This window comes from Paraburkholderia hiiakae, assembly GCF_904848665.1.
Taxonomy (GTDB): domain Bacteria; phylum Pseudomonadota; class Gammaproteobacteria; order Burkholderiales; family Burkholderiaceae; genus Paraburkholderia; species Paraburkholderia hiiakae.
On record NZ_CAJHCQ010000001.1, the window covers coordinates 630081 to 687751 of the forward strand.

Sequence of the window (57671 nt, forward strand, 5' to 3'; positions counted from 1 at the left end):
CATCGCCGGTCAGCATGGCTTCGTTGAGCTTGAATACGTCATAGCGCGCGACGTTGAGCACGGCGTCGTGAATCTGCTCGAAGCTGAGCACGCCTTGCGGATACAGCAGCCCGAGCTTCTGGATTTCCTGATGCGCCGCCAGCAGATTGCCTTCCACGCGCTCAGCCACGAATTGCAACGCACGCCGCCCGTCCTCGCCGGGTGCAACGCGCTGGCCTTGCAGCGCGAGCCGCTGGCCGATCCAGTTCGGCAGCGCCGTGCGCTCGACCGGATCGATCTTGATCGCCACGCCGCTTTCCGCGAGCGCCGTGAACCAGGCGGACTTCTGCGTGGCGGCGTCGAGCCGCGGCAGCGTGACGAGCATCAGCACGTCGGGATTCGAGGCCGCAGCGAGGGTCTTGAGCGCATCCGCGCCTTCCTTGCCGGGCTTGCCCGACGGAATGCGCAACTCCACCAGTTGGCGATCGCCGAAGAGCGACATCGACTGGCTCGCGCCGAGGAGCGAGCTCCAGTCGAAGCCGCGCTCGACGGTGAACACCGAGCGGTCGGTAAAGCCCGCCGCGCGCGCAGCCGCGCGGATGCGGTCGCACGCCTCCTGGGCGAGCAGGTGTTCGTCGCCGTAGACGACGTACGGGCCGGCCAGCCCTCTCGCGAGGTGCGGTTCGAGTGCGTCGGGTCGCAGTTGCATGGCGCTCGGTCGAAGATCGCTCAGTAGATGGAAACAGCGCGCATTACAGCGGCGGCGGCGGCAGCGGTGCGCGCGGCGCGACACCCGGCACGACCTGATCGGGTGTCGGATTCAGCGTCTTCAGCACGGCAAGGCGCCGCATGAGCTGATCGACAGCGTCGTTCTGCATGTCGGTGAACAGCAGGTCGGCTTCTTGCGTCTTCGCGGTCGAGAACTGATCGCTATAGGTCATCGCGCGATTCAGCGAGATCGCGCTCGGCTGGATCAGCACGGAGCCGTCCGGTCTCGTCAGCGTGTAGTTGAGCGAATAGTTGACCTGATACTCCACCACGGCGCCGAGCGAATTGAGCGTGAGCGTGCTGAAGCTACGTCCTTCGGAAAGGTGCAGCACAGCGTCGGCATTGGCCACCGAATCGACCACGACCGAATCGCTGCCGCCTTCGACCATACGCGAGAGGCGCCCGACGACCGGCGGCGGCGCGCCGACGACGGCAAGACGCTTGAAGGCGAAGTTCTGCTCGCCGCGCAGCTGGAAGCCGCAGGCCGAGAGGGCCAGCGCGCCGCCCGCCACGAGCGGGAACAACCTGAGGAACGATCTGCGAATCACATGGACTCCCTGGGTTCGCGACAGTGTCTGGGTGGCGGCGCAAGGCTGCGCCGCCAGCGTGGCCTCTATTGGCTCTTAGACCACGACGTTCACGAGGCGGCCCGGCACGACGATGATCTTCTTCGGTGCACGGCCTTCCGCGAACTTGACGAACATCTCGTGCGCGAGTGCGGCGGCTTCGATCGCATCCTTCGGCGCGTCCTTGGCCACCGTCACGGCGCCGCGGACCTTGCCGTTCACCTGCAGCACGAGTTCGATCTCGGCCTGTTCCAGCGCCTTTTCGTCGACCTTCGGCCAGGGCGCGTCGAGCAATGTGCCGTATTCGTCGCCGTAACCGAGCGCCTTCCAGAGTTCGAACGCGATGTGCGGCACGACCGGATACAGCACGCGCAGCAGCACGCCAAAGGTTTCGCGCTGCACGCCGGCGCCCGCACCCTTGGCGCCGTCGATGGCGTTGAGCATTTTCATCGCCGCCGAAACGACCGTGTTGTACTGCAGGCGCTGATAGTCGAAGTCGGCCTGCTTGAGCACGCTATAGACTTCGCGGCGCAGCGTTTTTTCGACGTCCGTGAGCGCCGCCGCGTCGAACGAGGCGCGCGACTTGATCGCGTCGGCGTTCGCGTGACCGAAGGCCCACACGCGGCGCAGGAAGCGGCTCGCGCCTTCCACGCCCGCGCCCGACCACTCGAGCTGCTGCTCGGGCGGCGCCGCGAACATCGTGAAGAGACGCGCCGTGTCTGCGCCGTACAGATCGATCAGCACCTGCGGGTCGACACCGTTGTTCTTCGACTTCGACATCTTCTCGACGCCGCCCAGCACCACGCTCTGGCCGTCGCTGTTGAGCGTCGCGCCAACCGGGCGGCCCTTGTCGTCGTGCGTCACCGTCACGTCGGCCGGGTTGTACCAGGTCTTCTTGCCCGATGCGTCTTCGCGGTAGAACGTTTCGTTGAGCACCATGCCCTGCGTGAGCAGGTTCTTCGCCGGCTCGCCGAACTTCACGAGGCCGAGGTCACGCGAGACCTTCGCCCAGAAACGCGAGTACAGCAGGTGGAGAATCGCGTGCTCGATGCCGCCGATGTACTGGTCCATCGGCATCCAGTAGTCGGTGCGCTCGTCGACCATGTTCTTCGCATCCGGCGCGGCGTAGCGGTAGAAGTACCACGACGAGTCGACGAACGTGTCCATCGTGTCGGTTTCGCGTTTCGCAGCCGCGCCGCACGTGGGGCACTTGCAGTTCAGGAACGCTTCGGACTTCGCGAGTGGGTTGCCCGTGCCGTCCGGCACGAGGTCTTCCGGCAGCACGACCGGCAGGTCCTTTTCCGGCACCGGCACGTCGCCGCAGCTCGGACAGTGGATGATCGGGATCGGCGTGCCCCAGTAGCGCTGGCGCGAGATGCCCCAGTCGCGCAGGCGCCACGTGACCTGTTTGTCGCCGAGGTCGAGCGCCTTGAGGTCGGCCGCCACGGCGTCCACGGCCGCCGTGTAGGCGAGGCCGTCGTACTTGCCGCTGTTCACGCAAACGGCGCGTTCCTTGTCGCCGTACCATTCCTGCCAGCCGTCGAGCGAGTACGTCTCACCTTCCGCTGCGATGACCTGCTTGATCGGCAGGTCGTACTTCTGCGCAAACGCGAAGTCGCGCTCGTCGTGGCCCGGCACGCCCATCACGGCGCCTTCGCCATAGCTCATCAGCACGTAGTTGCCGATCCACACCGGCACTTGCTCGTGCGTGATCGGGTGCGTGACGGTGAAGCCCGTGGGCACGCCCTTCTTTTCCATCGTCGCGACGTCGGCTTCCGCCACGCCGCCGCGCTTGCATTCGTCGATGAACGATTGCAGCTCCGGCTTGCCTTGCGCGAGACGCGTGGCAAGCGGATGCTCGGCAGCGATCGCGGCAAAAGTCACGCCCATGATCGTGTCGGCGCGCGTGGTGAACACGCGCAGCAGCTTCTTCTCGCCGTCCAGCTCGTACGGGAAGCCGAAGTTCACGCCGAAGCTCTTGCCGATCCAGTTCTGCTGCATGATCTTGACGCGCTCGGGCCAGCCGAGGCCGTCGAGGTCGTTCAGCAGCTCATCGGCGTACTGCGTGATGCGCAGGTAGTACATCGGGATTTCGCGCTTTTCCACCAGCGCGCCCGAGCGCCAGCCGCGTCCGTCGATCACCTGCTCGTTGGCGAGCACGGTCTGATCGACCGGGTCCCAGTTCACCGTGCCGGTCTTCTTGTAGGCGATGCCCTTTTCGAGCATCTTCAGGAAGAACCACTGGTTCCACTTGTAGTAGTCGGGCTTGCAGGTGGCGATTTCACGCGACCAGTCGATGGCAAGGCCCATCGACTGCATCTGGCCCTTCATGTACTCGATATTGTCGTACGTCCACTTGGCCGGCGGCACGCTGTTGGCCATCGCGGCGTTTTCGGCAGGCATGCCGAACGCGTCCCAGCCCATCGGCATCAACGTGTTGTAGCCGTTCATGCGCAGATACCGGTACATCACGTCGTTGATCGTGTAGTTCCGCACGTGGCCCATGTGCAGCTTGCCCGACGGATACGGCAGCATCGAGACGCAGTAGAACTTGGGCTTGTCGGCCTTCTCGGCCGTCCGGTAAGCGTCGGTGGCGCGCCATTCGCCTTGCGCGGCGGATTCGACGTCGGAGGGAACGTATTTTTCGAGCATGGTGTGGATGGTGAACGCTGAAAACGGGCGGTTTGGGTGCCGGATGCACCGGGCCGGCCGTCCACGATACCGGCAGATTGCGGCGGTTTCGCTGGGCCCGTTTTTAAGGGAAACGTTGATTATACCGTTGACTGGCGCGCGCTCAGTGCGCGCCGGCGGGCGACTCGGTCACAAAGCCGAGGCGCGTGAGCCCGGCCTGCTGCGCGGCGCCCATCACCTGGGCGATCACGTCGTAGCGCGTCTCGCGCGCGGCGCGCAGTTGCAGCTCGGGCTGCTGCGACTCGGGCTGTTTGCCCGCCGCCGTGAAGCGCGCGCGCAGCTCGTCCAGCGTGATGGGCTGGGCGTTCCAGTAGAGCTTGCCGGCGGCGTCGATGGAGAGCGTGACGGTCTGCGCCGTTCGCTGCGCGGGCTCGGCTGCGACCTTCGGCAAATCGAGCCGGATCGCGTGCGTGAAAAGCGGCGCGGTGATGATGAAGATGACGAGCAGCACGAGCATGACGTCGATGAGCGGCGTCATGTTGATGTCCGACATCGGTGCCGCATCGCGCTTCTTTTCGAGTCCGCCGAATGCCATTCGCGTTGCCTCCTACGACTCGGCGCGCGCGCCTTCGCGCATCGCGCCCTGCGTACCTTCCCGGCGCAGCGGCGCGCCGTCAGGCGCGCAGGCATAGGCGTGCAGATCGTGCGCGAAACCGTCGAGATCGTCGCAAAGCTGGCGCACGAGGCGTCCGAGCACGTTATAGGCGAGCACGGCCGGAATCGCGACCACGAGACCGAAAGCCGTCATGATGAGCGCCTCGCCCACCGGGCCGGCGACGTTCTCGATCATCGCCTGGCCGCTCGCGGCAATGCTGCCGAGCGCGTGATAAATGCCCCAAACCGTGCCGAGCAGCCCCACGAACGGCGCCGTGCTGCCCACTGAGGCCAGCAGCACCTGCCCGAACTCGAGCCGCCGCTGCGACGCTTGAAGCGCGCCGCGCAACGCACGCAGCACGCGCTCGCCGCGGTCCACGCGCGCGAGCATCATGCCGGGCGTGTCGGCTTCCTCGGCGGCGAGCGCCGCCTGAGCGAGCGGCAGAAAGACGCGCTCGCGGTCGACCGAACGCATGGCAGCCACGCCGTCAGCAAGGGTGCGCGCCTGCCAGAAGCGCGCAATGGCGCGCGGCCCCTGGCGCTTCGCGCGCAAGAGGATCCAGCTTTTCACGATGAGAAAGCACCAGCTCGCGACCGACATGGCGAGCAATACCCACGCTACCGCGTGGGTGACGGCGTCGCCCGTCTGCAGATAGTGAATGACTCCGGAACTCGCTGCCATCGGACCTCGCTCACTGTCTGTCCGGCGCAGGCACCGGACCGTAAAGGGAACGCTCAGCGCAGGCCGAGCACGTCCTGCATATCGTACAGGCCGTTGGCCTTGTCCTGCAGAAAGCGCGCGGCGCGCACGCTGCCTTGCGCGTACGAAAGGCGGCTCGACGACTTGTGCGTGATCTCGATGCGCTCGCCAATGCCCGCGAACAGCACCGTATGATCGCCGACGATATCGCCGCCGCGAATCGCCGAAAACCCGATCGTCGACGGGTCGCGCTCGCCCGTCACGCCTTCGCGGCCATACACGGCGCATTCATCGAGATTGCGGCCGAGCGCGTTTGCCACGGCCTCGCCCATCGCAAGCGCGGTGCCCGAGGGCGCGTCGACCTTGTGGCGATGGTGCGCCTCGATGATCTCGATGTCGTAGCCGGTCTCGAAAAAGCGCGCCGCGTATTCGAGCAGCTTGAGCGTGACGTTCACGCCCACGCTCATGTTGGCCGCGAACACGACGCCGACCTTTTGCGCAGCCGCGCCGAGCTGCGCCTTTTGCTGGGCGTCGAAACCGGTCGTGCCGATCACCATCTTCACGCCGTGACGCTGCGCCGCCTCGAGGTGCACGAGCGTGCCTTCGGGGCGGGTGAAGTCGATCAGGCACTCGCTTTGCGCGAAGACCTGCTCGATGTCGTCGGTGATGCGCACGCCGGTGTCCTTGCCGAGGAACGCGCCAGCGTCCTGGCCGATGGCGGCCGAACCCTTGCGCACGAGCGCGCCCGAGAGCGTGACGTCGGGTGAATTCAGAACGGTTTCGATGAGCATGCGGCCCATACGGCCCGATGCCCCGGCGATTGCGATTTTCATGAGTTTGCCTGCCAATGTGTCGCTGGCCGCGGTGCCGAGTGCCGCCAGGCGCCACGAAGCGCCGCCGCCAAAAAACGCGGCGGCCGGTAGTGACACCCCGGCCGCCGAATCGAAGCGTGGCGCGCCTCGCGCACCACGCCCTGCTTGTTTTACCGGCTGGGTCAGCCGGATCAGTTGCTCGGGGCCGCAGCAGCCCCCGAAGCCGGCACCGTGGGCGGCGCGGCGAGCGACGAATCCCGTGCGGGGCCAGACGGCGCCGCATTGGTGTCGCCGGTGCCTTGCGCGCCAACGGCCGGGCCGACCGGATTGCTCTGCGGCACGCCCTGAATTTGCGGCTGCGGCTGGCGATGCAGCTGAACCTGCGACGGCATCGTGCCGACGTTCTGCGGCAGCGCCGACGATTGCGGGTTGCCCGCGCGCACCGAAGGCGTGAGGCCAGTAGGCGTTTGCACGGCCTCCGTCGCGCGGTTCGCGGCGGCGGCGGCCTGTGCGTTGGCGTCCTGCGGCAGCGCATTGGTGGCGGTGCCGAGTTCGGACGACGGCGAGCGCGCCGTGTCGCCAACCGTCGGGCCTGTCGCGCTCGAACCCTGGTCGGGCGCGCCCGCTGCAGCCACCGGCGCCGAAGCGCCCGACGCCGGCGCAGCCGCGACGGCCTTCTTCCTGCCGCTGCGGTCGCCGTCGATTTCGGCGAGCAGTTCGAGGTTCGACGGCAGGTCTTCACCGCCCGACCAGCTCGCTACGCGGTCGCCTTCGAACACCACGACGAAGTCACGCTGCTGGACCACGGCGGTCGAGCCGCGCTTGAAATAGAAGATGTAGTCCCATCGGTTCGCATGGAACATGTCGGTGAGGAGCGGCGTGCCGAGCAACTGCTTGACCTCGGCTCGGGACATGCCCACCTTCATCTGCGCCGCGGCTTCCGCCGAGACGAAGTTGCCTTGCACGATGGTAATGCGGTAAGGCGTGATGCTCTGGGCGACGCTCTGCGTCACGCTGTTGTATGTGGAACAGCCGGCGAGCGCCGCGAGCGCGGCCGCAGCCAGCAGGGTGCACGCCAGGCGGCCGCCGTGCATGCGCCGGCCGATCGTTGTGAATTCTGGAATCATTTCCCTCACCGTGCGGGCTTTTCGCGAAGCCGCGCGTATTCTGTAGAAGATCGTTCGAAGTTCTGGCGAAAATGCCCGGAACGGCAAAAACGCATTAACATAACAACCTAGCATTGTACTCCAGGGACTTATCGTCATGACCAATCCAACCGATCTCAAGAACATCGGCCTCAAGGCGACGCTTCCTCGCCTCAAGATCCTGGAGATTTTTCAGCACAGCCCGGTTCGTCACCTCACCGCCGAAGACGTCTATCGCAACCTGCTGAACGAGGAGCTCGACATCGGCCTCGCCACGGTCTACCGGGTCCTCACGCAGTTCGAGCAGGCTGGCTTGCTCACGCGCAGCAACTTCGAATCGGGCAAGGCGGTGTTCGAGCTCAACGAAGGCAGCCACCACGACCACCTCGTGTGCCTCGACTGCGGAATCGTTGAAGAATTCTTCGACCCCGAAATCGAAAAGCGCCAGCAGATGATCGCCAACGAGCGCGGCTTCAAGCTCCAGGAACACGCACTCGCCCTGTACGGCGCCTGCACGAAGGAAAATTGCCCGCACCGCAAGCACTGACCGCTTGCAGCTTGCTGGCTGCAGAAGAGCAAACGCCCCGGCAGATCTGCCGGGGCGTTTTCGTTTGGTGAGCCGGTCTTCGGGAAAAACCGGCCGGACCTCAGGCGGGCACGAGCAACGTGTCGGCTTGCTCGAGCCGCCAGGGCTGCTCGAGCGCGATTTCATCGCAGTTCGGCTGTGCGCCGCCGCGGTCGATCACCACGAAGTCGCTCACCCGCTCGAAAGCGAGCAACGGGTGATGCCAGACGCCTTTGGCGTAATTGACGCCCTGCCCACGCCCGGCCCAGAACGCCCGCAGCCCCGCCGGATCGAACTCGCCCGCGGGCGCGACCACCACCGCGTAGCCCGCGTCGCCAAGCGGCACGAACGCCTGGCTGCCGAGCGGATGCCGCTCCATCATCGCGATCTCGACAGGCCACGCGCGCGGCTGGGCGCGGAACACGCTGACGATGGGCCGGCCGCCCGCCTCACTCACGTCGATGGCGGCGAGATCGTGGAAGCGCTCGGTCGTGCCGCCGTTGATCGGAAAGTGGCGCGCGCCGTCGAGTTCGATGACGTCGCCAAACGGCGCGAACGCCTCGCGCGTCAAGGGTTCCATATGCAGGATCTGCATCGCGGCTCCTCGTTCAGACAGGTTCGCCCCACAGGCGCAGGCGCGAGACGCCGCCGTCCGGGAAGATGTTGAAACGCACGTGCGTAACCGGGCCGAGCGCGGCAATCCCGCTCTCGAACACGTGTTGCTTATCCATTTCGAGCTTCTGTTCGCCGAGCAGCGCCGGCCAGAACATCGCCTGGGTGATGAGCGAGTCGTCGGTGCCGCCCGTCACGCTGGCTGCCTGAAGCGAGCAGCGGTCCGGGTAGTTGCCCTTGAAGTGCGCCGTGTCGACTTCGATCTTGCGGATGATGCCCGGCCGCGCGAGTGCCACGATCGCCCAGTCGTTACCCGGTTCGCGGCGGCGGCGCGTTTCCCAGCCGTCGCCCATGTTCACGCCGCGCCCGGGCATCAGGATCGTGGAAGCGAGTCCGAAGTGCTGGTTGTTGGCCGCGACGAGATAAGCGCCGTTCTCGATCGCCGCGAGATCGATGAGGCTGCCGCGCTCGACCGTGCTCCAGTCGCGCCGCGGCTGGCCGTACACGCGCAGGCGCGCGAGACCGCCATCGGGAAAAAGATTCACACGCAGATGCGTAAACGCGCGCGTATCGCGCACCTCGACGTAGTGATGCTGATTGCCCTGCAATGTCGTCGCCGGGACGATGGTCTGCCAGTCGGCGTTGTCTCCTGGCGTTTCATCGTCGCCAGCCTGCGCGTGGCACGCCTCGATCGAAGCCGCCGGCGGGAAGTTGCCCGTGAAATGGCTCGTATCGAGATCCAAACCGTAGATCACGCCGGGGCGCGCGAGGCGCACGATGCAAAAGTCGTGGCCCGTCGTGCGCTTGCGGCGCGTTTCCCAGCCGTCCATCCACTTGCCGTGGTCGTCGTACTTGCCGGGGATGAAGACCGCGGGCTGCGGGTCGAGCATGCGCTCCTTCGGCGCGAAGAACTCGTCGCTCGCGTGGAGCGCGCGGGCGCCCAGACGCGGATCGGCAAGGTTCATGTAGCGGCGCGTGAAAGCGGGGGCGTTGGTGTCGAGAGTCGGAATGGCCATGATGGTGTCGTTCGCTTGAGATAGTCAGTTGATCGAATAAAAGCGGTGCGGGGTGCGCCGCGAAGGTTCAGGCATGCGCGTGCTTGCCGCCGAGCGCGCTGTCCTCGCCGTGCGCTGTGTCTGCGTCGCGCTCGCCTGCCGGCACGTAGAGGAAACCTTCGTCGAGGTTCAGCACGTGCTTTGCACGCGCGCGGTCGATGTCGTGCTCCCACACCGCGACCACCACCGTTGCCACGCAGTTGCCGATCAGGTTGGTCAGCGCGCGGGCGATGCCGACAAACCAGTCCACCGGCAGAATCAGCACGAGGCCGAGCACGGGAATCGCGGGTATGGCGGAAAGCGTGGCGGCGAGAATGACGATCGCCGAGCCGGGAATGCCGTGCGCGCCCTTCGAGGTGATGAGCGAAACCAGCACCACGACGATGAGGTCGTGCATCGACAGCGGCGTGTTGGTCGCCTGCGCGATGAAGATCACGGCGAGCGTGAGGTAGATCGAGAAGCCGTCGAGGTTGAACGAGTAGCCCGTCGGGATCACGAGACCCACGGTGGAATCCTTCACGCCCATCCATTCGAGCTTGCGCATGATCTGCGGCAGCACGGCGTCCGACGAAGCGGTGCCGAGCACGATCGAGAGTTCTTCGCGCAGGTAGCGGATCAGCTTGAACACGCTGAAGCCCGCGAGACGCATGACGATGCCGAGCACGACCGCGACGAACACGATGCAGCTCGCGTAGAACACGATCACGAGCAGCCCAAGCTGCTTGAGCGAAGCCACGCCGTACGTGCCGGTCGTGAACGCGATCGCGCCGAGTACGCCAAGCGGCGCGAGCTTGATGATGAAGCCCATCACGCGGAAGAACACCTGCGAGAGTTCGTCGATCAGGCCGTTCACGCGCTGCGCCTTCGGGCCGAGCAGCGAGAGCGCGCTGCCGAACAGCACCGAGAACACGAGAATCTGCAGGATATCGCCCTTCGCGAAGGCGTCGAAGGCCGTCTCGGGAATGATCTTCAGCAGGAAGCCGGCCGTGTCCTTCAGGCTCTTGGCGTGCTCGGTGTAGCTCGCAAGCGAGGCGGCGTCGAGCGAACGCAGATCCACGTTCATGCCGGCGCCCGGACGCGTGAGGTACGCGAGCACGGCGCCGATCACGAGCGCGACGGTCGTCATCGCCTCGAAATACACCACCGACTTCAGGCCTACACGGCCCACCTTCTTGAGGTCGCCCGCGTGCGCCATGCCGCTCACGACCACGCAGAACACAATCGGCCCGATCACCATCTTGATGAGCTTGAGAAAGCCGTCGCCGAGCGGCCGCAACGATTGGGCGAAATGGGGAAACACCGCGCCTAGCACGATGCCCAGTACGAGGGCGATCACTACGCGACCAAACAGCGAATTGAAGAACTTCGTCACGACTGTCTCCTGCTGAACGAGGGGGAGCAAGCAACTGTTCCGACTGGTCTGACCAGCACTGTTATGGCGGATAGTAGGAAGCCGATATACCGGAGTCAAGGTTGGGAGGCGCGGTGTTTACCCTTGTGCGGTCTGACCAGTTTGCGGGCCGGATCTGGACGCCTTGTGTGGCGGTGCAAAGGGCTTTGATGCGGCTTTGATGCGGTGCGCCATGCATTGACGTCGCGCAGGACTACAATACCGGTCAGACCACGCGAATGCAGCCCGCGCCAACCGATGAAGAACGTTCCGCACACCGTTACTGACGCCGCCATCGCCACGATCCGCGAACGGATCGAAGGCGGCTTGTATCCGGTCGGCAGCCTGCTGCCCGCGCAGCGGCAGCTTTCCGAGGAACTGGCAATCAGCCGCGCGTCGCTGCGCGAGGCGCTCTCGACGCTCGAAGCGCTCGGCATGCTGTCGATCCGAGCAGGCAAGGGCGTGTACGTGACGAGCGCGCAGGCCACGAACGCTCACCCGTGGCGTTTCGCCGACCAGTCGTCGCTGCCCGACACCTACCAGATGCGCTACGCGCTCGAAGGCTTCGCCGCGCGCATGGCGGCGCTCGCCATCGGCGACGCCGACGTCGCGTGGCTCGAGGCGAATACCGAGGCTCTGCACAGCGCCCTCGCCTGCGACGAACTCGACGAAGCCGCGCAACTCGACTTCGAGTTCCACATGCGCATCGTGAATCTCGCGGGCAATGCGGCGATCGAATCCATCCTGCGCAGCAGCGCCGACATCATGAAAGAAAGCCAGCGCATGCCGTTCTACCGGCGCGAGCGCGTGCTTTCCACGCATCGCGAGCACGGGTTGATCGTGGTGGCGCTCAAGGCGCGCGACTCGGTGGCGGCCGGCGAAGCCATCGAGGCACACATCGCCAATGCAGCGCAGCGCGCGGGTGTGTACTTCCCCACGCCGCCCGCGTTCGCCGCGGCCTCCCAAAGCGCCATCGAAAAATAAGGACGCAAAAAAACCGCCCCGAGGGGCGGTTTTTCAATGCAGCGTCGAGCGTGCTTACTTCGCGTTCGCGAGCGCCACAGCCGTGTCCAGCATGCGGTTCGAGAAGCCCCACTCGTTGTCGTACCAGCTCGACACCTTCACGAGACGGCCCGAGACCTTCGTGAGCGTGGCGTCGAACGTCGACGATGCCGGGTTGTGGTTGAAGTCGATCGACACCAGCGGTGCGTCGTTGTAGCCCAGGATACCCTTGAGCGCGCCTTCCGAAGCTTCCTTCATGATGGCGTTGACTTCTTCGACCGTCGTGTCGCGCTTGGCGATGAACGACAGGTCGACGATCGACACGTTGATGGTCGGCACGCGGATCGCGTAGCCGTCCAGCTTGCCGTTCAGTTCCGGCAGCACGAGGCCGACAGCGGAAGCCGCGCCCGTCTTCGTCGGGATCTGGCTGTGCGTGGCCGAGCGCGCGCGGCGCAGGTCTTCGTGGTACACGTCGGTCAGAACCTGGTCGTTCGTGTACGCGTGGATCGTCGTCATCAGGCCGGTTTCGAGGCCGATCTTGTCGTTCAGCGGCTTGACGAGCGGCGCGAGACAGTTCGTCGTGCACGATGCGTTCGAGATGACCGTGTCCGATGCCTTCAGCACGTTGTGGTTCACGCCGTAGACGATGGTCGCGTCGACGTCCTTACCGCCCGGCGCCGAGATGATGACCTTCTTCGCGCCGCCCTTGATGTGCGCGCTCGCCTTTTCCTTGGTCGTGAAGAAGCCCGTGCACTCCATCACGACGTCGACGCCCAGCTCGCCCCACGGCAGTTCAGCCGGGTTGCGGTTGGCCAGCACGCGGATACGGTCGCCGTTGACGACGAGGTAGTCGCCGTCCACCTTCACTTCACCCGGGAACTTGCCGTGTGCCGTGTCGTATTGCGTCAGATGCGCGTTCGTCTTCGCGTCACCCAGGTCGTTGATCGCAACGATCTGGATGTCGTGCTTCTTACCGTTCTCGTAGAACGCGCGAAGCGTGTTACGGCCGATGCGGCCGTAGCCGTTGATAGCGACGCGAATGGTCATGGTTTATCTCCTAAGGGCTGAAAAATTCTGAAACCAGTGCTTTGGCGTCGACGCCAGGCTGGGGGCGGTCTGGCGGGACGCTCAAGGCAGCGGGCCCGCCAGATCTTGCCGATCAGGCGGGCCCGTAACGCATGCTTAGTTGTCGAGCGCGGCCTTGGCCGCCGCCACGACGTGATCGACCGTGAAGCCGAAGTGCTTGAACAGCACGCCAGCCGGGGCCGATTCGCCGAACGTGTCGATGCCGACCACGCCGCCTTCCAGGCCCACGTACTTGCGCCAGAAGTCGGTCACACCGGCTTCGATCGCGACGCGGCGCACGCCCTTGGGCAGCACGCGCTCCTTATATTCGGCGTCCTGCCTGTCGAACGCGTTGGTCGACGGCATGGACACCACGCGGGCGCCGATGCCTTCGCGCTGCAGCGCTTCGACGGCCTTCATCGCCAGTTCGACTTCGGAGCCCGTGGCGATCAGGATGATCTTGCGGCTCGGGATGTCGTCGTTCCAGTCCTTGAGCACGTAGCCGCCCTTGGCGATGTTCGCGATCTGCGCATCCGTGCGCTCGTTGAACTGCAGGTTCTGACGGCTGAAAATGAGGCTCGACGGGCCGTGATGCGAGATCGACTCGGTCCAGGCCACCGCGGTTTCCACGGTGTCGGCCGGACGCCAGAGCGTCATGTTGGGGATCAGGCGCAGGCTTGCGACCTGTTCGATCGACTGGTGCGTCGGGCCATCTTCGCCGAGACCGATCGAGTCGTGCGTGAACACGAAGATCGACGGGCACTTCATCAGCGCGGCCACGCGCAGCGCATTGCGGCTGTAGTCCGAGAACGTGAGGAACGTGCCGCCGAACGCCTTGTAGCCGCCGTGCAGGTTCAGGCCGTTGAGCGCCGCGCTCATGCCGAACTCGCGCACGCCGTAGTTGATGTGGTTGCCCCACTGGATGCCGGTCTCGCCTGCCTTGGCGGCGCGCACGGGCTTCGAAGCCTTCCAGTTGGTGAGGTTCGAGCCGGTCAGGTCGGCCGAGCCGCCCAGCAGTTCGGGCAGTGCGGCGGCGAGGCCTTCGATGGCTTGCTGCGAAGCCTTGCGGGTCGCGACCGTTTCCTTGCGCGAATCCGCACCCGCAACGATCGCCGCGGCCTTCTGCGCCCAGTCGGCGGGCAGCTTGTGGGCCATGCGGCGCTCGAACTCGGCGGCTTCGGTCGGGTACTTCGACTTGTACGCGGCGAACTGTTCGTTCCACGCGGCTTCGAACCTGGCTCCAGCGTCCTTGGCGTCCCAGTCTGCGTAGACTTCTTGCGGCAGCGTGAACGGCTCCCACTTCCAGCCTGCGGCTTCGCGCCACTTGGCGATTTCTTCCGCGCCGAGCGCCGCGCCGTGCACGTCGTGGCCGCCCTGCTTGGTCGGCGCACCCTTGCCGATGATGGTCTTGCAGCAGATCAGCGTGGGCTTGTCCGAGGCCTTGGCCTTCTGGATGGCCGCGTCGACCGCGCCCACGTCATGGCCGTCCACGTGCGGGATCACGTTCCAGCCGTAGGCTTCGAAGCGCTCCGGCGTGTTGTCGTGGAACCAGTTGACGACGTCGCCGTCGATCGAGATGCCGTTGTCGTCGTACAGCGCGATCAGCTTGTTCAGCTTGAGCGTGCCGGCGAGCGAGCAGGCTTCGTGCGAGATGCCTTCCATCAGGCAGCCGTCGCCGAGGAACACGTACGTGTGGTGATCGACGATCTTCGCGTCGGCCTTGTTGAACTCCGCTGCGAGCAGCGCTTCAGCGAGCGCCATGCCAACCGCGTTCGCCAGACCCTGGCCGAGCGGGCCCGTGGTCGTCTCGACGCCCGGCGTGATGCCGAACTCGGGGTGGCCCGGCGTCTTCGAATGCAGCTGACGGAAGTTCTTGAGTTCCGCGATCGGCAGGTCGTAGCCCGTCAGGTGCAGCAGCGAGTACAGCAGCATCGAGCCGTGGCCGTTCGACAGCACGAAGCGGTCGCGATCGCTCCAGAGCGGGTTCGTCGGGTTATGGCGCAGGTGGCGTGACCACAGCGCGACGGCGATCTCGGCCATGCCCATGGGCATGCCGGGGTGACCGGAATTGGCTTGCTGAACGGCGTCCATGGACAGCGCACGAATGGCGTTGGCCATCAACTGGGTGGTAGCGGGGGAGGCGGAGGACGAGGTCGTCATGTCGAGTCCGGAAGTGTGCAAAAAGCGGCGTGAGCGGCGCAGGTCGCGAACAGCGCAAACAGCGGGCGCACACAGCAGCGCGAAGGTCCGGAAGCTCGGCAAATCGCCCGCTCGGGCGCACATGCGGCGCCAGGAGACGCGAAACGGCCGGAGCAAACGGAGAGGGCTGCAAAGCGCAATATTCTAGCAGATCGTGGGGATTATCCCTGGTCGTAGGGCGCGGGGTATGCGCCGTGCAGGCCGTTGTCTTCTCGTCGTCTTTTATCGCAGCCGGGCTGCGGTTCACGCACCCTATAATGTCTCTGTTGGCCCCATTTTCTGCGCGATTTTCGCGCTGCGGCGCACCGGCAGCACATCTCGACCTCCGTGACCGACTCCCTCCTCTTCCATCCCGCGTCAGACGCGCTCTACGGCTTTCCAGGCGCGCGACGACTCGCCGCGGCCGATACGCCGTGGCAGCGCATCGAAGTCTGGGACACACCGCAACTGGGCTGCCTCTTCACGTTGGACGGCCGCCCGATGACCTCCGCCGGCGACGAATTCATCTATCACGAGTGCATGACGCACCCGGCCGCGCTCACCCACCCGGTGCCGCGCGCCGCGCTCGTGCTGGGCGGCGGCGACGGCGGCGCGGCGCGTCAGTTGTTGCGCCACCCGGGCATCGAGCGCATCGTCGTGGCCGAACTGGACCCGGATGTGGTGCGGCTGACAGGCGACTATCTGCCCGAGGTACGCGGCGACGCCTTCGAAGATCCGCGCGTGGAACTCGTGATCGGCGACGCGGCGGCATTTGTCGCCTCGGCGCAGGAACGTTTCGACCTCGTCATCTTTGATCTGACTCCACCGGATTCGCCGGCCGCCGGGCTCTACACGCCGGCGTTCTACGCCGCGCTCAAGCGCGTGATGAGCACCGGCGCCCTCGTCTCGCTCCATCTGGGCTCGCCGTTCCACCATGGGCAGCGCGTAGGCGCGCTGCTCGGCGGGTTGCGCGCGGCGTTCGCCGTCGTTCGCCCGCTTGCCGCCTACGTGCCGCTCTACGGCTCACTCTGGCTCATGGCGATCGCGAGCGACACGCTCGACCCAGCCGGCGTCGACGAGACCACGCTGCAGGCGCGCGCAGCCGAGCGCCAGATCGAAGGCTTGCGCTACTACGACCCGCGTCTGCACGCGGCGCTCTTAAAAGCTTCCTGCACGGCCCGCGATAAACTAGGCGAATTCCTACAGCTTTAGTGGGCCTGCCCGTGGACAATGGCGGGTCCCACGCGCTTTTTTCATGCGCGCCCGCGCCCAGAGCGGCACGGCGCTTCATTCGAACCGCGAATCTGGAGAGACTCGATGACCGCACCCCGCCCTGCCGGCGTGCCGTGGCTCACCCCGTATCTGACGGTGCGCGACGCACGCGTGTCGATGAACTTCTATCGGGCGGCACTCGGCTTTGCGGTGCGCGATAGCGTAGAGGACGACGGCGCGCTCATGCACGTGGAGATGACGTACCACGATCAGTTGATCGTCATGTTCGCACCGGAGGGTGCATTCGGTTCGACGGCGCGCACGCCCAAAAGCGCACAGACCGTCGCGCCACAATCTTTTTATCTGTACGTCGACGATGTCGACGCGGTTTATGCGCGGGCGCTCGAAGCCGGCGCGAAATCGCTGAGCGAGCCACAGGACCAATTCTGGGGGGACCGCTTTGCGCAGGTCGAAGACCTCGACGGTTACCGCTGGGCGCTTGCTCGCCACTTGTCCTGAATCAATGAGAAATAGTCTTATGCCCCGCTTTTTCGTCGGCAGCGCCCTGCAATCCGACGAGGTTGTCACCCTTCCCGACGAAGTCACGCGCCATATCCAGGTGCTGCGCCTGCAGCCCGGCGACACCATCGTGCTGTTCAACGGTCTTGGCGGCGAGTACAGCGCCGAGATTCTCGAAATGGAGCGCCGCGACACGCAGGTGCGCATTGGCCCCTATCGCGACTTCGAAGCCGAGCCGCCTTACCGGCTCACGCTCGCCCAAGGCATTGCCGGCAGCGACAAGATGGACTGGCTGATCGAAAAGGCCGTCGAACTGGGGGCGACGAACTTCGTGCCGCTCACCACCTCGCGCAGTGTCGTGCGGCTTTCGGGTGAGCGAGCCGTGCGCCGCCAGGCGCACTGGCAACGCATTGTGCAAGCCTCGTGCGAACAGTGCGGGCGCAACCGGATGCCCGACGTCGCGCCCACGCGCGAAATCGCCACGTGGCTTGGCTCGCTGCCCAAGCGCCCCGGCGAAGGCGAATTGCGCGTGCTCCTCTCGCCGCGCGCCAATGTCTCGTTCTCGACCTTGCCGATCGACCCGCCTTCGGGCGAGGTGACGGTGCTGGTCGGGCCTGAGGGCGGATTCTCGTCGCCGGAAGAAGCTGCGGCGCTCGACCACGGCTTCATCGCCGTGGGACTCGGGCCGCGCGTGCTGCGCACCGAAACGGCGGGCATCGCCGTGCTCGCGGCGCTCGCCGCCCGCTGGGGTGGTTGGTAACGCGACGCAGCCCGAAAAGCCGCTAGTAAAAATGACAAAGCCCGCCGGAAGGCGGGCTTGTGGCTTTCTGTCGCATGCGCGCGACGGAACGCTAGTCGAAGGTCAGGCGAACGAATAAAAAACGCGGAACGGCACCTTGCGCTCTGCCCAGAATTCCGAAGCCTCGCGAAATACGTCGAGCAGGGTCTCACGCCCGTCCTTGTCGAACTTCTGGGCAATCGGCAGTCCTTCCAGCACGATCACGAAACCCGGCTGCTCGCCGGCTTTCTGCACCAGATCGGTCAGGCAGTCGTACAAACCATCGTAGTTCTTGCCGAAATGCTTCGGAAACAGAAACGACGTAGCAATGGTTTCGAGCACTTCCTGCTTGGTTTGCGCATTCGCGCAGAACGCATAGAGGAAATGTTGCTGCAGCCGCTGGGCTTCGTCCGAGAGATCCTGAATGCGAAACGCCCGGATCGACTGGACAATATTCGGCTGCACGGTCGAAAACAGGCTCATGGCCCCCTCGTTCGATGAAAGCCCCGCCTCATCCTGGCGCGCCTCGCTGTCTTGCTTCAACTGCATGACGCGCTGGAACAGGTTGCCCTCCCCGGACGCGAACAGATCGCTCGCGCCCCGAGGGTCGTGCGCGTAAACGTTATCGCTCATGCCGCTCATCCCGGTGTCAATCAATAATTCGCCTGAAACTGGCGTAGTGGTCGTCGGAGTAGTAACAGTTGTCGGTCCGCTTGCGCGGGCCGCCACAAACAATGCGCTTGGCGCCGCGGTTGTGTGCGCTCGGCGTCGGGACCGTGTACTCGTGATAGTAGCCCCGCCGGTGCGGTGGCAATATCCGCTCAAAATTCCCGAATACGACGCCGTCCTTCTCGTAAGGGAACGGGCCGCCCGCCGCAATCAGGCTCAACGTGCCCACCGCCTCACGCGGAAGTTCGTTGACCGAAATGCTGCCGACCGAATTACCCGCATCTTCCGGCTGACTCGTGCGCGCCTGAGCGCCGCCTGCCGCCAGCGCTACGGTTGCAACAAGCGCCACTGCCGCAGCGCGGCGCAAGCTAGACAAACTGCCGCCGAAACAATGAGTTAGACGAGGCGCCATCGCCTGGTTCCCGCTTCCCTGGTTACGCGTTCGACGACCATGAAAGGTGTAAGGGTATCGCTAATGATGCCTGGAAGCAACGTTAGTCGGGCGAGGGCGACCCGAGCTTGACCGCGCACAAGTGCCAAACCGGTAACTTTTACAATCTCATTTTGCGCGATTTTGGGCGCTCAAGCGGGATCTCGCGAGTAAAAAAATCGGCGCGCTCGCAGGAGCGCGCCGATTTTTGGGACCGCGTTACCGGCGCTGCCGGCAACCTGCGCGAACGAGCTTAACGCGCCGCGTTCACGTCCGCGACGAGCAGCGCCGTCATGTTGACGATACGGCGCACCGTGGCGGAAGCCGTCAGCACGTGCACCGGCTTGGCCGCCCCCAGCAGGATCGGCCCGATGGCGATGTTGTTACCCGCCGCCGTCTTGAGCAGGTTGTAGGAAATGTTTGCCGCGTCGATGTTCGGCATGATGAGCAGATTGGCTTCGCCTTCGAGTGTCGACTCCGGCAGGATCTCCTTGCGCAGGTTCGCGTCGATCGCCACGTCGCCGTGCATTTCGCCGTCCACATGCAGGTCCGGCGCACGCTCCTGGAGGATCTCGAGCAGGTCGCGCATCTTCTGCGCGCTAGGCGCGTTGCTCGAACCGAAGTTCGAGTGCGAGCACAGCGCGATCTTCGGCTCGATGCCGAAGCGGCGCACTTCCTCGGCCGCCATGATGGTGATTTCCGCGAGCTGCTCCGGCGTCGGGTCGACGTTGACGTGCGTGTCGACGATAAAAATCTGGCGATTCGGCAGCACCAGCGCGTTCATCGCCGCGTAGACGTTGCAGCCAGCCTTCTTGCCGATCACCTGGTCGATGAAGTGCAGGTGGCGGTGCGTCGTGCTGACCGTACCGCAGACCATGCCGTCGGCCTCTCCCCTCTGTACGAGCATCGAGCCGATCAGCGTGGTGCGGCGGCGCATTTCGAGCTTCGCCATTTGCTGCGTGATGCCCTTGCGCGCCATGAGCTTGGCGTAGCTCTGCCAGAAGTCGCGATAGCGCTCGTCGTGGTCGGTGTTCACGACCGTGTAATCCTGCCCGGCCACGAGACGCAGGCCGTAGCGCGCAATGCGCTGTTCGATCACCAAGGGGCGGCCGATCAGGATGGGCTTTGCGAGCTTTTCGTCGACCACGATCTGCACCGCGCGCAGGATGCGCTCCTCTTCGCCCTCTGCGAACACGATGCGCTTCTTCTCCGGCTCCACGGCGCGCGCGAGCTGGAAGATCGGCTTCATGGTCGTGCCGCTGTGGTAGACGAACTGCTGGAGGTGCTGCTCGTAGGCGTCCATGTCCTCGATCGGACGGGTCGCGACGCCCGAGTCCATTGCCGCCTTGGCCACGGCCGGCGCGATCTTGACGATCAGGCGCGGGTCGAAGGGCTTCGGAATGAGGTATTCAGGCCCGAACTGCAGATCCTGGATGCCATAAGCTGTGGCCACCACGTCGCTCTGTTCCTGGCGCGCCAGCTCCGCAATCGCATTCACGGCGGCGACTTCCATCTCGCGCGTGATGGTGGTCGCGCCCGCGTCGAGCGCGCCGCGGAAGATGAACGGGAAGCAGAGAACGTTGTTCACCTGGTTCGGGTAGTCCGTGCGGCCCGTGGCGAGCACGGCGTCCGGGCGCACTTCGAGTGCGAGCTCCGGCAGGATTTCCGGCGTGGGATTGGCCAGCGCGAGAATGAGCGGCTTCGCGGCCATCTGCTTGACCATGTCCTGCTTGAGCACACCGCCCGCGGAGAGGCCGAGGAAGATATCCGCGCCTTCGATCACTTCGGCGAGCGTGCGCGCGTTGGTCTCGCGTGCGAAACGCTCCTTGTCCGGGTCCATCAGCTCCGTGCGGCCCTTGTAGACCACGCCCGCGAGGTCGGTCACGACGATGTTTTCGAGCGGCAGGCCAAGATCGACGAGCAGGTCCAGACACGCCAGCGCCGCCGCGCCCGCGCCCGAGGCGACGAGCTTCACTTCCTTGATGTCCTTGCCCACGACCTTCAGGCCGTTGGTGAAGGCGGCCGCCACCACGATGGCCGTGCCGTGCTGGTCGTCGTGGAAGACCGGAATCTTCATGCGCTTGCGCGCTTCACGTTCGACGATGAAGCACTCCGGCGCCTTGATGTCTTCCAGGTTGATGCCGCCAAACGTCGGTTCGAGCGCCGCGATCACGTCGACGAGCTTGTGCGGGTCCGTCTCGTTCAGCTCGATGTCGAACACGTCGATGCCCGCGAACTTCTTGAACAGCACCGCCTTGCCTTCCATCACGGGCTTCGACGCGAGCGGCCCGATGTTGCCGAGACCGAGCACGGCCGTGCCGTTCGACACGACGCCCACGAGGTTGCTGCGCGCCGTGAAGCGCGCGGCGTTGAGCGGATTCTCGACGATCGCCTCGCATGCGAACGCCACGCCCGGCGAGTATGCGAGCGAGAGGTCGCGCTGATTGATCATCTGCTTGGTCGGCGCAATCGCGATCTTCCCCGGCGTGGGAAACTCGTGATAGTCGAGTGCGGCTTCGCGGAGTTTGTTCGTGGCGGGATTCGACATGGGAGGCAGGCCGTTAGTGCAGATTAGAATGACAACTCGAACGCTAGTCTGCCAGATTGTAGCGCCAATCTCTGGCGGTATTTCTTACAGTTCGGGCGTAGGTGCCGCGACCACAATAGAGGGAACGCCGGACCCGCGCACCCTGTGCGGCGTCGGCCATTCCCAATGTCATAGACCTTTCGACATGCTTTCCGAGTTCTCCCTGATCGACCGTTATTTCGCGCGACGCGCCCGCACGAACACACAACGCGCCGCGCTCGGCATCGGCGACGACTGCGCGCTCATCGCGCCCGCCGCCGGCGAGATGCTGGCCGTTTCCACAGATATGCTGGTGGAAGGCCGCCACTTTTTCCCCGATATCGATCCGCATGCGCTCGGCCACAAAGCGCTCGCCGTGAATCTGTCAGACCTTGCAGCAATGGGTGCGCAGCCGCTGGGATTCACGCTGGCGTTCGCGCTCCCCAAGCCGAACGAGGACTGGCTCGCCGCGTTCAGCGCGGGCCTTTTCGAGCTGGCAGACCGCTTTGACTGCGAGCTGATCGGGGGCGACACCACGGCGGGCCCGCTCAATCTTTGTCTTACAGTGTTCGGCTCGGTGCGTCAGGATGCCGCACTTCGGCGCGACGCCGCGCAGGCGGGCGACGACATCTGGGTCTCCGGTACACCCGGCGACGCGCGCGCGGGCCTCGGCGTATTAAGACGCGAATGGCAAGTGAGCGAGCAGGACGCCGCGCACTTTCGCCGCGCGCTCGAATACCCCGAGCCGCGCGTGTCGCTCGGCCTTGCGCTGCGCGGCGTCGCGCGCGCGGCGCTCGACGTTTCGGACGGCGTTGCCGGCGACCTGCGCCACATTCTGGAACGCTCGAACCTCGCCGCGGCGATCGATGTCGATACCCTGCCGCTCTCGCCCGCTCTCGCGCGACTGCCGCGCGCCACGCAACTGCAATGCGCCCTCGCGGGCGGCGACGATTACGAACTGTGCTTCACGGCGGCGCCGGCGCAACGCGCAGCGGTCGAGGCGGCCGCGCAACAGGTGGGCGTGCGCGTCACGCGCATCGGTACAATGAGTGCCCTCGCGTCGCCTCAGGCCACGCCCGCAATCGCCTGGCGCGACGCCGCGTGCAAACCGCTCAACCTGAAGTTGCAAGGTTTCGACCATTTCCATGCAGACTGACCCCACGCCCTCTCCCGCCGACGAACTCGCGACGGCGGGGCGGCCGGAACCCCAGCCTGGCGGCCCGCGCCGCGCCGACGCGCCGTTCATGCTCACGCATCCGCTTCACATCATCTCGCTCGGCTTTGGCTCAGGGCTCTCGCGCCTTGCGCCCGGCACGGCCGGCACACTGTTCGCGTGGGCGGCGTTCGAAGTGCTCAATCGCTACCTCACCGTGACCGAGTGGGGACTGCTGATCATCGTGGGCTTCTTCGCGGGCATTGGCATCACGGGGTTCACGGCGAACAAGATGCGCGTAGAGGACCCTTCTGCCATTGTTTGGGACGAAATCGTCGCATTCTGGCTCGTGCTGCTCATGATCACGCCCGTCGATTTCATGGGCCGGCTCTGGGCCTTCGTGGTCTTCCGTTTCTTCGACATGGTGAAGCCGCCGCCCATCCGCTATTTCGACCGGCGCTTCAAGGGCGGCCTCGGCATCATGCTCGACGACATCGTCGCCGCTTTCTTTACGCTGCTCGTCATCGCGCTCTGGCGCATGTCGGTCTAACCCGCCTGGCCGCCAACTCAACGGATTGCTGCAATGCCTACCGATTCCGTCGTACACCAACTTGCCATCCGCGTCGGCAACAAGCTGCGCGACGGGCGGCTCATGCTCGCGACCGCCGAGTCCTGCACCGGCGGCATGGTCGCCACCGCCATCACCGATATTTCGGGCAGCAGCGGCTGGTTCGAGCGCGGCTTCGTGACTTACTCGAACCAGGCAAAGAGCGAGATGATCGGCGTGCCGCCGGAACTCATCGAGAAGCACGGCGCGGTCAGTGAGCCGGTGGCGCGCGCGATGGCCGAAGGCGCGCTCAGCAACAGCCGGGCACAAGTTTCGCTCGCGATCACCGGGGTCGCCGGTCCCGGCGGCGGCACGCCGGAAAAGCCAGTCGGCATGGTGTCGTTCGGCTGGAGCAACCGGCTGCATACGAGCGTCGAAACGCTGGTCTTCAAAGGCGACCGCGAACAGATCCGCGTGCAAGCCGCCGCACATGCGTTGCGCGGGCTGCTCGCGTTCATCGACGAACAGGAACGCTAATACCGGCCCGAACGGGTTTGCATCGCCAACCGGGCCCATCACGGAGGCGCACGCCATGGCAATCGCGAATGCCGCAGTCGAGGAACTGATCCGCCACTTCGGGCTCGAACCGCACCCCGAAGGCGGCTACTACAGCGAAACTTACCGCGCCGACAACCTCGTGCGCCGCGACGGCGCGCCCACGACCGACGGCACGCGCGCGGCCTCGACCGCGATCTATTTCCTGCTCGCGGATGGCGCCTATTCGGCCTGGCACCGTATCCGCTCCGACGAACTCTGGCACTTCTATGCGGGCTCGCCCCTCGAGATTCATTCGATCGACGAGCGCGGCGTGCTCTCCACGCGCAAGCTTGGCCATGCGTTAGACCATCCGGGCACGGTGTTCCAGGCCGTGGTGCCGGCCGGGCACTGGTTCGCGGCGCGCTGCTGCGATCCGTCCACGTATGCGCTCGTGGGCTGCACGGTCGCGCCGGGGTTCGAGTTCAGCGAGTTCGAGATCGCCGATGTGAACGCGCTTGTAGAAAAGTATCCGCTGCACCGTTCGATCATCGAGTTGTTCGGCAAGCCAGCGTCCGTCACGAAGAAGGATTGAGCGGCACGGCGCGTCTCGAAAGGCACGCAAAAAAAAGCGGCGAGCCCGAAGACTCGCCGCAATCGCCCTACCACTCCAGACGGTCCCAAAGAGACCGCCCTCGGGCTGGCGTTCCCACGCGCCAGCCCTTCTTCCCCACCTACTGCATGGTGATCTGTACGCGCCGGTTGGGCGCAAGACATGCAACCACTGCCGACGTCGCCTTCTTGCCCGGGCACGAATTCACCGGATCGGCTGCGCCCCGGCCGTTGACTTCGAAGCGCTCGGCTGTGACGCCCTGGGCTTGCAGCGCGCTCAGCACCGCCTCGGCACGTTGCCGCGACAACTTTTCGTTATGCGCCGCCGAGCCAAATCGGTCGGTGAACCCGTCGATCTTCAGCAAGTGAAGCCTCACATGCGAATCGCGGACGCGATGGGCAAGCTCTTCGACCATCTCTTTGCCTTGCGGCTTCAGGACGGCGCTGTCGAAGTCGAACAACGCGTCTGCTGACAGCGAAACCGGCTTCGCTAGCTCAGCGGGCGGCGGCGGCGGCGGGGGAGGTGGCGGAGCCGGCGGCACGCACTTGTCGAGTTCGCCATTCACCTGCTGCGCAAGCTTCTGCGCGCGCTCGATTGCGTCCCAACCGTGCACCCAGTGCGTGCCGTGCGTTTCATCCTGCTCCTTCCACGCTTCGTCCGTCAGCGCTGAGAGACGCCCCGCATCCTCGCCGCGGCACGGCGACTGCGACGCGCGCTGGTTCGTGCGCTCGATTTCCTGCAGCGCCTTCACCCACTTCTCGCGTGTTTCGACCGGCGGCCAGTTCTTCTGGCCGTAGATCGGCTGAAACGGCACGCTGCCGTCGATGAAATGACGGCCGTTGTTGAGCGCGCGGGCCGCAGCGTCGTTGTAGACCGACGAGACGAGCACATGGCTGTCCTGTCGCTCTGCGATCTCGAGCCAGCCTTCGGCCAGGCCGCGCTGGTACGGATCGGCGATTTTCTGCGCGGCGGGCGTCAGCGCCTCGGCATCGCTGCCGATGCTGGCGAACGCCTGGGCGCTCACCAGCGAGGCGAAGAGCGCGCCGCATATCAAAGTTTTCTTCATGGGATTCTCCGTGCCCGCCACGGTTACCCGTGGCGGGCTGGGGTCACGATCGATCAGAACCCGAACGTCGCGCCAACCGAGGCGCCAACGCTGCCGCCGCCCGTCGACTTCGAGACGTGTGCGTTCAGGAGCAGACGATCCGACACGTACCAGTTCGCACCGAGTGCCAGGGCGCTTTCACCGCCGTAGGTACCGGCCGCCGCGGCCATCTGGAAGTTGCCTTCCGCGCGGGCGTTCGGGATCAACGACGAGGCTGCCATTGCCGCGGCACCCAACGTGTTGACCTGCTTGCGCACGATGCCGATCTGCTGGTTCGTGTAGGCGTTGGACTGCTGCGTGGCCTGCTGAACCGCGCTGCCCGTGGCATTGCTGACCGCGTCGTTCAACTGGCTGACGTTGACCGCGTCGGTGCCAGCCGTGCCCGCTGCGACGTTGGTGACCTGGCGTTCGTTACCCGCCGAGCCCACCGACACCGTATTGGCACGATCAGCCACCGAGTTCGCACCCAGCGCCACCGAGTTCGCCGCGCTTGCGGTCGAGCCCGCGCCAATCGCCGTGGTCTGGTTGCCGGTCGCGTTCGCGCCTGCACCCATCGCCGTCGACTGACTGCCGCTTGCCACCGAGTTCGCGCCGCCTGCCGTAGCATGCGTGCCCGTTGCCTGTGCCGCTTCGGTGTTGCGGTCGCCTTGCGCCGAGAACATCGGGTCGGTCGCGTTTTGGGCGATGTTCGTCACGTCGGCGATAGCGGCGTTCATCTGGCCGACATTCACCGCGTCCGTGTCCGCCACACCGGCCGCCACGTTGTGGATCGTGACTGCCTTCGTCGAATCCGAGCCGCCCAGCGTGATCGAGTCCTTCGCCGACGAGTCGTACATCACGGCGTTAGCCATCGTGCCGTTGATGTTCGTAATGTCGCCTTGCAGGTTCGAGATGTCCGTCGTGTTCTGCGTCACACGGCCGTCGAGGTTCGTGATCGCGCCAGCCACGTTGGTGTACGTGCCGCCGTTCAAGATGAACGTCGGGTTCGAGATCGAACCGTTGCCGTTCACCGTCGAACCGCCGCCGATCGCGCTGGCCGTCGAACTTGCCAGGTTGTACAGCTGCGAACCGTTCACCGCGTCGAAGCTCGATGCATTCACCAGACCGTCTGCCACGTTGTGCAGCGCCACCGGCGTGGTCGAACCCACACCGCCGAACGTCACCGAATCGTGCGCCGACGAGTCGTACATCACGGCGTCAGCCATCTGACCGTTGATGTTCGTGATGTCGCCTTGCAGGTTCGAGATATCCGTCGTGTTCTGCGTCACACGGCCATCGAGGTTGGTGATCGCGCCGCCAACGTTGTTGTAAGTGTCGCCACCCACGTTGTACGTCGGAGCCGAGATCGAACCATCGCTGTTCACCGTCGAACCGCCGCCCAGGGCGTCAGCCGTCGAGCTGCCCAGTGCGTACAGTTGCGAGCCGTTCACCGCATCCACGCTCGATGCGTTCACCGCACCTGCCGACACACCCGTCAGAACACGCGTGCCTGCCGTGCCCGTGAAGTCCACGATCGAACCGTCCGTGTCCTTCGCAACGGTGATGTTGCGCGACGTCGGGTCTTGCTGCACCAGACCGATCGTGCCGTTGTTGATGTTGTTGGTGATGTTCTGGATGTCGCTGGTGTTCTGCGTCACACGGCCATCGAGGTTGGTGATCGCGCCGCCAACGTTGTTGTAAGTGTCGCCACCCACGTTGTACGTCGGAGCCGAGATCGAACCATCGCTGTTCACCGTCGAACCACCGCCGAATGCGTCAGCCGTCGAGTTCGCCAGGGTGTACAGCTGCGAACCGTTCACCGCGTCGAAGCTCGATGCCGAAACTTCGCCCGCTGCCACGTTGTGCAGCGCCACCGGCGTGGTCGAACCCACACCGCCGAACGTCACCGAATCATGCGCGGACGAGTCGTACATCACTGCATCAGCCATCGTGCCGTTGATGTTCGTGATGTCGCCGTTCAGTTGCGTGAACGCGTCGCCTGCGTTGTTGAACGTCTTGCCGCCGATGATGTAGGTCGGGTTCGTGATCGAACCATCGCTGTTCACCGTCGAGCCGCCGCCCATCGAGTCAGCCGTCGAGCTGGCCAGGTTGTACAGCTGCGAGCCGTTCACCGCATCCACGCTCGATGCGTTCACCGCACCGTTCGATACACCCGTCAGAACACGCGTGCCTGCCGTGCCCGTGAAGTCCACGATCGAACCGTCCGTGTCCTTCGCAACGGTGATGTTGCGCGTCGTCGGGTCTTGTTGCACCAGACCGATCGTGCCGTTGTTGATGTTGTTGGTGATGTTCTGGATGTCGCTGGTGTTCTGCGTCACACGCCCATCGAGGTTGGTGATCGCGCCGCCAACGTTGTTGTAGGTGTCACCACCCACGTTGTACGTCGGAGCCGAGATCGAACCGTCGCTGTTCACCGTCGAACCGCCGCCCAGGGCGTCAGCCGTCGAGCTGCCCAGTGCGTACAGCTGCGAGCCATTCACCGCGTCGAAGCTCGATGCCGAAACTTCGCCCGCTGCCACGTTATGCAGCGCCACCGGCGTGGTCGAACCCACACCGCCGAACGTCACCGAATCATGCGCGGACGAGTCGTACATCACTGCATCAGCCATCGTGCCGTTGATGTTCGTGATGTCGCCGTTCAGTTGCGTGAACGCGTCGCCTGCGTTGTTGAACGTCTTGCCGCCGATGATGTAGGTCGGGTTCGTGATCGAACCATCGCTGTTCACCGTCGAGCCGCCGCCCATCGAGTCAGCCGTCGAGCTGGCCAGGTTGTACAGCTGCGAGCCGTTCACCGCATCCACGCTCGATGCGTTCACCGCACCGTTCGATACACCCGTCAGAACACGCGTGCCTGCCGTGCCCGTGAAGTCCACGATCGAACCGTCTGTGTCCTTCGCAACGGTGATGTTGCGCGACGTCGGGTCTTGCTGCACCAGACCGATCGTGCCGTTGTTGATGTTGTTGGTGATGTTCTGGATGTCGCTGGTGTTCTGCGTCACACGCCCATCGAGGTTGGTGATCGCGCCGCCAACGTTGTTGTAAGTGTCGCCACCCACGTTGTACGTCGGAGCCGAGATCGAACCATCGCTGTTCACCGTCGAACCGCCGCCCAGGGCGTCAGCCGTCGAGCTGCCCAGTGCGTACAGCTGCGAGCCGTTCACCGCGTCGAAGCTCGATGCGCTCAGCACGCCATTCGCCACGTTGTGCAGCGCCACTGCCGACGAGGCACCCGTGCCGCCCAGCGTCACCGACGTATGCGCCGACGAGTCGTACAGCACAGCATCACCCAGCTTGCCGTTGATGTTCGTGATGTTGCCTTCCAGCGTCGTCACGTTGCCCGCAAGGTTCGAAACGTTCGCGTTCGTCGCGTACAGTTGCGAACCGTTCACCGCATCCACGCTGGATGCGTTCACCGCACCTGCCGACACACCCGTCAGAACACGCGTGCCTGCCGTGCCCGTGAAGTCCACGATCGAACCGTCCGTGTCCTTCGCAACGGTGATGTTGCGCGACGTCGGGTCTTGCTGCACCAGACCGATCGTGCCGTTGTTGATGTTGTTGGTGATGTTCTGGATGTCGCTGGTGTTCTGCGTCACACGCCCATCAATGTTGGTGATCGCGCCACCAACGTTGTTGTAGGTGTCACCACCCACGTTGTACGTCGGAGCCGAGATCGAACCGTCGCTGTTCACCGTCGAACCGCCGCCCAGGGCGTCAGCCGTCGAGCTGCCCAGTGCGTACAGTTGCGAGCCGTTCACCGCGTCGAAGCTCGATGCCGAGACTTCGCCCGCTGCCACGTTGTGCAGCGCCACCGGCGTGGTCGAGCCTGCACCGCCCAGCGTCACCGAGCTATGCGCCGACGAGTCGTACACAACCGCGTCGTTGAGCTTGCCGTTGATGTTCGTGATGTTGCCTTCCAGCGTCGTCACGTTGCCCGCGAGGTTCGAAACGCTCGTGTTCGTCGCGTACAGCTGCGAGCCGTTCACCGCGTCGAAGCTCGATGCGCTCAGCACGCCATTCGCCACGTTATGCAGCGCCACTGCCGACGAGGCACCCGTGCCGCCCAGCGTCACCGACGTATGTGCCGACGAGTCGTACAGAACCGCATCGTTGAGCTTGCCGTTGATGTTCGTGATCTGGCCGTTGATGCTCGTGATGTTGCCTTGCAGCGTCGTCACATTGCCCTGAAGGGTCGTCACGTTGCCCGCGAGGTTCGAAACGTTCGTGTTCGTCGCGTACAGCTGCGAGCCGTTCACCGCGTCGAAGCTCGATGCGCTCAGCACGCCGTTCGCCACGTTGTGCAGCGCCACCGCCGACGAAGCACCCGTGCCGCCCAGCGTCACCGACGTATGTGCCGACGAGTCGTACAGAACCGCATCGTTGAGCTTGCCGTTGATGTTCGTGATCTGGCCGTTGATGCTCGTGATGTTGCCTTGCAGCGTCGTCACATTGCCCTGAAGGGTCGTCACATTGCCCGCGAGGTTCGAAACGTTCGTGTTCGTCGCGTACAGCTGCGAACCGTTCACCGCGTCGAAGCTCGATGCGCTCAGCACGCCATTCGCCACGTTGTGCAGCGCCACCGCCGACGAGGCACCCGTGCCGCCCAGCGTCACCGACGCATGCGCCGACGAGTCGTACAGAACCGCATCGTTAAGCTTGCCGTTGATGTTCGTGATCTGGCCGTTGATGCTCGTGATGTTGCCTTGCAGCGTCGTCACATTGCCCGCGAGGTTCGAAACGTTCGTGTTCGTCGCGTACAGCTGCGAACCGTTCACCGCATCGGTGCTCGATGCGCTCAGCGCGCCGTTCGCCACGTTGTGCAGCGCCACCGCCGACGAGGCACCCGTGCCGCCCAGCGTCACCGACGTATGCGCCGACGAGTCGTACATCACCGCATCGATCGCACCGCCGGTCAGCGTAGTGATCTCGCTGTAAATGTTGGAAATGTCCGACGTATTCTGAGTGACCTTCGAGTTCGTCGCGTACAGTTCCGAGCCGTTCACCGCGTCCGTGCTCGTGGCCGTCACGCGGCCAGCCGCCACGTTCGTGATCGTGCGCTCGGCGCCTGCCGTGCCGACGCTCACCGTACCCGTAGGCGACGTGCCGGCGTAGGTATAGACCGTGCCGCCGATCGTACCGCTGGCCGTGCCAACCGCAGCAGCCGTGGTCGCGCCGTTGCCCAGTGCTACCGAGTTCGCATCCGTGGCGTTTGCGCCGTTGCCAATGGCAATCGCGTTCGTGCCCGAAGCCGAGGCCACCGGACCGATTGCCGTCGAGTTCGTACCCGTCGCCGACGAATCATTCAACGCCGAATTCGTGTGGAAGTACTTGATGCCACCGCCGTTGTTGATGTTGTTGACGGTGTTCGAGAGGTTGGTGACGTTCGTGTTCGTCGCGTTGAGCTGCGAACCGTTCACCGCATCGGTGCTCGTTGCGCTCAGCGCGCCGTTCGCCACGTTGTGCAGCGCCACGGCCGTGGTCGAGCCCACACCGCCCAGCGTCACCGACGAATGCGCCGACGAGTCGTACATCACCGCATCAGCCAGCTTGCCGTTGATGTTCGTGATCGAGCCCTGCATGCTCGTGATCTGACCGTTGATGGTCGTCACGTTGCCCTGCAGCGTCGTGATGCTGTTCGTGTTGGCCGTGACCTGCGTGTTCGTCGCGTACAGTTCCGAACCGTTCACTGCGTCCGTGCTCGCGGCCGTGATCTGGCCCGCTGCGACATTCGTGATCTGGCGCGTCGCACCCGCGGTGCCGACGCTCATCACGCCCGTCGGCGTGCCGCCCGCATACGTATAGGTCGTGCCACCAATCGTGCCGCTTGCCGTGGTGACAGCCGCTGCCGTGGTCGCGCCATTGCCCAGCGCCACCGAGTTCGCCGTCGAGGCATTCGCGCCGTAGCCGAGGGCGATCGAGTTCGTATTCGACGCTACCGCGTTCGTACCGATCGAGGTCGAATTCTGCCCGGCAGCGGTCGACTGATAACCCAGCGAAGTCGCGTTGACCTGCGACGCCGTGGCACCTGCGCCCAACACCACCGTCCCGGTGGCAATCGCCTTGCTGTTCATGCCAATTGCAGTCGCCTCGCTTCCGCCGCCGGCCGCCGTGGCAGCCCCGCCCAACGCAATGTCGCCCATGCCGCTTGCCAGGGCGCTACTGCCAATCGCTTGCGCGTAGTTGGCGAGCGCCTGGGAATTCGTGCCGAGTGCGACGGACGACGTGCCCGTGGAGGTCGATGCCTGGCCCATGGCGATCGCAGACGTGCCGGAAGCCGAAGCCACCGGACCGATTGCAGTCGAGTTCGTACCCGTCGCCGACGAATCATTCAACGCCGAATTCGTGTGGAAGTACTTGATGCCACCGCCGTTGTTGATGTTGTTGACGGTGTTCGAGAGGTTGGTGACGTTCGTGTTCGTCGCGTACAGCTGCGAACCGTTCACCGCATCGGTGCTCGTTGCGCTCAGCGCGCCATTGGCCACGTTGTGCAGCGCCACCGCCTTGGTCGAGCCCACACCGCCCAGCGTCACCGACGAATGCGCCGACGAGTCGTACATCACCGCGTTGGCCAGTTGGCCTTGCATGTTCGTGATCTGGCCGTTGATGGTCGTCACGTTGCCTTGGAGCGTCGTGACCTGCCCCTGGACGGTCGTCATTTGACCTTGCAGCGTGGTGATGCTGTTCGCGTCCGCCGTGACCCGCGTGTTCGTCGCGTACAGTTCCGAACCGTTCACCGCGTCCGTGCTCGTGGCCGTAATCTGGCCCGCTGCCACATTCGTGATCTGGCGCGTCGCACCCGCGGTGCCGACGCTCATCACGCCCGTCGGCGTGCCGCCCGCATACGTATAGGTCGTGCCGCCAATCGTGCCGCTTGCCGTGGTGACAGCCGCTGCCGTGGTCGCGCCGTTGCCCAGCGCCACCGAGTTCGCCGTCGAGGCACTCGCCTGGAAGCCCACCGCGATCGCGTTCGTCTGCGAGGCGGATGCAGCGGCACCCAACACGACGGCATTATTGCCGGTGGCCGTCGCGTAGCCGCCCAGCACCGTGCTGTTGCCCGCCAGCGCAGCGGCACCAGCACCCACTGCCGACATGGCGTTGTTGCCGTCCGCCACGAGCGTTATTGCATTCCCCCCGATGGCTACCGAACCGCCGCCGCCTGCCGTTGCATGCCCCCCGAGGGCGGTATTTCCCATGTACGTCGCAGTCGCGCCATCGCCGATCGCAATCGCGTCGGTCATCGCTTTGCCGCTTCGGACAGCCGCCGCGTTCGGACCGATAGCAATCGTCCCGTACGCGTTCGCCTGCGCGTCGTCGGAGCCGTCGTTGTTACCCGCCGCCTTGAAGTAGCGCGAGCCCGTGCCGTTGATGATGTTGGTGATCTGCGAATCCGCTGCATAGAGTTGCGAACCGTTCACCGCGTCCGTGCTGGCAGCCGTCACCTGGCCTGCTGCCACATTCGTGATCTGGCGAGCGTTGCCCGCCGAGCCCACGCTCACCACACCCACCGGCGCACCGCCTGCGTAGTTGTACGTCGTGCCGCCGATCACGCCGCTGGCCGTGGCCACGCCCGTGGTATTCGCCACCGAACCGTAACCGATGGCTACCGCATTCGCGACGCTCACAGTCGCCATGCTGCCGAGCGCGACGCTGTTATTCGCAGAAACCGTGGAACCGGAACCGAATCCGTCCGAAAAGTTACCGTTCACGCTAACCGCCGAACCATAGCCGGCAGAATTCACGCCAGAGACGGTACTGTTATCGCCGACAGCTAGCGCGTGATCGCCGATCGCCTGGTTGCTCTGGCCAATAGACAAAGCATCGGTGCCGTTCGCCAGCGCCATACAACCAATCGCGATGGCCGAACCCGAGGTGGTCAGCGTGTTAGTGGCCGACGGAGCGGTCGTGCAGTTTGCGCCTGAATAGCCAATTGCAGCAATCGAGTTGCCATTACCGTCTTTAACATACCCTGTTGTGTTCGCGTGCGCGGAACCAGAGATCAGTGCCGCCCCGCCAATAAAGACCGCGGCTCCGAGCAATCCAGCTGATTGTTTCGAAGAACCTCCCTTACGGCGCGATGCGGCATTCTCCTGAGCGGCAACCCAGGTTCCCGTAGTTTCATTCCAGACCGAACGATAGGTCTTATTCATTTGCAATCCTTAACAATATTTCAAGATCTAGAGAATTTGACGGGTCTTGGAATCCCGCCCGAAATCACACTCAAGCCACCGCCAGACTCCGGCGAAGCGTCACTGCCAGCTTCGCTTCCGAACCGCAGGCCAACCGCTTGATTTCCATGAGTTAGTGTCTTCTTCGCCGGTTCTCGAACCAATCGGACAAGTTCGAATAAGGCGACGCCATGCCATCGGATACGACGAGTGATTAAAGGGCATGAGCGGATTACCACAGTGCAGCCACGCAGGGGGAAAGCCATGGCTTCCCAGTGCGGCCGATAAAGGCGTCAGTGATTCAGGTGACGTCTGGAACTGTTCGGTTAGCGCATTGGCGTGCGAAGGCACCACCTGCTATGCCGCACGGATGTTACGGAGGGGGGGGAAGGATGCGTATCGGAGAATTCTTATTTTTCTCTCGGAGTTGATCCGAAAAATCCCGAGACGCGATTGAAACGTTAGAGAAGCTTTAGGATTGGCCGACGCAACATTCAGAATTGCGCCGACCTAAACAACCAAAACTTCAGCGATACGCGTTGATCTTGTCGCGCGTACCCTGGGCAGCCATTGCGGCCGCCTGCGCGTAGTCGTCGCCCTTGCTCGCGTAGAGGATCGCGCGCGACGAATTGATGAGCATCCCGGTGCCGTTCGCCGTGCGACCTGCGCGAACCGTCGCCTCGACGTCGCCGCCCTGCGCGCCGATGCCCGGAATCAGCAGTGGCATGTCGCCAACAATCTCGCGCACCACTTCAATCTCCTTCGGGAACGTCGCGCCCACCACGAGGCCCAGTTCGCCGCTCGCGTTCCACTTCTGCGCCGCGAGGGCCGCAACGACCTGGTACAGCGGCTTGCCGTCGGTCGTGAGAAATTGCAGGTCGGAGCCCCCGGGGTTCGATGTGCGGCACAGCACGATCACACCCTTGCCCGCATGCGCGAGCCATGGCTCGATGGAATCGAAACCCATGTACGGATTCACCGTGACGGCATCCGCCTTGAAGCGCTCGAACGCCTCGCGCGCGTATTGCTCGGCGGTGCTGCCGATGTCGCCACGTTTGGCGTCGAGGATCACGGGCAGGCCCGGATGCTTCTCATGAATGTGGGCGATCAGCGCTTCGAGTTGATCCTCGGCGCGATGCGCGGCGAAATAGGCGATCTGGGGCTTGAACGAGCATGCGTAGGGCGCGGTGGCGTCCACGATGTCCCGGCAGAATTCGAAGATCGCATCGCTGCGGCCCGCCAGCGCGGCGGGGAATTTCGTCGGCTCGGGATCGAGGCCAACGCAAAGCAGCGAGCCAGTGCGCTGCCAGGCGGCGCCGAGGGTCTGGGTGAAGGAGGTCATGATGAAAAGCTCGCGGCGAGCCGGTATGAGGGAAAACGGCGCGTATTTTACCCGGCTTGGCAACCGGTGCCGCGCGACGGCGCCTGTCGCCTTCGGGCGTGGACGCCCGAGGAATCTCCTCGAGCGTATTTCATCAGACAAACGAAGCGCAGGCCTCGGCTCGCCCGGCGAGCCTTACGCCCGCGCGCGAGCGCCCTTGCCACGCGCTCCCGCCCGGCCGCGCGCCCCGGCACGGTGCGGGCTCGCCGCAGCGCGCATGTCCATGCGCTCGACGGTGAAGGAAAAGCGCCGCACGAGCCGCTCGCCATGCGCGAGCACGGTCATGCCGTTGGCGTCGCCGCCGCCGTGCAGATTCACCGCATTGATCGGATGATCGACGGGCTCGAAGCAGAAGAAGTCCGCACCGGGCGGCGTGTAGAGCACGTAATAGTCAGTGTTGGCGCAGATCGAGAGCGAGAGCCGGCGGCGCTCCCACACCACGGCGGCACGTCCGCTCCAGCCGCTGAACGCGTGATTCACGAGCTGGTCCGGCAGCGGATACGCCACGCCGAACTGCCAGGCAGGCGGCGCGGGTACGTGACGCACCGGCAGCCAGTCCTGGCCCGAGAGCCACAGGCCGCTGGCGGGCGCGGAAAGCTCCGTGCTCGCGTCGCGCGCGAGGAACGGGTGTACGCCCAGGCCGAACGGCATCGCATCGCGGCCTGTGTTTTCCACTTCGAGCGCGATCGTGAGCGCGGCGCCGTCGAGCGCATAGGTGAGCGCCGCACGGTACGAATAGGGTTCACCGTCACTGCGGTCGAGCACGAGGCGCACGTTTTCGCGATCGGCGCTGTCTATGCTCCATGGCGCGAGCCAGCCGTCGCCGTGAATCGGCAGCGGTTCGCTGGCGCGATTGCGCGGCACTTCGATATCGCGCCCGGCAAAGTGAAAACGCCCTTCACCAATGCGGTTCGAATAAGGCAGCAGCGGGTAACAGGCGAGATCGTTCGGGTCCATGCGTGCGCTCACGCGCTCGCAACGGCGGAACACGGGTTCGAACGTGCCTTCGCTGCGCCAATCGAAGCGCGTGATCCCGCCGCCCAGTTGGGGCGCGACGTCGAGCCGCAGGTACGCGTTCGCGAGCGTCACGCAGGCCACGTCGCTCGTGAGCGCCGCGCCGATCGCAACGGCGGAGGTGCTCGGCCCCGGCAGCACGGGATGCGTGGCGGCTTCGAGCCGCGCGCGGCGTGCAGCAGCGGGAGAGTTGGGCAATGCGGTTGCAGCGGCGGCTTTGGGCAATGAAGCCGAAGCGCCTGGGGAGACGGTGGAACGGGTGGGTCGACGCACAGCGGAATTCGCGACGCTCATAAGATGCTCCTCGAGAGGCATGTTTGATTGCCGCCGACCAAACGTAAAAGCACGGCGGCTCACTGGTGGCCTGCCCGTTTCCATGCGCTCGCTCTCGCAGGGTCCGGCGGCCGCTTCTTGTGTTCGCCCTTCTACTGGTACTGGCAAAGCCGACTGCTCACTACCGATCGACTGCATCTGTTGCCGAAGAACAACGACTCTCCGTCTTTTGCTTCGCGCACGCCTGAGTTGCGGCTGGTGCTTTCACCGAGGGCGGCGCACGCAGGCCACCCATCGAAGCGATTCGCACGCGCCTTCAGGCGGTGCTTAATACAACCGCGTCAAGCACGCGGACGCCCCTGGAACCGAGGTTCTTCAAGGCCCTGGCGGCCAATTCGAACCGCGAACACGCCGCCGGCATGCGGCTCGCGCGCGAGCGCCTCATCCTCCATTTCCTCGCGCGCGCTCGTGACATAAAGCGTGTCCAGAAGCGCACCGCCGAGCGTAACGCAGCTTGGCTGCGCTGTGGGAATCTTTACGCGCTCGGTTTCCATACCATCGGCGCCGTAGCGCACCACGCGCTCGCCGCCCCATTGGGCGTTCCAGAGGCCGCCTTCGGCATCGACGGTCGAGCCGTCCGGCACGCCGGTGTCGTCGGTCAGCGTGACGAACGTGCGCTGGTTTGCAATCGTTCCATCCGCGCCGTAGTCGCACGCGCGAATTTCGCGTGAGAGCGTGTCGCAGTAGTACATCGTCCCGCCGTCCGGGCTGAACGCGATGCTGTTCGAAATTGCCGGCGCGGGCAACGGCAGGCGTTCGAGCGTGAGGTCGTGATTCAGCCGATAGAAGCCGCCAATTGCCTGTCTGGGCGTTGCCTCGTACTTCGTGCCGAACACGAAGCGGCCCTGGCGGTCGCAACGCCCGTCGTTCAGGCGCGTCGGCACGCCGGGCTCGACTTCGACGATCGTTTCTATCGCGCCCGTCTCCAGATCGAAGAAGGCGAGGCGCGATTCAAGGCCGAGCAGCAGCGTGCGCGCGTCCTCGCAAAGTGCGAAGCACGCAAGGCGCTCCGGCATCGCCCAGGTGACGTGCTTGCCATCGCGTGCGTCGTAGCGTGCGAGGTGCTTGCCTGTGATGTCGACCCAGTAGAGCCGGCCGCGGCGCGCACACCAGGTCGCGCACTCGCCCAGCTCGCACTTCGCGTGCACGAGCAGTTCGGCCACCGCTTCGCTCGAAGCGCCTGCATTTGCGCTCATGCCCAGCCTCCGTCCACCACGATGTCCTGCGAAGTGATCATGCGGCTGTCGTCGGCGGCGAGAAAGAGCGCCATGCGCGCGAGATCCTCGGGCAATAGCTCGGCGTCGATACACTGGCCGCGCTTGATGTCGGCACGCCCCTCGTCGTCGAGCCACAGGCGGCGCTGCTTGTCCGTCATCACCCAGCCCGGCACGAGCGAATTCACGCGGATGCCGTAGCGCCCAAGATCCTTCGCGAGCCCGCGCGTGAGCCCCTGCACCGCCGACTTGCTCAGGGTGTAGACCGGCATGCCCCACTGCTTGAGCATCCAGCTGATCGAGCCCAGGTTGATGATCGAGCCCGCACGCGCGGCCTTCATGTCTTCCGCCACGGCTTGCGCGGCAAACAACTGGTGCCGCACGTTCACGGCGACGCATGCGTCGAACGACTCGGGTGTGACTTCGGCGAGCGTGTGGCGGCGGTCATTGGCAGCGTTGTTCACGAGCACCTGAATCGGCCCGAGCGCCGCCTTCACGTCGGCGATGGCGGCGCGCAGCGCGTCGATATCGGCGAGATCGCAGGCCGCGAAGAGCGGCTTGTGACGCGAATCGCCCAGTTCGTCGGCGAGCGCCTGGCCCGCGCTCGTGTCGATATCGAAGAACGCGACGCGCGCGCCCTGCGCCGCGAAGTGCTCGACGAACGACGCGCCGATGCCGGTCGCGCCGCCCGTGATCAGCACCACGCGGTCGGCGAGGCTCGGATAGCGCGCGTAGTTTTCGTGCGCGTGGCGCGCAACAGCATTAGCGGGAGACGACATCGTGTTGGGCTCCTGATGAATCGCTCGGTAGGGTTCTCGATCGCCGGGTTTAATCACGCGTCCCGCGGTTCTTCAGCTGGTCGAGCAGCACCGCCGCAAGCAGGATCGCGCCGCGCACGAGGTACTGGTAGAACGCGTCGATGTTGAGCAGGTTCATCACGTTCTCGACCGTGCCCATGATCAGCACGCCGATCACCACGCCCGAAATCGTCGCGCGGCCGCCCAGCAGCGACACACCGCCCAGCACACACGCCGAAATCACGTTCAGTTCGAAGCCTTCGGCCGCGTTCGGCTGGCCCGAGGTGATACGCGAGGCGAGAATCACGCCCGCGAGCGCCGTCACCGCGCCCTGAATCAGGAAGATCCACACGCGCGTGCGCTCGACCTTGATGCCGGCGAGGCGCGACGCCTCCGGATTGCCGCCGATGGCGAGCGTATTGCGCCCGTACACCGTTTGATTGAGCATCACGCCGAACACGATGAAGCAGATGAGCGTGACCCAGATCGGCAACTGCACGCCGAAGAACGAGGCCGTGCCCATGGCGATGAACGTATCCGACGACACACCCACGGCCTGGCCGTGCGAGGCGATGAAGCCCAGGCCGCGCACGATTTCCATCGTGGCGAGCGTGGTGATCAGCGCGTTGATGCGCAGATACGCGATCACCGCGCCGTTCACGAAGCCGATCGCGGCGCCCGCCGCCACCGCCGCGACAATGGCGATGAACGTGTTGTTCGTGGCGTTGAGCACCATCGCGCACAGTACGCCCGCGAAGGCCACGATCGAGCCCACGGAAAGGTCGAAGTCGCGCGAGGCGAGACAGAACATCATCGTGCAGGCCACCATGCCGATCTGCGAGACCGACAGCGCGAGGCCGAGCATGTTCTCGATCGAGAAGAAGTGATCGACAGTCAGCGACATCACGATGAACATGACCACGAAGATCACGATCAGGCTGTACTCGGTGATCTGCTGCCACCACTTCTGCTTGTCGCTGGGACTCGGAATCAGCGCGTCGGCGACGCTCTTGGCCGTCTCGGTTGCCAGGTTTTCTCTTGCTTGCATTTCAGTCACTCCTCCCCGTCCACTCATGCAGCCTTGGCCTGCGCGCGCTTGGGCAGCGCGAGGTCAAGCACCGCGTGTTCGCTCGCCGCGCTACGCGGCAACTCGCCCGAAATACGGCCTTCGCGCATCACCACGATGCGATCCGACACGCCGAGCACTTCCGGCAACTCCGACGACACCATCACGATCGCGCAGCCGCGTTTGGCGAGCTGGTAGATCACGTTATAGATTTCATGTTTCGCGCCAACGTCGATGCCGCGCGTCGGCTCGTCCAGAATCACGACCTTCAGGTCGGGCTCGGCGAGCCAGCGCGAGAGAATCGCTTTCTGCTGGTTGCCGCCCGAAAGAAAGCGGATCTTCTGGCGGCGGCTCGGCGTCTTGATCTTCAGCAGCTTGATGAAGCGATCCGCCGTTTCCGCTTCCTTCTTGCGGTCGAGGAACATGCCCGCGCGCAGAAAGTGACGGCGGCAGCTGATGTTGATGTTCTCCGAGACCGTTGCCATCGCAACGATACCCTGCTCCTTGCGGTCTTCCGGGCACAGCACGATGCCGTGACGAATCGCGTCGCTCGCGCTCTTCACGCGAATGGTCTTGCCGTCCAGTTCGATCTCACCGGCGCGCCGCTTGTGCGTGCCGTAGATGAGCTGCATCAGCTCGCTGCGCCCCGCGCCCACGAGCCCGAAGAAGCCAACGATCTCGCCCGCCTTCACCTCGAAGCTGGCCGCTTCGTTGAGCGGACGCCCGACGATTCCGCGCACCGCGAAGCGCACCTTGCCATGCTCGCGCGGCGAATAGTTGTAGATGTCGCTGATCTCGCGGCCCACCATTTCGGCCACGAGCGTTTCGCGCTTCACCTCTTCGAGCCTGTCGTGCGAGGCGACCTTGCGGCCGTCGCGGAAGATCGTGCAGGCGTTGCACAGCTCGTAGATCTCGTCCATGCGGTGCGAGATGTAGATGAGCGCACGATTGTCCGCGCGCAGTTCGCGCACGAGCTTGAACAGCACTTCGGTCTCGCGGTGCGAGAGCGAACTGGTCGGCTCGTCGAGCGCAATCACGCGCGCGTTGCGCAGCAGCGCCTTGCAGATTTCCACCATCTGACGCTGTGCGATGGAAAGCTTGCGCAGCTTCGCGGCCGGATCGAGATCCACGCCCATGGCGGCCAGCCGTTCGCGCACGAACTTGCGCGCCTCGCTGCGCTTCACCCAGCCGAGCGCATTGGGCAACGCGCCGAGCAGCAGGTTTTCCGCCACGGTGAGGTCGGGCACGTATTGCAGCTCCTGGTGGATCACCGCAATGCCCGCGCCGATCGAAGCCGCCGCATCGGAGAAGTGCACCTCGTTGCCGTCCATCAGGATGCGGCCGGAATCGGGCTGATACTCGCCGCCGAGTACCTTCAGGAGCGTGGACTTGCCCGCCCCGTTCTCGCCCATGAGGCCGTGCACTTCCCCCGCGTTCACCTCGAACGACACGCCGTCGAGCGCGCGCACGCCTGGGAACACCTTGCCGATATTGTCAAAACGCAGTGTCGCTGACACTTCGGTTTCCTCTCATTCGATGCGTTGCGGGGCACGCGCCCCGCAACGGGAAACACCTCAAACCACTTCTCTCAGACTTACTTCGAAGCGAGACCCATCTGCTGACGCACGCTTTCCACGTTGTCGCGCGTAGCCAGCATGCCCGTCGTCAGCGTGAGCAGCGGCGGTTCCTTGCCTTGCGTGATCCACGTGTACATCAGATCCGAGGTTTCCTCGCCATGGCGCTTCGGGCTGATGATGACGGTGCCGTAGAAGCCCGTCGCCTGCGGCTTCTTGAACTCGTTGAGCGCCGAGTCCGAACCGCCGATGCCGATACCGATCATGTTGTCGGCCTTGAAGCCGCGGCCTTCCGCTGCGCGCACGGCGCCGAGCACGGCTTCGTCGTTCAGACCGTAGGCCACCCAGTGCTTGTACTGCGGGTTCTTCGTGAGCGCGATGTTCGCGGCATTGAAGGCGTTTTCCGTGTCGGTCTTCGCTTGCGGCGCCATCACGATGTTCGCCTTCGGGAAGCCCGCGGCCACGAGCGCGTCGGTCGCGCCCGACGTGCGGTCATGCGCCGTCGGCAGCTGCTCGTAGGTCACGTCGATTGCGCCGACGTCCTTCATGTCCCAACCGCGCTTCTTGATTTCGGCGGCGATGCCGTCACCCACCTGCTTGCCGATGTTGTACGCCGAGATGCCCATGTGCGGCACGGCCTCGATCGGCTTGCCCGCGCCGTCGACGAGACGGTCGTCCACCGTCATCATCTTGAGGTTGTCGGCCTTGGCCTTGGCAACGATGCCCGGTCCGAGCTTCACGTCAGGCGTGCAGATGATGAAACCCTGCGCCTTTTGCGCGGCCAGGTTGTCGATCGCGCTCATCACCTTCTCGCCCGAGGGCGCGCCGATCTTCACCAGCGTGAAGCCCTTTTCCTTCGCGGCCGCTTCCGCGAACTTCCATTCGTCCTGGAACCACGGCTCTTCGGGCTGCTTCACGAGAAAGCCGATCTTCACCTGATCTGCGGCCTGTGCCATGGGGGCTGTGGCGAGCGTCGCGCTTGCGGCGACCGCGGCGGCCATCAGCGTCAGAAAGATGCGTCGTTGCATGTTGTCAGTCTCCTGTCTTCTTCAGTCACGGGAAGGGTATCGGCCGCCTCTTCTTTTACCCGTCGAACCGCGCGGCCAGCGCTTCGGCGGATTCCTGCGTATGCTTTATTCCTTCGTGCTGCGAATTATTTTTTCCAGTCTCTCATTCGTGATGCAGCGCCGTGCGGCCGCCATCTATCGTGATGCAGCTCGCGTTGATGAACGGCGCTTCGTCCGAGGCGAGAAACACCGCCGTCATCGCCACTTCCTCCGGGCGACCAATGCGCTTCATCGGCGGCAATTCGAGCGTGGCCTTGCGCGCCGCTTGCGGGTCGGGCTGCGCGTTCCACCAGTCGTGCGTGAGCTGCGTTTCGATGTAGCCCGGCGCGATCGCGTTTACGCGCACGTTCTTCGGCGCGTACTCGATGCCGAGCGCCCGCGTGAGCCCGATTACGCCGTGCTTCGCCACCGGGTACGGAAAGCAGCCCGGAATGATCTGGAACGCGTGCGTCGAGGCGATGTTGATGATGCTGCCCGCGCGCCGTTCGACCATGCCCGGCAGCACCGCGCGGCAGCCGTTCCACACGCCGTCGAGATCCACGGCGAAGCAGCGGCGCCAGTCGTCGTCGGTCATCGTGAGCGGATCGGCGAACACGTTGATGCCTGCATTGTTCACGAGCACGTCGACCGGGCCGAACGCGTGTTGCGCTGCTTCCACGGCGGCGCGCACCGAGGCGGACTGCGTCACGTCGGTTTGGACGGCGAGCGTTTGCGCGCCTTCACATGCGCTCGCGATCTCGCGCGCCGTGGCAACGGCCGTCGCGCCATCGAGCTCGGCGAGCACGACAGCGGCGCCCTCGGCCGCGAACGCGCGCGCGATCGCCGCGCCGATGCCGCGTCCGGCGCCGGTGACGAGTGCGACCTTGCCCGCGAGGCGATTCACTTTTGCGCTCCGTGCACGGCTTTCCAGCCTTCGATGAAAGCCAGCGCGTTCGCGCGCGTGGCCGCCGCGTCCTGGCCTGGCTTGTAGAGCGCCGAGCCGAGGCCGAAGCCGCTCGCGCCCGCGGCCAGTTGTGGACCCATGTTGTCGGGCTTCACGCCGCCCACGGGCAGCAGGGGCACCACCGGCGGAATCACGGCGCGCCACGCCTTCGTCACGGCCGGCCCGAGTTGCTCGGCGGGGAACATCTTGAGTGCGTCGGCGCCGTGCTTGAGCGCCGCGAACGCTTCGGTCGGCGTGGCGACGCCGGGCACGCACGCGAGGCCCTGGAGCTTCGCGGCGAGGATCACATCGGTGTCGGCGTGCGGCATCACGATCAGCTCGCCGCCGGCTTCCCGCACGTCGCGCACGCGCTCGGTGGTGAGCACGGTGCCCGCGCCGATCATCGCGTCCGCAGGCAGGGCCTGGCGCAATGCGGCGATGCTGTCGAGCGGCTGCGGCGAATTGAGCGGCACCTCGATGATCCGAAAGCCCGCTTCGTAAAGCGCGCGGCCATGCTCGGCGGCCTCGGCGGGCTTGATGCCGCGCACGATCGCGACCATGCCGCACACACCGAACGCGGCGACGAAGCCAGCGTGAGGCGTGTACGGGGCGGGCAGGTTCAGTTCGGGTTCCATGTCGGCTTCCTGTTGCTTGGCTTCGTGTCTGGTTCGATTCAGCGGGCTCGATTCATCCGCACGCGTTTAGCGCGGCGCGACCAGCCCGGCCTGTACCGCAATGCGCCAGAGCCCGTGTTCGGTCGCTTGACGCACGAGATGCGCGCCGCTGCAGCCGAATGCGGCAAGCGCCATGCGGTAGCGCTCGCACAGCGCCTCGGCGCCGATGAGCTGCGGCGCGCAGCCGGCAAGCGCCACGTCGCGCCGCGAGAGCGCCGCTTCGAGGCCTGCCAGCTCGTGCCCGATCACGAGGCCCGAGAGATAGTCGGGCTGCTCGTCGGCGGCTAGCTGGGCCGTGAGGCCGAGCGTGCGCGTGCTAAACGCCGTGGCAAGCAGGCCCACGCAGCCCTGCTCGCGCGCCACGCCCACACCACGCAGGAACGCGGCCGTGTCGGGCTCGACGGGATGCTTCATCGTGCGGCCGAGGATCGTATGCGCGCACAGCGCCGCGTAGACCTCGCCCGTCATGAAGGTGTAGAAGCGCGCAATACGCTCGCCCTCCACCACCACCCATTTCGCGTGCGTGCCGGGCAGGCCGATGAGCGACGTTTGCGGCGCAGACTCGTCGGTCGATCCACTCAACGCGCCAAAAATCTGCGTTTCCTCGCCGCGCATCACGTTGGGCAGCGCACCCGGCTCAAGGACCCCCGGCACCACGGCGACTTCGGCGCCGCACGCGGCGCGTACGCGCACGATACCGGCCACCAACGCCTGGGCGCTCGCGGGGGTTTCGACATAAGGCGCCTGCACCCAGCCCTGGGCGCTGCCGACCATGCCCGCCGCCAGCACCGGCAGCGAGGGCGCATCGGCGAGCCATACGCCGCACGCTTCGTCGAAGGCGGCGTCGAAGCCGCCTTCTTCGGCGGGCACGGGCAGGTTCATGATCCCCGCCGTCGAAACACGCGTGGCGATCACCTTGCCCGCCGCATCGAACAGATACGCACGCAGCGAGGTCGTGCCCCAGTCGAGCGCGATCAGCGCGGCTTCGCGGGTGATCGCGCCGTCGTTGACGTCGATAGCCGCGCCGCTTGCAGGCTTCTCGCTCGCTTTCATCGGCGAATCCTGCGCGTGGTGGGCTGCGGCGCGCGCCAGCCCAGTTCCTGCGAAATCGCGCGCGCCTCGCGCTGCACGACCGGAATCAGTTCGTCCATGCGCTCGAGCGGCATGTAGGGAATCGTGCTCGCCACCGAAAGCGCCGCCACGATTGCGCCAGAAGCGTCGCGCACCGGCGCCGCCACGCAGCGGATCGAAATTTCGTTCTCCTCCAGATCGAACGTGTACCCGCCCGCCGAGTAAGTGGCCATGCGCTTGAGGAAGGTATCCGGTTCGAGACTGTGATCGGGGCGGAAGCTCACGCCCGCGAGCGTGCGGCGCGACGCGTCGAACAGGTCGCGCCACGTTTGCGGCGCGAGGTCGAGCATCATCGCCTTGCCGATGCCCGTGGACGCGAGCGGCATGCGGTGCCCCACGCGCGAACGCATCTCGAGGCCGCGCTGGCCGGGAATCTTGTCGATGTACAGCACGTCGTCGCCGTCTCGCACGCCGAGGTGGATCGTGTCGAGCGTTTCATCGGCGAGCGCCTGCAGATGCGCTCGGGCAACGGCCGTGAGCGGCATCTGCTCGAGCGCGATGGTGCCGAGTTCGATGAGCTTCGGTCCGAGCAGGTAGCCGCCCTGCACCTGGCGCAGGTAGCGCGCTTGCACGAGGCTCGAAACGAGGCGGTGCGTGGTACTGCGCGTCGTGCCGAGCACCGCGCCGAACGAGCGCAGGTCGCGCACGCCAGCGGCGGCGGCTTCGAGAATGGCGAGGCCGCGCAGGAGCGTCTGGGTGCCGGCCTGCTGCATCGAGCCGTCGAGCAACGTGCTCGTGACGCCGATTTCATCAGCGGCGGGACGGCCTTTCGGCTGCGCTGCAGCGGCGCTTGCCGCGGCGTTTTGCACTGGCGCGGCCTCGTCGGGGAGGTTCGCGGCGAGTGTGGAAGACATCGCTTTGTTCATGGCGAGGGCGATGAAGGGAAACGTTCGAAAAGGCGCGTGCCGTCAGACGGCGCGCGAACCCTGCTTCGGGAGACGGCGCGGCGCGCGGGCGGCCGGGGCACATCGGGCATGGAGCGGCGGGCGGCGCGTGGCCGCGCAAAGCGCTGGCTGAAGCATGACGAACGTCTCCTTTGCTGTCCGGTTCGCTCCGCGTCTTACGCGTGCGCCGGATTTATCTGGATCTGCCGACGGTGTTTGCCGCGCACGATGTCATCGCGGCATGTCGGATGGCTGGATTGTAGGCAGGTTTTTTCGAGTTCTCCAATATGTGATGGGGTCGCTCATATATTGGGAAAATAGACAAGCGGCTGCCCTCCGCCGAATGGCCAACAAGGGACAGAAGCTGCGGGGTAGTTGATCCAGGCTTGGGCGCGCCCACCCAAGCCTGCAGAGACTTGAGCGATGTCATACCCGGTGCAAACGGGTCGCTCAACGTTCTGCGGGTTATATAAAATTTTGTATAATTTCACCCATACGAAGCCATTGGAGTTTTGAGGCAGCGCACTCGCAGATTTGCGGAAATTTCCGGAACAGGCGCGTCAGGAAGCCGGTCGGCAGTTGCGGCGCGTCCAACGCGGCCTCGACCCGAACGACTGGAAGCCCGTGAATCCCGTTGGCCGCGGCGCGCGTGAGATACGCATTCGCGACACGAGTGGCGCGTTTCGCGTGATTTACGTTGCGCACATCCGCGACGCCATCCACGTGCTGCATTGTTTTCAGAAGAAGTCCGAGAAAACGACCTTCGTCGATCTTTCGCTTGCCGCGCGCCGCTATCGCGACGCATTAAACAAGGAGTCCAAACCATGGGCCGCCAGAGTCACGGGAACCATGACCGCCAGCGCTTCGATAGCGTTTGGGACGCACTCGAAAACACGCCCGAAGCTGCGCAGAACATGACGCTGCGCAGCGACCTCATGATCAGCCTCGAAGAGCACATCAATCGCAACAAACTGACCCAAACGCAGGCCGCCGCGCTCTTCGGCGTGACCCAGCCGCGCGTGTCCGACCTCATGCGCGGAAAGATCGATCTGTTCTCGCTCGATTCGCTCATTAACATGGCCGTAGCCGCGGGCATGAAGGTCGAAATGCGCATTACCGCCGCCTCCCCGCGCGACGGCGACACGCAAGAAAAAACGGCTGCCGGATAACTCCGGCAGCCGCTTCCTGACACGCTACGCGCAACTGCGCTGCGCCCTTACTTCCCGGCGGGCGCCTTGTACGCCACGCAGTCCACTTCGACCTTGCAGTCCACCACCATGCTCGACTGCACGCAAGCGCGTGCCGGCGGATGCTCGCCGAAATACTCGCGGAACACCTTGTTGAACGACGTAAAGTCGCGCGCGTCATCGAGCCACACGCCGCAGCGCACCACGTGCTCCGCGCCGTAGCCCGCTTCCTTCAGGATGGCGAAAAGATTCTGGATGGCCTTGTGCGACTGCTCGACGATACCACCGTTGATCACCTCGCCGCCTTCCATCGGCGTCTGGCCCGAGACATACAACCAGCCGTCGGCTTCCACGGCGCGCGCGAACGGCAGATGTTGTCCGCCCTGGCCCTTGCCGCCTTCCGCTCCAATTCGTTTCATCGTTTGCTCCTTTGAGATCGTGCGGCGCGCGCGGCTTTTTGGGCCATGCGCGCCGAGGGTCGAAATTCGATAGATAAAGCTTGTTTAAAAGGCATTCGCCTCGGCCTGCGCCTCACGCTTGCCTCGCGCGACGAAGTGGCCCGCGCGCTCACCCGTAGGCTGGCCGTCGCGGTACGAGAGGACGCCGTTCACCCACACCGCGTCGATGCCTTCCGCCACCTGCTGCGGCTTCTCAAAAGTCGCTGCGTCGCGCACCTTGGCAGGGTCGAACAGCACGAGGTCGGCGTGCCAGCCCACATGCACCTCGCCGCGTTGCGAAAGGCCGAAGCGCCGCGCAGAAAGGCCCGTCATCTTGCGCACCGCTTCTTCGAGCGGCAGCAAGGCCGCGTCGCGCGCGTAGTGACCGAGCACGCGCGGAAATGCACCCCATAGGCGCGGATGCGGCAACGGGTCATTCGGCAAGCCGTCCGAGCCGACCATCGTGGCCGGATGCGAAAGAATGCGGCGCACGTCGTCTTCGGACATGTTGTGATACACCGCGCCCGCCGGCTGCAGGCGCTTGCCCGCTTCCTGCTGCGAAACGCCCCACTCGGCCGCGATGTCCTTGATGAGCTTGCCCGCCTGTTCGGGGTGCGGCGTGGACCACGTGATCGTGATGTCGATGTCGCCCGTCACCTGTTTGAGGTCCAGCGTGGAAGAACTGCGGCTATACGGATAGCAGTCGCAACCCACCGGCTGATACTTGCGCGCGCTTTCGAGCGACGCGAGCACCTCCGTGCTGCGCCCCCAGTTGGAAGGGCCCGCGCATTTCAAGTGCGAGATCACCACCGGCACGCGCGCATGCTGGCCGATGTGGTACGCCTCGTTCATCGCTTCGAGAATCGCGTCGAACTCCGTGCGCATGTGCGTCGTATAGAGCGCGCCGGCGGCGGCGAGCGGCTGGGCAAGCGAGGCGACCTCTTCGGTCGAAGCCTCGAACGCCGAACCGTAGGCGAGGCCCGTGGAAAGGCCGAGCGCGCCGTGCGCGAGCGCGTCTTCGAGCTGCGCGCGCATGGCCGCGATCTCGTCGCCGGTGGCGGCGCGCTTCAGATCGTTCATGTGATTGTTGCGCAGCGCCGTATGGCCGATCAGCGCGCCGACGTTCACGGCGGGCCGCGCCGCGTTCACCGCGTCGACGTAGGCGGAGAAAGTCGGATAGCTGAACGCATCGCGCTCACCGAGCAGGTTCATCGGGTCGGGGGGATCGCCCTTGAGCGTCACCGGCGACGCGCTGATCCCGCAGTTGCCGACGACCACCGTCGTCACGCCCTGGCTGATCTTGGGCAGCATTTGCGGCGCGCGGATCACGTGCGTGTCGTCGTGCGTATGGACATCGATGAAACCCGGCGCGAGCGCGCGCCCATTGGCCTCGATCACCTCTTCCGCGAGCCAGTTCGACAGGTTGCCGATCGCGACGATGCGCCCGTCGCGCACGGCCACGTCGCGCTCGACGGGCGGCGCACCGGTGCCGTCATAAAGCATGGCGCCGACGATCAACGTGTCGGCGGCTTCGGGGTGCGAATGCATACGCGTCTCCTCAGGATGGCTCTCAGTTCGACGTTCAGTCACCGAGCGGCTGGCGTTCGCCGCCGCCGCGATGCGCGTCCAGCGTGTGCTTCATGCGGCGCAGCAACTCGCGGCTTTCCTCGGGTTGCGCGAGCGCCAGCTCGGTCACGAGCACGTCGAGTGCCATCATCATCGCGTAACGTGACGACGACGGCTTGTAGATGAAATCGGTCTCGCTCGCGACGATCGGCACGAGCCAGTCGGCGAGCGCGGCGAGCGGCGAAGCCGGCGCGGTAAGCGCGACGAGCTTCGCGCCGTAATCGCGCGCGATTCGGCACGCATCGACGAGTTCGGGCACGCGGCCTGTTACGGAAAGCGCGACGACCACGTCTTCGGGCGAGAGCGTGCTCGCCACCATGCGCTGCAGCAAGCTGTCCTGGTACGACGCCACCGGACGGCCCAAGCGCACGAGGCGAAAGCGCATTTCGTCGGCGAGCGCGCTCGAGCCGCCGCCCATGCCGAACACGTAGATCATGCGGGAGCGCGCCAGCGCCGCGACGGCCTGAGCTAACGGCGCCTGGCGCAGCAGTTCGTGGTTGCGCGCGAGTGCCGTATGAATTTCGTCGTAGACGCGCGTGGCGAGCGGCTCGGCCTCAGCATCGGCGGCGCGCGGCTTGGCCGCGCCTTCGGAAGTGCCGGCGGGGCCGCCGCGCAGGAAGCGGTCACCCACCGCGGCCGCCTGCGCGAGTCGCAGCTTGAGTTCGCGCACGTCGTGGCAGCCCACCGTCTTCGCAAAGCGCGTGACGGAGGCAATGCTCACGCCCGCGCGCTGCGCCAGCTCGCCGATGCTCGCACGCGCGGCGCTGGCGAGATCATCGAGGATCAGCGCGGCCACATCGCGCTCGGCCGGACGCAGTTCGGGCACGCATTGCGCAATACGCGCGACGATGTCGAAGCGGGCCGGATCGGCGGCGGTGTTCATTGCAGGGAGTCTGTTAATAAATAACAATTCACGAAGCGATGTTACTTTGTGTACTATCTCCAAGTCAACGCCGGCCCAGAAGATGCCGGTGTAGCGGAGCCGCATGAAGCATATGGAGCGAAGGGAAATGAAAGTTACAAACTATCAGAGTGCAACGATCGACCCGAATAGCAAGGGCCTTGGCAACCTGCCGGGCGCGAGCGTGCCGCTCGGGGACGCTGGGCGCCTCGAATGGAATCTACTCGAAGAGGACGTGAGCCTGCCGGCAGCTGTGCTCTATGCCGATCGCGTCGAGCACAATCTCAAGTGGATGCAGGACTTCGTCACGCGCTACGGCGTGAAGCTCGCCCCGCACGGCAAAACGACGATGGCGCCGCAGCTCTTTCGCCGCCAGATCGAAACGGGCGCGTGGGGCATCACGCTCGCCACGGCGCACCAGACGCGCGCCGCCTACCGCGGCGGCATCTCGCGCGTACTGATGGCGAACCAGCTCGTGGGCCGCCACAACATGGCGATCATCGCCGAGCTGCTGAGCGACGCGAGCTTCGAGTTCTTCTGCCTCGTCGATTCCGTGGAGGGCGTGGAGCACCTGGGCGAGTTCTTCCGCGCATCGGGCCGCACGCTGCAGGTGCTGCTCGAACTGGGCGTGCCGCGCGGGCGCACGGGCGTGCGCGACGCCGACACGCGCAACGCCGTGCTCGCCGCCATCGCGCGCTATCCCGACTCGCTCAAGCTAGCGGGCGTGGAAATCTACGAGGGCATCCTCAAGGAAGAAAGCGAAGTGCGCACCTTCCTGCGCGACGCGCTGAACGTCACCGAGGAACTGGCTGCCGCTGGTCGCTTCGCGCGCTCACCCGCGCTGCTCTCGGGCGCGGGTTCGGCCTGGTACGACATTGTCGCGGAAGAGTTCGCGCCGGCCACGCAAGCCGGCACGATCGACGTGGTGCTGCGCCCCGGCTGCTACGTCACGCACGACGTGGGCGTCTACAAGCAGGCTCAGTCGCAGATCCTCACGCGCAACCCCGTGGCGCGCGAGATGGGCGTGGCGCTCCTGCCCGCGCTGCAACTTTGGGCCTACGTGCAGTCGATTCCGGAGCCGGGCCGCGCCATCATCGGCTTCGGCAAACGCGACGCCGCGTTCGACGCCGGCTTTCCAGAACCGTCGCGCCACTATCGCCCGGCGAATGGCGGCGCACCGCGCGAAGTGGCGGCAAGCGAAGGCTGGGAAGTGTTCCAGATGATGGATCAGCACGCCTACCTGAAGATTCCGGCGGGCGCGGACCTGAAGGTCGGCGACATGATCGCGTTCGACATCTCGCACCCCTGCCTCACGTTCGACAAGTGGCGCCAGGTGCTGATGGTCGATGCGAAATATCGCGTGACGGAAGTGATCGAGACGTTCTTCTGAGTGGGCCGCGCCTCGTTGAAAACTGCGGTGCAGGCTTAGCCCGCTTCGGGCTCGGCCTCCTGAGCCTGAGCGAGCGCCGCCGCCGCCTCGCCGATGCGCGCCTCCATCATTCCCAACGCGCCCGACAGCGCTGCGAGCGCCTCGTCGGGCAGTGACATCGTCACGTTGAGGAACGCGTTGCGGCGCGGCAGGCCCTCTTCGATCACGGCGCGGCCCGCGTCAGTCAGCGTGACGTTGGTGATGCGGTTGTCGCGCTCGTCGGCGCGGCGCGCGATCCAGCCGAGCGACTCCAGCGCCTTCAATTGCCGCGTGAGCGCGCCCGGGTCTACGCGCAGCCGCTCGACGAGCCGCTTTTGCGACGACTCCCCGTCCTGCTCGTAAAGCGCGAGCAGAATGCGCCAGCGCGGCAGCGGATGCCCGACCTGCGCCTCGAACGCCGACATGAACGACCGGTAGGTCCGTCCAAACTGCTGCACGATGGCGATGCGATCCTGAATTTCCATGCTTTGTTTTCCTGCCGGCTTCCTTGCCGGTTTCTGCCGGCGTCCACTACGGGCCGAGGCAATTCAATCCGCGTGAATCACGGGCTCCATCTTGCGCTGCAGCTTGACCGGCGGCACGCGCCGGGTTTGCCAGACCGACACCACCGCGACCACTGCCGCCACGGCAATGCCCAGGTGAATCGCGCTCACGAGCGCCTCGCGCGCGGCTTCGAGCAGCGGCGCACCAAGATGCCCGGCGTGCGTGAGATCGGCGATCAGCGAAGCCTGGGCGTCGCGGTTGATCAGGATCTGGGGGTCGGCGAGCTGCGGCAGCCAGTGCGTGGCGTGATCGGCGTCCAGCGCGCGCTGAACGCCGCTCGAATAAAGCTGCGTGACCATCGTGCCGGTGAGCGCCGTGCCGATCATGCCGCCGATCATCCGCAGCGACTGCAGTAGTGCGGTGGCGATGCCCAGATGCTCGCGCCCAGCGGTCTGCTGCGCGAATACGGTGAGGTTGGGCATGACGAAGCCAAGACCGATGCCAGCCACGATCATGAACGCCATCAGCAGACCGCGCGGCGTGCCGCGCGTGGCGAGCGCCACCGCGAAGCACGCCGCCGCCATCATCGAGAAGCCGATGTAGAGCATCAGGTTCGGATTGCGGATGCGCGAGACGATGCGCCCGTTCGCGATACTGCCGATCGTGATAAACACCACGAGCGGCGTGATGACGACGCCCGCTTCCTTCGGCGTCATGCCGAAGCCGCCCTGGAACAGGAGCGGGGCATAGAAGAGCAGCGAAAACATCGTGAAGCCGCCCAGCACGGCGAGCGTGAAGAGCGCGTTGAGGCTCGCGTTGCGGAACATGTCGACGGGCAGGATGGCCTGCGGGCAGCGCCGCTCCCATTGCCAGAGCGCCCAGCCGGCCGCCACCGCGAGGGCGAGCAGGCCGATGGCCGAAGCCCTGAGACCGTGTCCCGGCAGACGCTCCACGAAAAGCTGCAGGCTGCCGAGCGCGACCGCGATGAGGAGCGCACCTGGCCAGTCGAGGCGCATGCGCGCCTCGTGCGCCACGTGGCGCAAATGCGGCAGATACTTCCACACGAAAAACAGCGACAGCAGGCCCACGGGCAGATTCACGTAGAACACGGAACGCCAGCCGTAATACTGCGTGAGGAAGCCGCCGAGCGACGGCCCGATCGCGTTGGCGATACCGAACGCAGAGCTCATGAGCACCTGCCAGCGCAGGCGCACGACGGAATCGGGAAAGAGATCGGGAATGCAGGCGAACGCCGTGCCGACCAGCATGCCGCCGCCGATGCCTTGCAGCCCGCGCGCAATCACGAGGAACAGCATGCTGTTGGCGGCGCCGCACAGCACGGATGCGGCGGTGAACACGACGATCGACGCGATCACGAACGGCTTGCGCCCGTAATAGTCGCCGAGGCGCCCAAAAATGGGGACGGTGATGACCGAGGTGAGCAGATAAGACGTGGCGACCCACGCGTAAAGCTCGAAGCCGCGCAGCTCGGCGACGATGGTCGGCAGCGCGGTGCCCACGACGGTCTGGTCGAGCGCGACGAGCATCGTCACGAACGAGACGCCGAGCATCGCCAGCAGCGACTCCCGGAACGGCAGAACCTGCCCGCTCGAATGGTGGGCAGCGGTATGAACGGCCATTTTTTGATCCAGCAACGGTTGACGCGTCAAGGATCGATCATCATAGCACGGCGCGATCCACTACACTGGGGCGTCGAACGGCGGCGATGCCCCGCCATCGTTGCTGAAAATCCGGGAGCGCAATGGAACCCATCACCGAACCCACAAGCGAACCCACGGCCGCCGATCCGGCCCGCGCGAGCGCCGCGGCGGCCCTCGCCGAGGGCGATCTCGACGCGCTGCGGCGCGCCAAACATCAGCTCGAAACGCCGCCGCTCGGCATGAAGCTCGCGGCCATCGTAGGCGCGCCGGTGGAAAAGCTGATCGCGCGGCTGCCCGGCGTCGCGAACGACAAGGTGGCCGACGCGACGCAAACCGCGCTGCGCAAGTGCCTGCAGCTCGCGCTGAAAACCCTCGGCAAGCAAGGTGCGCTCTCCGCCGCGGAACCTCGCCCGAGCACGAAGCCGAGCAACCTGCTGCACAAGTTCGCGGTTGCGACCACGGGCGCGGCGGGCGGCGCATTCGGCCTTTTCGCGCTGCCGGTCGAGTTGCCCGTCACGACCACGCTGATGTTTCGCTCAATCTGCGACATCGCCCGCAGCGAAGGCGAGAATCTGGCCAGCACCGACACGCAGCTGCAATGCCTGACCGTGTTTGGCATGGGCGGCCGCTCGCCTGCCGACGACGAAGCCGACTTCGGCTATTTCATCGCGCGCGGCGCGCTCGCGAAGGCCGTATCGGCGGCATCGTCGGAAATGGCAACGAAGGGCTTCGCCGCGCACGGTTCAACCGCACTCCTCAAGCTCATGCAGACCGTGGCTGCGCGCTTCTCCGTGCAGGTGAGCGAGCAGGTCGCGGCGAAATCGATACCGGCCATCGGCGCGGTGCTCGGCGCGATGGTCAACACCGTGTTCATCGACCATTTCCAGCAGGTGGCGCATGGGCACTTCACTGTGCGCCGGCTCGAGCGCCGCTACGGCGAAGCCGCCGTGCACGCGGCCTACGACGCGATTGACGTCTCGCTCGATTGAGGCGGCTGCGGTTTCTCGTCGCCGCGCGCCGATGCAGCGCTCACGCGGCGCACGAAGTTCGCGGCGACGTCGAGCGTGCGGCGCGCTTCGGGCATGAAAGGCGCATAGATCGGCCAGATGTGCGGCATGCCGCTGGCAATCTCGCACTCGACCGTCACGCCGGCGGCGCGCGCGCGTTCGACTACGCGGCGCGTGTCGTCGAGCAGCGTTTCGGAGCTGCCCACGAAGAGGCTTAGCGGCGGCAAGCCGCGAAAGTCGGCATAAAGCGGCGACACGTAGGGATCGGTCGCGCTTGCCGAGCCGAGGTAGAACGGCGCAATGCGCGCGAATACCTCGCCACTGAACATGGGATCGCGCCCGTCGTTCTCGCGTATCGAGGCGCCCGTCGCTGCAAGATCCGTCCAGGGTGAAAAGAGCACGGCGCCAGCGGGGAGCGGATCGCCCGCGTCGCGCAAGGCGACGAGCGTGGCTAGCCCAAGCCCACCGCCCGCCGAATCGCCGCCAATCACGATCGAGCCGGGCCGCGTGCCGTTTGCCAGCAAATGGCGATACGCGGCCAATGCGTCCTCGAGTGCGGCGGGAAACGGATGCTCGGGCGCGAGCCGATAGTCGAGCGAGAAGACGTCGGCGCCGGCGCGCTTGCCCAGACCGAACGAAATCGCGCGCTGCGAGCGCGGCGAGCAGAAGTAATACCCACCGCCATGCAGATAAAGGAGCGTGCACTGCGCGGGCGGGCGCTCGCGGATGAGCCACTCGCCGCGCAACGGGGCATCGGAGGCGTCGTACTGTTCGCGCAAGCGCCAGCCGCTCGGCACGCCTGGCGTCCAGATGCGCCTCGCCGTCAGCATGCGCACGCGTGCGACGTCGATCGACTTGCGCGTTTGTGGCAGAAAAGTGCGGCGCAAGCACCTGCAGATCAGCCTGCTTTGCCAGCTCATCGGCTCAGCCCTCCGCGGCACTCGAACTGGGCTCGACCAGCACCCGGCGGCGGTCAATCGATATCGTCCCGCAATCAGACGTCGATTGCGGGAACGAGCGGCGCGCGCAGTCCCGCGAGTGAGGCCAACGATCGCGCGCCGATCAATTGGCGGGCAGCACCTGGCCGCGAATCTCGCCTGACGGGTTCTGCGCCGTATGAACGTTGAAATACCACTGCCCGCCCATCAACTGGGTGACCTGCTGCTCGTTGAGCGTGGCGGAGCCCTTGATCGGGCTTGCCAGTTCGCCCTTCGGAATCGGTACCTGCACCCCGGCGTTCTGGCCAACCGGCGCGGGGCCGTGGAAATGCGCAGCCTGCGCCGGGCCGGAGAGGCCTTCGTAGGTGATGGTCCAGTTCAGCGATTTCGTAGACGTGTCGAACGTGGCGTTGAGCATGCCGTGGCCCTGGCTCACACGCGGCGGGACTTCGCTGGATGGTTCGAGATCGGCTTTCAGCGCGACGGTGTCGGCGTACGCGGCGCTGGAGGCGAGGACACACAGAGCGAGAGCGAGCTGCAGCGGACGAAGCACATTCATGGAATTTCTCCTGTTTTTGTGGCGCGCTGCACCAGAAGGCACAAAACCGCGCTCCCACATGCTAGAGCAAATCTGCTGGCCGCGTCCGCTGCGCCGATGTCGGCCCACCGTAAGCCATGGGCAATAAAAAAGGCGCCGCTAGCGGCGCCTTTCAACCCAAGTACTACCTTCTTGCCATCCGACGCTACGCGTTCCCGTTCGCGATGCTTGTGACCGCTTGTGACCGCTTGTGACAATCACGATTGAGAATGCGAAGGCCCCGAATCCTTAGAAGCGGTGACGGATGCCCGTCGTGACGATCCCTTGGTTCTTGCTCGACGAGAAGTTGTTCGACGGCAAGTTAGCATTGTCGCTGTTGCCCTGGAAGCCCACTTGCGTGATGCCCGCCGCGTTCTGGCCCGCGCCCCACACGCCCACACCTTCGAGGTAGACATCGGTACGCTTGGAGAGCGCGTAGTCAGCCTGCAGACCGAACTGATTCCAGTGCGCCGACGAGCTGCCGGTCCCGGAGTCAATACCCGCGCCGTTCGCGTTCGTGTATGCGTACATCGCGCCAAGGCCGAGTGCCGGCGTCAGGTTGTAGCGGAAGTTCGCTTCAACGTTGTTGTAGCGCACCGAATCGATGAACTTACCATTGAGGCGCGACTGCGTGAACACAACGCCGCCGACCATCGGGCCATAGGTGTAGTTTGCGCCTGCGCCCCAGGTGCGCTGACGGTTACCCGAGGCCATCGCACCGAATGTGCTCGCAAGCGACGAACCCTGGACCGAGCCGGTGCCGGTGCTATCCACGCCATTGATCTGCATGTAAGCCGCAGCGAGACGCAGCCCCTGGTTCGCATAGCTCATGCCGGCGCTGTACGCACGGTTGATTGCGAAACCAGACTGGTTCGAGAACGCGTACATGCCACCGAACTGGAAGCCCGCGAAGTTCGGGCTGGTGTACTTGATCGAGTTGTTGAGCGAGAACGTGGCGTTCAGGTTGTCGTTGTCGATCACGTGCGCCATGTAGGTGCCGCCCCAGGTGCCGACTGCGGTGAGCGGCGCGATGTAGTCGACCATCGAGTCGAACTGGCGACCGAGCGTGACCGTGCCGTACTGGTCTTGCGTCAGACCGACATACGATTGACGATTGAACAGGCCGCCGTTTTGCTGCCCATTCGCGACATTAAAGCCACTTTCCAACGTGAAGATCGTCTTCAGGCCGCCGCCGAGATCCTCAACGCCGCGCAGACCCCAACGGCTCGTCTGAACGTTACCGCTCGTCAGAGCGTATTTGGCGTTGTTGTTCACGTTCGTCGTGTACGTGAAACCGGCATCAACGATACCGTAGAGCGTGACGCTGCTTTGCGCGTACGACGCCGATGCAAAAGTCGCAGCGACTGCCGCCGCGATAGCCAGTTTCTTTTTCATATGCTTCCTTCGATGCAAGGCCTTTCGGCAAAAATGGATGCCGTTGCCGGTCTCACGCCGGCATAGCGATTCCGTAATGCAGTGCACGCAGCACCGCGTTGATTTGCATGGCGAAGTTTATGGGCGTCACCTTTTGACGAACCATCCGATATCTCAACAAAAGCCTTTTCGAATTAGTTGAATCCCCCTGCGGTAAACCCTCGAACGCTTGTAATTCAATGCTCACGACTTATCTTGTTTTTCTCTGTCTCGATCATTTCATTCGGTATCCCGATAAAGCGTTGCAGTCGGACAACACCGGTAATTCGGGATAAAGCATCGATTCGGACGATTCCCATTCCGTTTGCCCAACGCGCATCGGTACTATCCCTCTCGGCAGCGTCAAGACTTGTCGCCCGACTTCACTTTTCTTCATCGCACCGCCCATCCGCCTCGTGTCCACGCCCCCCAAAAACATGAATCAGCTTCAGGCCATGCGCGTGTTCATCAGCGTTGCCGAGCACGGCTCGTTTGGCCGCGCGGCGATGAGTCTGAACATGTCGAACGCGGTGGTCACCCGC

General features: G+C 65.0%; 49 protein-coding genes and 2 pseudogenes (2 of these 51 cut by a window edge). 14 read left to right on the forward strand and 37 right to left on the reverse strand.

Translation table 11 applies throughout. From position 1 onward, the window contains the following. The 7 genes from holA to JMY28_RS02725 all read right to left on the reverse strand — a co-directional run. Positions 1 to 688 carry the 5' portion of a DNA polymerase III subunit delta gene (gene holA, locus JMY28_RS02695; protein WP_201694332.1) on the reverse strand. The gene continues 509 nt to the left of window position 1, outside the view, so 688 of the gene's 1197 nt are visible here — the first part of the coding sequence; it begins with the start codon at positions 686 to 688; the stop codon falls past the left edge of the window. 43 nt (positions 689 to 731) lie between these two features. Then, complete coding sequence (locus tag JMY28_RS02700; RefSeq protein WP_201694334.1) at positions 732 to 1295, reverse strand: LPS-assembly lipoprotein LptE; 564 nt, start codon at positions 1293 to 1295, stop codon at positions 732 to 734. A gap of 75 nt (positions 1296 to 1370) precedes the next feature. Continuing rightward, positions 1371 to 3965, reverse strand: a complete 2595-nt coding sequence (gene leuS, locus JMY28_RS02705; protein ID WP_201694342.1) for a leucine--tRNA ligase — start codon at positions 3963 to 3965, stop codon at positions 1371 to 1373. A gap of 142 nt (positions 3966 to 4107) precedes the next feature. Further along, positions 4108 to 4539 carry an ExbD/TolR family protein gene (locus JMY28_RS02710; RefSeq protein ID WP_201694343.1) on the reverse strand — a complete coding sequence of 144 codons (432 nt, stop codon included), beginning with the start codon at positions 4537 to 4539 and terminating at the stop codon, positions 4108 to 4110. A gap of 12 nt (positions 4540 to 4551) precedes the next feature. Then, a complete protein-coding gene (locus tag JMY28_RS02715; protein ID WP_201694344.1) occupies positions 4552 to 5280 on the reverse strand; it encodes a MotA/TolQ/ExbB proton channel family protein in 729 nt (242 codons plus the stop codon). A gap of 53 nt (positions 5281 to 5333) precedes the next feature. Further along, positions 5334 to 6131 carry a 4-hydroxy-tetrahydrodipicolinate reductase gene (gene dapB / locus JMY28_RS02720; protein WP_201694345.1) on the reverse strand — a complete coding sequence of 266 codons (798 nt, stop codon included), beginning with the start codon at positions 6129 to 6131 and terminating at the stop codon, positions 5334 to 5336. 170 nt (positions 6132 to 6301) lie between these two features. Next, the gene (locus tag JMY28_RS02725; RefSeq protein WP_201694346.1) at positions 6302 to 7237 is read right to left on the reverse strand and encodes an outer membrane protein assembly factor BamE; all 936 of its coding nucleotides are present in this window, start codon (positions 7235 to 7237) and stop codon (positions 6302 to 6304) included. A gap of 136 nt (positions 7238 to 7373) precedes the next feature. On the opposite strand from JMY28_RS02725, the gene fur reads away from it, so the two are divergent. Then, positions 7374 to 7802 (forward strand): ferric iron uptake transcriptional regulator, encoded by a 429-nt coding sequence (fur, locus tag JMY28_RS02730; protein ID WP_065065157.1) that lies wholly within the window; start codon positions 7374 to 7376, stop codon positions 7800 to 7802. 100 nt (positions 7803 to 7902) lie between these two features. Here fur and JMY28_RS02735 read toward each other — a convergent pair whose 3' ends face one another. The 3 genes from JMY28_RS02735 to JMY28_RS02745 form a co-directional block, all read right to left on the reverse strand. Beyond that, positions 7903 to 8415: an ureidoglycolate lyase gene (locus JMY28_RS02735; RefSeq protein WP_201694347.1), complete on the reverse strand. Its 513-nt coding sequence runs from the start codon at positions 8413 to 8415 to the stop codon at positions 7903 to 7905. 13 nt (positions 8416 to 8428) lie between these two features. After that, positions 8429 to 9448, reverse strand: coding sequence for an allantoicase (gene alc / locus JMY28_RS02740; protein WP_201694348.1), 1020 nt, complete (start codon positions 9446 to 9448; stop codon positions 8429 to 8431). A gap of 67 nt (positions 9449 to 9515) precedes the next feature. Next, a complete protein-coding gene (locus tag JMY28_RS02745) occupies positions 9516 to 10859 on the reverse strand; it encodes a C4-dicarboxylate transporter DctA (protein ID WP_201694349.1) in 1344 nt (447 codons plus the stop codon). 276 nt (positions 10860 to 11135) lie between these two features. On the opposite strand from JMY28_RS02745, the gene JMY28_RS02750 reads away from it, so the two are divergent. Then, positions 11136 to 11861 (forward strand): FadR/GntR family transcriptional regulator, encoded by a 726-nt coding sequence (locus JMY28_RS02750; RefSeq protein WP_201694351.1) that lies wholly within the window; start codon positions 11136 to 11138, stop codon positions 11859 to 11861. A 54-nt stretch (positions 11862 to 11915) separates the two neighbouring features. Here the strand turns inward: JMY28_RS02750 and gap are convergent, their stop codons facing one another. Then, the gene (gene gap, locus JMY28_RS02755; protein ID WP_201694359.1) at positions 11916 to 12926 is read right to left on the reverse strand and encodes a type I glyceraldehyde-3-phosphate dehydrogenase; all 1011 of its coding nucleotides are present in this window, start codon (positions 12924 to 12926) and stop codon (positions 11916 to 11918) included. Between the two features lie 135 nt (positions 12927 to 13061). Further along, entirely contained in the window at positions 13062 to 15104 is a 2043-nt protein-coding gene (gene tkt, locus JMY28_RS02760) for a transketolase (RefSeq protein WP_201694361.1), read from the reverse strand. Positions 15105 to 15470: 366 nt separating this feature from the next. On the opposite strand from tkt, the gene speE reads away from it, so the two are divergent. The 3 genes from speE (at position 15471) to JMY28_RS02775 (ending at position 17613) form a co-directional block, all read left to right on the forward strand. Continuing rightward, complete coding sequence (gene speE / locus JMY28_RS02765; protein ID WP_201694363.1) at positions 15471 to 16334, forward strand: polyamine aminopropyltransferase; 864 nt, start codon at positions 15471 to 15473, stop codon at positions 16332 to 16334. Between the two features lie 105 nt (positions 16335 to 16439). Beyond that, positions 16440 to 16853, forward strand: coding sequence for a VOC family protein (locus JMY28_RS02770; RefSeq protein WP_201694365.1), 414 nt, complete (start codon positions 16440 to 16442; stop codon positions 16851 to 16853). Between the two features lie 19 nt (positions 16854 to 16872). Then, positions 16873 to 17613 carry a 16S rRNA (uracil(1498)-N(3))-methyltransferase gene (locus JMY28_RS02775; protein WP_201694367.1) on the forward strand — a complete coding sequence of 247 codons (741 nt, stop codon included), beginning with the start codon at positions 16873 to 16875 and terminating at the stop codon, positions 17611 to 17613. 102 nt (positions 17614 to 17715) lie between these two features. Here the strand turns inward: JMY28_RS02775 and JMY28_RS02780 are convergent, their stop codons facing one another. The 3 genes from JMY28_RS02780 to JMY28_RS02790 all read right to left on the reverse strand — a co-directional run bounded on the left by JMY28_RS02780 (position 17716) and on the right by JMY28_RS02790 (position 21278). Beyond that, positions 17716 to 18273 carry a barstar family protein gene (locus JMY28_RS02780; RefSeq protein WP_201694601.1) on the reverse strand — a complete coding sequence of 186 codons (558 nt, stop codon included), beginning with the start codon at positions 18271 to 18273 and terminating at the stop codon, positions 17716 to 17718. A 7-nt stretch (positions 18274 to 18280) separates the two neighbouring features. Beyond that, on the reverse strand, positions 18281 to 18712 hold the full coding sequence (locus JMY28_RS02785; protein WP_201694372.1) for a ribonuclease: 432 nt from the start codon (positions 18710 to 18712) through the stop codon (positions 18281 to 18283). A gap of 271 nt (positions 18713 to 18983) precedes the next feature. Further along, positions 18984 to 21278 (reverse strand): NADP-dependent malic enzyme, encoded by a 2295-nt coding sequence (locus JMY28_RS02790; RefSeq protein ID WP_201694373.1) that lies wholly within the window; start codon positions 21276 to 21278, stop codon positions 18984 to 18986. Positions 21279 to 21462: 184 nt separating this feature from the next. On the opposite strand from JMY28_RS02790, the gene thiL reads away from it, so the two are divergent. Genes thiL through JMY28_RS02810 form a run of 4 tightly spaced genes read left to right on the forward strand, consistent with a single transcriptional unit; the run spans position 21463 to position 24125 of the window. Beyond that, positions 21463 to 22452, forward strand: coding sequence for a thiamine-phosphate kinase (gene thiL, locus JMY28_RS02795; protein ID WP_201694374.1), 990 nt, complete (start codon positions 21463 to 21465; stop codon positions 22450 to 22452). Beyond that, positions 22442 to 22999 (forward strand): phosphatidylglycerophosphatase A family protein, encoded by a 558-nt coding sequence (locus tag JMY28_RS02800; protein WP_201694375.1) that lies wholly within the window; start codon positions 22442 to 22444, stop codon positions 22997 to 22999. The genes thiL and JMY28_RS02800 overlap by 11 nt, the downstream gene beginning before the upstream one ends. 33 nt (positions 23000 to 23032) lie before the next feature. After that, positions 23033 to 23533, forward strand: coding sequence for a CinA family protein (locus JMY28_RS02805; protein ID WP_201694376.1), 501 nt, complete (start codon positions 23033 to 23035; stop codon positions 23531 to 23533). 55 nt (positions 23534 to 23588) lie between these two features. Then, on the forward strand, positions 23589 to 24125 hold the full coding sequence (locus JMY28_RS02810) for a cupin domain-containing protein (RefSeq protein ID WP_201694378.1): 537 nt from the start codon (positions 23589 to 23591) through the stop codon (positions 24123 to 24125). Between the two features lie 139 nt (positions 24126 to 24264). On the opposite strand, the gene JMY28_RS02815 is transcribed toward JMY28_RS02810, so the two are convergent. The 14 genes and pseudogenes from JMY28_RS02815 to JMY28_RS02875 form a co-directional block, all read right to left on the reverse strand. Further along, positions 24265 to 25209, reverse strand: coding sequence for an OmpA family protein (locus JMY28_RS02815; protein ID WP_201694380.1), 945 nt, complete (start codon positions 25207 to 25209; stop codon positions 24265 to 24267). Between the two features lie 53 nt (positions 25210 to 25262). Continuing rightward, positions 25263 to 33089, reverse strand: a complete 7827-nt coding sequence (locus JMY28_RS02820; protein WP_236596660.1) for a YadA-like family protein — start codon at positions 33087 to 33089, stop codon at positions 25263 to 25265. A gap of 171 nt (positions 33090 to 33260) precedes the next feature. Next, a pseudogene (locus JMY28_RS39485) lies at positions 33261 to 33395 on the reverse strand (ESPR domain-containing protein); the annotation flags it as partial. A gap of 544 nt (positions 33396 to 33939) precedes the next feature. After that, complete coding sequence (gene pyrF / locus JMY28_RS02825) at positions 33940 to 34755, reverse strand: orotidine-5'-phosphate decarboxylase (RefSeq protein WP_201694384.1); 816 nt, start codon at positions 34753 to 34755, stop codon at positions 33940 to 33942. Between the two features lie 174 nt (positions 34756 to 34929). Next, a complete protein-coding gene (locus tag JMY28_RS02830) occupies positions 34930 to 36102 on the reverse strand; it encodes an aldose 1-epimerase (RefSeq protein WP_201694385.1) in 1173 nt (390 codons plus the stop codon). Positions 36103 to 36422: 320 nt separating this feature from the next. Then, on the reverse strand, positions 36423 to 37337 hold the full coding sequence (locus JMY28_RS02835; RefSeq protein WP_201694386.1) for an SMP-30/gluconolactonase/LRE family protein: 915 nt from the start codon (positions 37335 to 37337) through the stop codon (positions 36423 to 36425). Further along, positions 37334 to 38134, reverse strand: coding sequence for an SDR family NAD(P)-dependent oxidoreductase (locus JMY28_RS02840; RefSeq protein WP_201694387.1), 801 nt, complete (start codon positions 38132 to 38134; stop codon positions 37334 to 37336). Before JMY28_RS02840 ends, JMY28_RS02835 begins: the two co-directional genes overlap by 4 nt. Before the next feature lie 49 nt (positions 38135 to 38183). After that, positions 38184 to 39200, reverse strand: coding sequence for an L-arabinose ABC transporter permease AraH (gene araH, locus JMY28_RS02845; RefSeq protein ID WP_201694388.1), 1017 nt, complete (start codon positions 39198 to 39200; stop codon positions 38184 to 38186). 23 nt (positions 39201 to 39223) lie between these two features. Continuing rightward, positions 39224 to 40735, reverse strand: coding sequence for an L-arabinose ABC transporter ATP-binding protein AraG (gene araG, locus JMY28_RS02850; RefSeq protein WP_201694389.1), 1512 nt, complete (start codon positions 40733 to 40735; stop codon positions 39224 to 39226). A gap of 77 nt (positions 40736 to 40812) precedes the next feature. Next, complete coding sequence (locus JMY28_RS02855; protein WP_201694390.1) at positions 40813 to 41820, reverse strand: arabinose ABC transporter substrate-binding protein; 1008 nt, start codon at positions 41818 to 41820, stop codon at positions 40813 to 40815. A gap of 142 nt (positions 41821 to 41962) precedes the next feature. Next, positions 41963 to 42742, reverse strand: coding sequence for an SDR family oxidoreductase (locus JMY28_RS02860; protein WP_201694391.1), 780 nt, complete (start codon positions 42740 to 42742; stop codon positions 41963 to 41965). Further along, positions 42739 to 43416, reverse strand: coding sequence for a 2-dehydro-3-deoxy-6-phosphogalactonate aldolase (locus JMY28_RS02865; protein ID WP_201694392.1), 678 nt, complete (start codon positions 43414 to 43416; stop codon positions 42739 to 42741). The genes JMY28_RS02860 and JMY28_RS02865 overlap by 4 nt, the downstream gene beginning before the upstream one ends. Before the next feature lie 66 nt (positions 43417 to 43482). Continuing rightward, positions 43483 to 44508, reverse strand: a complete 1026-nt coding sequence (locus JMY28_RS02870; protein ID WP_201694393.1) for a 2-dehydro-3-deoxygalactonokinase — start codon at positions 44506 to 44508, stop codon at positions 43483 to 43485. Then, on the reverse strand, positions 44505 to 45452 hold the full coding sequence (locus JMY28_RS02875; protein ID WP_201694394.1) for an IclR family transcriptional regulator: 948 nt from the start codon (positions 45450 to 45452) through the stop codon (positions 44505 to 44507). Before JMY28_RS02875 ends, JMY28_RS02870 begins: the two co-directional genes overlap by 4 nt. A gap of 552 nt (positions 45453 to 46004) precedes the next feature. Between JMY28_RS02875 and JMY28_RS38845 the strand changes: the two are divergent. Beyond that, a pseudogene (locus tag JMY28_RS38845) lies at positions 46005 to 46268 on the forward strand (type II toxin-antitoxin system RelE/ParE family toxin); the annotation flags it as partial. A 26-nt stretch (positions 46269 to 46294) separates the two neighbouring features. Continuing rightward, positions 46295 to 46639 (forward strand): helix-turn-helix domain-containing protein, encoded by a 345-nt coding sequence (locus JMY28_RS02885; RefSeq protein ID WP_201694395.1) that lies wholly within the window; start codon positions 46295 to 46297, stop codon positions 46637 to 46639. A gap of 47 nt (positions 46640 to 46686) precedes the next feature. Here the strand turns inward: JMY28_RS02885 and JMY28_RS02890 are convergent, their stop codons facing one another. The 3 genes from JMY28_RS02890 to JMY28_RS02900 all read right to left on the reverse strand — a co-directional run bounded on the left by JMY28_RS02890 (position 46687) and on the right by JMY28_RS02900 (position 49603). Continuing rightward, on the reverse strand, positions 46687 to 47076 hold the full coding sequence (locus JMY28_RS02890) for a RidA family protein (RefSeq protein WP_028201897.1): 390 nt from the start codon (positions 47074 to 47076) through the stop codon (positions 46687 to 46689). A gap of 84 nt (positions 47077 to 47160) precedes the next feature. Continuing rightward, the gene (locus JMY28_RS02895; protein ID WP_201694396.1) at positions 47161 to 48642 is read right to left on the reverse strand and encodes an N-acyl-D-amino-acid deacylase family protein; all 1482 of its coding nucleotides are present in this window, start codon (positions 48640 to 48642) and stop codon (positions 47161 to 47163) included. A gap of 34 nt (positions 48643 to 48676) precedes the next feature. Then, on the reverse strand, positions 48677 to 49603 hold the full coding sequence (locus tag JMY28_RS02900) for a MurR/RpiR family transcriptional regulator (protein ID WP_201694397.1): 927 nt from the start codon (positions 49601 to 49603) through the stop codon (positions 48677 to 48679). 127 nt (positions 49604 to 49730) lie between these two features. Between JMY28_RS02900 and JMY28_RS02905 the strand changes: the two genes are divergently transcribed. Continuing rightward, positions 49731 to 51011 (forward strand): amino acid deaminase, encoded by a 1281-nt coding sequence (locus tag JMY28_RS02905; protein ID WP_201694398.1) that lies wholly within the window; start codon positions 49731 to 49733, stop codon positions 51009 to 51011. Positions 51012 to 51046: 35 nt separating this feature from the next. Here the strand turns inward: JMY28_RS02905 and JMY28_RS02910 are convergent, their stop codons facing one another. Then, a complete protein-coding gene (locus JMY28_RS02910) occupies positions 51047 to 51514 on the reverse strand; it encodes a MarR family winged helix-turn-helix transcriptional regulator (RefSeq protein WP_201694399.1) in 468 nt (155 codons plus the stop codon). 63 nt (positions 51515 to 51577) lie between these two features. Continuing rightward, positions 51578 to 53173, reverse strand: coding sequence for an MDR family MFS transporter (locus JMY28_RS02915; protein WP_201694400.1), 1596 nt, complete (start codon positions 53171 to 53173; stop codon positions 51578 to 51580). A gap of 122 nt (positions 53174 to 53295) precedes the next feature. Between JMY28_RS02915 and JMY28_RS02920 the strand changes: the two genes are divergently transcribed. Continuing rightward, a complete protein-coding gene (locus tag JMY28_RS02920; RefSeq protein WP_201694401.1) occupies positions 53296 to 54183 on the forward strand; it encodes an EcsC family protein in 888 nt (295 codons plus the stop codon). Here the strand turns inward: JMY28_RS02920 and JMY28_RS02925 are convergent. The 3 genes from JMY28_RS02925 to JMY28_RS02935 form a co-directional block, all read right to left on the reverse strand. Further along, complete coding sequence (locus tag JMY28_RS02925) at positions 54153 to 55121, reverse strand: alpha/beta hydrolase (RefSeq protein WP_201694402.1); 969 nt, start codon at positions 55119 to 55121, stop codon at positions 54153 to 54155. The two genes, JMY28_RS02920 and JMY28_RS02925, sit on opposite strands and share 31 nt — an antisense overlap. Positions 55122 to 55263: 142 nt before the next feature. Beyond that, positions 55264 to 55698 carry a CHRD domain-containing protein gene (locus JMY28_RS02930; protein ID WP_201694403.1) on the reverse strand — a complete coding sequence of 145 codons (435 nt, stop codon included), beginning with the start codon at positions 55696 to 55698 and terminating at the stop codon, positions 55264 to 55266. A 267-nt stretch (positions 55699 to 55965) separates the two neighbouring features. Beyond that, positions 55966 to 57111, reverse strand: coding sequence for a porin (locus JMY28_RS02935; RefSeq protein WP_201694404.1), 1146 nt, complete (start codon positions 57109 to 57111; stop codon positions 55966 to 55968). Positions 57112 to 57566: 455 nt separating this feature from the next. Between JMY28_RS02935 and JMY28_RS02940 the strand changes: the two genes are divergently transcribed. After that, a protein-coding gene (locus tag JMY28_RS02940; RefSeq protein ID WP_201694405.1) for a LysR family transcriptional regulator crosses the window boundary here: on the forward strand, positions 57567 to 57671 show its 5' end (the start). 840 nt of this gene lie beyond the right edge of the window; 105 of the gene's 945 nt are visible here — the first part of the coding sequence; it begins with the start codon at positions 57567 to 57569; the stop codon falls past the right edge of the window.

Coding starts and splice junctions, on each gene's coding strand:
- leuS (WP_201694342.1), bottom strand. CDS start 3,965: ATGCTCGAAAAATACGTTCCCTCCGACGTCGAATCCGCCGCGCAAGGC.
- JMY28_RS02710 (WP_201694343.1), bottom strand. CDS start 4,539: ATGGCATTCGGCGGACTCGAAAAGAAGCGCGATGCGGCACCGATGTCG.
- JMY28_RS02715 (WP_201694344.1), bottom strand. CDS start 5,280: ATGGCAGCGAGTTCCGGAGTCATTCACTATCTGCAGACGGGCGACGCC.
- dapB (WP_201694345.1), bottom strand. CDS start 6,131: ATGAAAATCGCAATCGCCGGGGCATCGGGCCGTATGGGCCGCATGCTC.
- JMY28_RS02725 (WP_201694346.1), bottom strand. CDS start 7,237: ATGATTCCAGAATTCACAACGATCGGCCGGCGCATGCACGGCGGCCGC.
- fur (WP_065065157.1), top strand. CDS start 7,374: ATGACCAATCCAACCGATCTCAAGAACATCGGCCTCAAGGCGACGCTT.
- JMY28_RS02735 (WP_201694347.1), bottom strand. CDS start 8,415: ATGCAGATCCTGCATATGGAACCCTTGACGCGCGAGGCGTTCGCGCCG.
- alc (WP_201694348.1), bottom strand. CDS start 9,448: ATGGCCATTCCGACTCTCGACACCAACGCCCCCGCTTTCACGCGCCGC.
- JMY28_RS02750 (WP_201694351.1), top strand. CDS start 11,136: ATGAAGAACGTTCCGCACACCGTTACTGACGCCGCCATCGCCACGATC.
- gap (WP_201694359.1), bottom strand. CDS start 12,926: ATGACCATTCGCGTCGCTATCAACGGCTACGGCCGCATCGGCCGTAAC.
- tkt (WP_201694361.1), bottom strand. CDS start 15,104: ATGACGACCTCGTCCTCCGCCTCCCCCGCTACCACCCAGTTGATGGCC.
- JMY28_RS02770 (WP_201694365.1), top strand. CDS start 16,440: ATGACCGCACCCCGCCCTGCCGGCGTGCCGTGGCTCACCCCGTATCTG.
- JMY28_RS02775 (WP_201694367.1), top strand. CDS start 16,873: ATGCCCCGCTTTTTCGTCGGCAGCGCCCTGCAATCCGACGAGGTTGTC.
- JMY28_RS02780 (WP_201694601.1), bottom strand. CDS start 18,273: ATGAGCGGCATGAGCGATAACGTTTACGCGCACGACCCTCGGGGCGCG.
- JMY28_RS02785 (WP_201694372.1), bottom strand. CDS start 18,712: ATGGCGCCTCGTCTAACTCATTGTTTCGGCGGCAGTTTGTCTAGCTTG.
- JMY28_RS02790 (WP_201694373.1), bottom strand. CDS start 21,278: ATGTCGAATCCCGCCACGAACAAACTCCGCGAAGCCGCACTCGACTAT.
- thiL (WP_201694374.1), top strand. CDS start 21,463: ATGCTTTCCGAGTTCTCCCTGATCGACCGTTATTTCGCGCGACGCGCC.
- JMY28_RS02800 (WP_201694375.1), top strand. CDS start 22,442: ATGCAGACTGACCCCACGCCCTCTCCCGCCGACGAACTCGCGACGGCG.
- JMY28_RS02805 (WP_201694376.1), top strand. CDS start 23,033: ATGCCTACCGATTCCGTCGTACACCAACTTGCCATCCGCGTCGGCAAC.
- JMY28_RS02810 (WP_201694378.1), top strand. CDS start 23,589: ATGGCAATCGCGAATGCCGCAGTCGAGGAACTGATCCGCCACTTCGGG.
- JMY28_RS02815 (WP_201694380.1), bottom strand. CDS start 25,209: ATGAAGAAAACTTTGATATGCGGCGCGCTCTTCGCCTCGCTGGTGAGC.
- JMY28_RS02820 (WP_236596660.1), bottom strand. CDS start 33,089: ATGGCGCTGGCGAACGGCACCGATGCTTTGTCTATTGGCCAGAGCAAC.
- pyrF (WP_201694384.1), bottom strand. CDS start 34,755: ATGACCTCCTTCACCCAGACCCTCGGCGCCGCCTGGCAGCGCACTGGC.
- JMY28_RS02830 (WP_201694385.1), bottom strand. CDS start 36,102: ATGAGCGTCGCGAATTCCGCTGTGCGTCGACCCACCCGTTCCACCGTC.
- JMY28_RS02835 (WP_201694386.1), bottom strand. CDS start 37,337: ATGAGCGCAAATGCAGGCGCTTCGAGCGAAGCGGTGGCCGAACTGCTC.
- JMY28_RS02840 (WP_201694387.1), bottom strand. CDS start 38,134: ATGTCGTCTCCCGCTAATGCTGTTGCGCGCCACGCGCACGAAAACTAC.
- araH (WP_201694388.1), bottom strand. CDS start 39,200: ATGCAAGCAAGAGAAAACCTGGCAACCGAGACGGCCAAGAGCGTCGCC.
- JMY28_RS02855 (WP_201694390.1), bottom strand. CDS start 41,820: ATGCAACGACGCATCTTTCTGACGCTGATGGCCGCCGCGGTCGCCGCA.
- JMY28_RS02865 (WP_201694392.1), bottom strand. CDS start 43,416: ATGGAACCCGAACTGAACCTGCCCGCCCCGTACACGCCTCACGCTGGC.
- JMY28_RS02870 (WP_201694393.1), bottom strand. CDS start 44,508: ATGAAAGCGAGCGAGAAGCCTGCAAGCGGCGCGGCTATCGACGTCAAC.
- JMY28_RS02875 (WP_201694394.1), bottom strand. CDS start 45,452: ATGAACAAAGCGATGTCTTCCACACTCGCCGCGAACCTCCCCGACGAG.
- JMY28_RS02885 (WP_201694395.1), top strand. CDS start 46,295: ATGGGCCGCCAGAGTCACGGGAACCATGACCGCCAGCGCTTCGATAGC.
- JMY28_RS02890 (WP_028201897.1), bottom strand. CDS start 47,076: ATGAAACGAATTGGAGCGGAAGGCGGCAAGGGCCAGGGCGGACAACAT.
- JMY28_RS02895 (WP_201694396.1), bottom strand. CDS start 48,642: ATGCATTCGCACCCCGAAGCCGCCGACACGTTGATCGTCGGCGCCATG.
- JMY28_RS02900 (WP_201694397.1), bottom strand. CDS start 49,603: ATGAACACCGCCGCCGATCCGGCCCGCTTCGACATCGTCGCGCGTATT.
- JMY28_RS02905 (WP_201694398.1), top strand. CDS start 49,731: ATGAAAGTTACAAACTATCAGAGTGCAACGATCGACCCGAATAGCAAG.
- JMY28_RS02910 (WP_201694399.1), bottom strand. CDS start 51,514: ATGGAAATTCAGGATCGCATCGCCATCGTGCAGCAGTTTGGACGGACC.
- JMY28_RS02915 (WP_201694400.1), bottom strand. CDS start 53,173: ATGGCCGTTCATACCGCTGCCCACCATTCGAGCGGGCAGGTTCTGCCG.
- JMY28_RS02920 (WP_201694401.1), top strand. CDS start 53,296: ATGGAACCCATCACCGAACCCACAAGCGAACCCACGGCCGCCGATCCG.
- JMY28_RS02925 (WP_201694402.1), bottom strand. CDS start 55,121: ATGAGCTGGCAAAGCAGGCTGATCTGCAGGTGCTTGCGCCGCACTTTT.
- JMY28_RS02930 (WP_201694403.1), bottom strand. CDS start 55,698: ATGAATGTGCTTCGTCCGCTGCAGCTCGCTCTCGCTCTGTGTGTCCTC.
- JMY28_RS02935 (WP_201694404.1), bottom strand. CDS start 57,111: ATGAAAAAGAAACTGGCTATCGCGGCGGCAGTCGCTGCGACTTTTGCA.